The organism is Arthrobacter sp. S2(2024), from assembly GCF_036662515.1.
GTDB lineage: Bacteria > Actinomycetota > Actinomycetes > Actinomycetales > Micrococcaceae > Arthrobacter.
Genome location: NZ_JAYKZI010000008.1, coordinates 1 through 56,034, shown reverse-complemented (window position 1 = coordinate 56,034; position 56,034 = coordinate 1). Strand labels below are relative to the sequence as shown.

The following is a 56,034-nucleotide window of genomic DNA, read 5'->3' as shown; positions in this document are numbered from 1 at the left end:
CGGTTTCGGGGGCGCGAACTGGCAGTAGATGCCCTCCGGCGGCCTCGCTACGGGCATTAGCTGCCAGTTCGCGCTAAGGAAGACGGGGGAACTTGATAGCCTGCCGGGGTGAACCTTGAAACCATGCGCACCAGGCCCTTCTCGCAAGTGGATGTCTTCACCGACGTGCCGTACCTCGGCAATCCGCTTGCAGTCGTCGTCGACGCTGAAGGGCTCAGCCCCGAGCAGATGCAGCACTTTGCCCACTGGACCAACTTGTCCGAGACCACCTTCCTGCTGCCGCCGAGCGATCCTGCTGCCGACTACCGCGTTCGCATCTTCACCGGCAGCGAGGAATTTCCTTTCGCGGGACATCCGACGCTTGGCTCGGCGCATGCCTGGCTGGCGGCCGGCGGAGTGCCGAAACAGGACGGGATGCTGGTTCAGGAATGTGGCGCAGGCTTGGTCAAGGTAAAGCTCGACGGCGGCCGGCTCGCGTTCGCTGCTCCGCCACTGACCCGCTTCGGGCCCGTGGACGAAGGAACCATCGAACAGCTGGCCGCCGGCCTCCGGCTGCCCCAAGCGGCGCTCCTGGATGCATCGTGGCTGGTCAACGGGCCTCAATGGATCGGCGTGCTGCTCGAATCGGCCGAGCAGGTCCTTGGCCTTGAGCCGGACCTTGAGGCGTTGGGGGATCTGAAGGTCGGTGTGATCGGTCCTCATGAACCGGGCGCCGGAGTCGATTTCGAAGTCCGGACGTTCATTCCGGGAGACGCCATGGTGGAGGACCCCGTCACGGGAAGTTTCAATGCGGGGGCTGCCCAGTGGCTGATCGGCAGCGGCCGGGCTCCGGAGCAGTACGTCGCCGCGCAGGGCACCGTGCTGGGCCGGGCGGGACGCATCCACGTCACGGTGGAAGACGGCGAGACCTGGGTGGGCGGGAGCTCGGTGATGTGCATCCAGGGAACGGTCCGCCTGTAGCGGGGGAATAAAAGGCGCGGAGCTGCAGTTTGGGAGTATAGATGCAAACGCATGTACTCTGGTTTGAAGCCATCGAACCGCCTAGCAACAGGAGACAGCCATGGAGACCCGCCGCATAACCGTCCTTTCCGCCGGACTTGGCGTACCGTCGTCGACCAGGCTCCTTGCAGACCAGCTCGCCGCGTCGGCCAAGCGCCAGCTGGGCGATGCCGGCTACGAGGTCCGCGTGGACATTGTCGAACTCCGGGACCTGGCGGTGGATATCGCCAACAACTTCGTCACCGGCTATGCCGCGCCGCGCCTCGCGGAGGTGATCGCCGGCGTCGAGGATTCCGATGGCATCATCGCCGTCACTCCCGTCTTCAGCGCCTCCTACAGCGGGCTGTTCAAGTCCTTCATCGATGTGCTGGACCCCAAGTCCCTGGACGGGAAGGCAGTCCTCCTGGGCGCCACGGGCGGCACCGACCGGCACCAAATGGTGCTCGACTACGCCATGCGTCCGCTCTTCACCTACCTTCGGACCCGGATAACCCAGACGTCCGTTTTCGCCGGGCCCCAGGACTGGGGAAACACCGACGACGGCGCGTCGCCGCTATCGGTCCGCGTGGACCGCGCGGCCGGCGAGCTTGCCCGGCTCCTGAGCGGCGAGCAGCCGCACCGCAAGGCGGACGCGATGGAATCCCTGCCTTTTGAGCAGCTCCTCGCGGGGATCACCGGGGGACGCTAGGCGAGGTAGTCCGAGGCCGGTTCGCTACAGGGCGAGCCGGCCGAACTTTTCCGGCGGCCGGCTCGTTGACCCGAACATGAAGTGTCCCGTGGATTCAATTGACCTGGTAATGAGTGAGCGCAGCGGTGTGGAGATCGATTACTGCCCGCAGTGCAGAGGAGTGTGGCTGGACCGCGGCGAGCTCGACAAGATTATTGACCGTGCCGCCGGCGGCTTCGGGGCTGGATCCACCGCGCCGCCGGCTCCGGTGGACGGACTCACGCCACCGCCGCTGTATGGCAACCCGGCCTACGAGACCCAGGATCCCCGCTATGCCGGGAATGACAGGCCACGCCTTGACGACCGGAACTACGGCAAGCAAGGTCACAACCGCGACTATGACCGTCGGCGGCCCAAGAAAAAGGAAGGCTGGTTGGGGGACCTGTTCGACTTCTAGGACGTGAGGGCTCGCCCGGCCCGGGCTAGTCCTCCAGCAGCTCGATGAACTCCCTGGCCTGCTTCATGCTGATGTCGGAATGTTTGGTCAGGGCCAATGCCGCGGCTTCGACGTCGCCGCTCTTGGCCAGGGTGCGGATCCGGCCGTAGATCTCGTCATTGAGCATATTGCTGCTCACTTCACGCGTGACGTCGCCCTTGCTGACGATTGCGCGGTACCGGTACGGGAAGTGCTCCGGCTCGTCGTCGTCGGGCATGAGGTCCTGCGGGGCGGGTTCGGGCTTGCGGAAGGGCTGCGGGTGCGCCGCAAGGGCGCCGACGGCGTCCCGTGAGGCGCGCAGGCCCTCTCCGGTGGCGCTGAGGTACAGCTTGATGGCCGCCATGGCCTGACCTTGGGCGATCAGGGAATACAGCTGCCGGTGTTGATCCTCGCTGAGCTTCGCGGCGGCCTCGCGGGCCAGCTCGACGGGATCCACGGCAGCTTTGTGGGTGGCCGCATTTCCGCGGAGTTCCGCTGAGCGGCGGGCGAGCACACGGCTCATCAGCAGCACGCCGACGACGACGGCCGCCAGGATCAAGACCGGAACGAGTAGGGAAGACATGCGCTAAAGCCGATCTATGTAGTTCTTGGCGGTCAACAAGTCCGAGTGGGTCGTCTGGCGCAGGAGCTTGATGGCCTGGATTTTCTGCCCGCTGCGGACCATGCCCTGCAGCTGCAGGGCGAACTGTGGATTCAACTGCCCGTTGGGGAGGATGGGACCGTTGTAGCCGGCCTGGCCGACTCCCGGGCCAGCCCCGGCTTGAGCCCTCAGTGCCGCCCGCGACTGGCTGTCCTGCTGGGACTGTTGCTGCGCATTCTGGCTGGGCCGTGTGGATGCATCGATGCGGGCCCTCGCTGCCGTCGCCGCTTGCACTTGGGCGGCCTGGTGGGCTGCCGAGCGGGCGGCCAGCTCCCGTTGATATCGTTCGGCGTCTGACAGCCCCGAGTTGCGTGGCTTGAATGCCGCCGTCAGGGCCCAAATCACGGCCACAAGGATGACAACGGGCATTGCGACCAGCAGTACATCCCCAATGGTGAAACCCATACCTAGAGCTTATGTCAGAACGCGGTTATCCACAGCACATTCCTGCTTTGGCATAGCTTCTGAGAGCCGACTGTCAAATTTCAGGCTGATTTGTGGGGAGTATCACATTTTTGGCATATTTATCCCCCTTTCGGCCGTCAGGCGGGGACCGGAGCCTGGATTGAGCGAATCGCCCTGTGGATGATCCGTGGAGGAAAATACTTTTGATCCACATGGCTCGAAGAACGTTTTCCCAGCTCAGAGGCTATTTGCCGGAAAAAGAATTTCTCTTTCCACAGGGTCATGCACAGACTGTGCACAAGTAGGGGTATGTATTCCACACTTTATCCACAGGTCCGGCTTGGTGCCTCGGAAAAGCAGGGCTAACGTGGCTGAGTACCTGCTTTAGGTACTTGGAAAACCCCTGTTTCTTGTGGACGGCACCTTGGTGCCGTTGAAAAGCAGCGCGCCTGCGGACCTTTCTGTGGATAAGTTGTGGAAATCTTGGGAAAACCAAAATTGTCGGTGCCCTACGGAACAGTTTGGACCAGCCGGCATAAACGGCGCGGTCGGAGCAACCCACACGGGACATTGGCCTACCGCACCGCCGGGAACAGTTATCTTCGCGGTACACAATGGAGGACGGCTTTGTCAGTTACGCACTTGGATTCGATCGAGGGCGGCCGGACCTCGGACGCCAGCCGCAAACCTCCCCAGGACATCCCCGCTGAACAATCAGTTCTCGGCGGCATGATGCTGTCCAAGGATGCCATCGCCGACGTCGTGGAAATTGTGCGCGGACATGACTTCTACCGTCCCGCCCACGAGACGATCTACGAGTCCATCATCGACCTCTACGGCCGCGGCGAACCTGCCGATGCCGTCACCGTGTCCGATGAGCTCACCAAGCGCGGCGAGATCAACCGGATCGGCGGCCCTGCCTACCTGCACGAACTGATCCAGACCGTGCCCACGGCGGCCAACGCTGGCTACTACGCCGAAATCGTTGCTGAGCGCGCCGTCCTGCGCCGGCTCGTGAATGCCGGCACCAAGATCGTCCAGATGGGGTACGGCCAGGACGGAGAGGTCGAAGACCTCGTCAACCAAGCCCAGGCCGAGATCTATGCCGTGGCCGAACGCCGCACTGCGGAAGACTACGTGGCGCTCAAGGACGTCATGGAATCCACCGTTGATGAGATCGAGGCATCCGGCCACCGCGGGGAGGGCATGACGGGCGTACCCACCGGGTTCTACGAACTCGATGAGCTCACCCATGGTCTTCACCCGGGCCAGATGATCGTCATCGCCGCGCGCCCCGCCGTCGGTAAGTCCACGTTCGCGCTTGACTTCGCCCGTTCCGCTGCCATCAAGAACAACCTCGCCACCGTGATGTTCTCCCTGGAAATGGGACGCAACGAAATCGCGATGCGCCTGCTGTCCGCGGAAGCCACCATCGGCCTCCAGGACCTGCGCAAGGGCACCATCAAGGACGAGCAGTGGTCAAAGATCGCCACCACCATGGGCCGCATGAACGACGCCCCGCTGTTCATCGATGACAGCCCCAATATGTCCCTCATGGAAATCAGGGCAAAGTGCCGTCGCCTGAAGCAGCAGCACGACCTCAAACTGGTGATCCTCGACTACCTCCAGCTCATGAGCTCCGGCAAGAAGGTGGAGTCCCGCCAGCAGGAAGTCTCCGAGTTCTCGCGTGCCCTCAAGCTGTTGGCCAAGGAGCTCCAGGTTCCGGTCATCGCGCTCTCGCAGCTCAACCGTGGATCCGAACAGCGCCAAGACAAGCGGCCCATGGTTTCGGACCTCCGTGAATCGGGTTCCATCGAGCAGGACGCCGACATGGTCATCCTTCTCCACCGCGAAGACGTCTACGACAAGGAATCCCCCCGTGCCGGAGAGGCCGACATCCTCATCGCCAAGCACCGTAATGGTCCCACCAAGGACATCGTGGTTGCCTTCCAGGGACACTACTCCCGCTTCGCGAACATGGCGGGCGAGACCGGCGGCGGGTTCTAGCCGCTGGTTGCCTGGTGGTGCGCAGACCCTACGAAGTCGAGGGCCTCACGGGCCAGTGCCAGCCACGACTCGTGATCCTCGGCGGTGACCGTGAGCCACTCCTTCATCGGACGACCCTTTCCTCGGGCACCATGAGGACATCTTCCCGCCCTGAACTTCGCGGCGCCAGACCCGGACGAAACGCCTACCGGCCGTTAAGCAAATGATCCGGCCTCCGGTTTCCGGGAGCCCGTCCCCGGATCTCCAGCAGTTCGCGGGCATGGGCATGAAGGCGCCGGTCCTCGTCGGTTTCCGGCACCCAGGGAGGTATAGGAACAGACGTGCCGGTTTCGTCCCTGGCAACCATGACCGTGAGGCAGTAGGTGGTCAGATTCATCTCACGGCGCTTCGGGTTCCCGGAGCGAACGTGCACGGCAATATGCATGCCTTTATGGCCTGTGTAGACGAGGCGGGCTTCGACTTCCACCACATCGCCGATCAACAATGGCCGGTAGAAGCGCACGCCCCCGGAGAACACGGCCACGGTGTCCTTGCCGCAATAGCGGGAAGCGCAGACGTAGGCGGCCTCATCGATCCACTTCATGACAATACCGCCGTGGACTTTTCCGCCCCAGTTGACGTCAGTGGGGGCCGCCATGAAGCGGAGGACAACGCGTTCGGCTGTGCCGGCGTCGGTATATTCCTGCGCGTTCATGGCTTCGACAATCTTTTCCCGCACGGCAATCCGCGCGAGGGCGTTGTCGCGTTGCTCGATTTCCTCCGGCGTCGAAGGCTCGAACTGGGGGACTGGAACCGGCCGCCCGTCGGGACCGACCGCGACGAAGATCACCAGGCACTGGCTGCGCATCGTGGCCGGCCCGCCCTTGGGATCGCCGGAGGACACGATGGTCCGGATGTGCATGGAAGAGCGGCCCGTATAGACGATCGTCGCTTCGACCTCGACCATGTCTCCGCTGTTCACGGGGTCGGCGAAATGGATGTTGCCCACATATGCCGTGACGCAATAGGACTTCGCCCAGCCAACGGCTGCCGCGTAGGCGGCCTTGTCCACCCACTCAAGGACTGTGCCGGCGTCGACGGACCCGCTATGTCCGACGTCGGTGGGGGAAGCAAGGAACCGCAGGGTGACGGAGTGGGAGGGGAGCTCGCTCATGACGTGAGTGTATCGACGGCGTGGATACCGGCGCGCTGTATGACGGGCTGGGGACACCCAAGCGGACAGGCCTGGGTGTCGCCAGCGATGTGGTGCACGCGATCCTAGGCGAGAATACGCAGCTTTGAACCCCTCCGGCCGAAGACCGCGGCGTCGATGGAGATCCGTCCGGCGCCTGTCAGGGCCACAGCCGCGGCTGCGGCAGCGAGGGCCAGGACGAGTTCATACCCGCCCTTGTCCGCAAACAGGCCGGCCGGAGCGTGGACCAGGAACAGGGCGCCGAGCATGTCCAGCGCAAGGACGGCGGCGAAGACGCGTGTCAGCACGCCCGCGATGAGCGCAATGCCCCCGACAAGTTCGATGGTTGCCACGATCGGGGCCACGACATCGGCGGCGGGGACGCCCATCTTGCCGAAGGCTGCCTGTGTGCCGGCGATGGTGAACTCGTTGAATTTCTGCCAGCCATGCGCGGCGAAGATGAAGCCGACGATGACGCGCAGGACAGTAAGGGCTGTGTTGGTCAGGGTGGACTGGTTCATGTTTTTGCACCGTTTTCGGGTAGCGGTTGGCTGTCGTGAAGCTCCAAGGCCAAGGCCCAATTTGTTGAAGCTTCAACTCAAGCCTTTCGAACTTTGCTGGAAGTGTCAAACAACCGTGACCCGGCGAGGCCGGCTAGGCAGTCCCGCATAAGCCCTCCCCAAGCTACATGCCGGCGCCCCGCTAGGCTTGGAAAGTGCCCCGAACAATGACCCGTACCACCACGCCCTCCACTGCCCGCGAGATCCTGCGCTTGGCTGTCCCCGCCTTTGGGGCGCTCATTGCCGAACCCCTTTTCCTTTTGGCCGACTCCGCCATTGTGGGGCACCTTGGCGTAACCCAGCTGGCGGGCGTGGGGCTGGCCTCCACCCTGCTGTATACCGCCGTCGGACTTATGGTGTTTCTGGCATATTCGACGACTCCCGCTGTGGCGCGGGCCATCGGGCACGGAAAGCTCGCCAAGGCGCTGGCCGCAGGGCGCGACGGCGTGTGGCTGGCGCTGCTGCTGGGTATCGTCCTCGCAGTGGCGGGCTTTTTCGCGGCTGAGCCGCTGGTCGGGTCGCTTGGAGCGAGCGGCGAGGTGCGGGCATACGCCGTCGACTATTTGCGGTGGTCCATGCCGGGTCTCGTTGCCATGCTGCTGATCTTCGCCGGAACCGGCGTGTTGCGCGGATTGCAGGACACACGCACGCCTTTGGTGGTCGCAACGGCCGGGTTCGCTATCAACATCGCCCTGAATTGGTTCCTTGTCTACGGCCTGCATTTGTCCGTGGCAGGGTCAGCCATCGGCACCAGCATCGCTCAATGGGCCATGGCCGCCGTCTATTTGGCCATGGTGGGACGGAACGCCCGGCGCCACGGCGTTTCGCTGCGCCCGGACTGGCGCGGAATCCGCACGATGACCACCGTGGGTTCATGGCTCATGCTCCGCACCCTCAGCCTGCGCCTGGCTATCCTGGCCACGGTCCTGGTGGTCACGTCCCAAGGGTCCGCGAACCTCGCCGCACACCAGCTCGCGATGACCATTTTCTCTTTCCTTGCCTTCGCCCTGGACGCCTTGGCGATTGCTGCGCAGGCCCTCATCGGCAAGGAACTCGGTGCCTCCCATCCGGCGCGTGCGCGCGAACTCACCCGCACCATGATCCGCTGGGGCGCGGGCTTCGGCGTCGTGACCGGTGTAGTCCTCGCGGGCGCCGCTCCGTGGGCGGGCTTCCTCTTCACCTCCGACGCCGGCGTCCAGTCCGCGCTCACCGCTGCACTTTGGGTACTCGCCATCGGGCAGCCCCTCGCCGGATACGTCTTCGTCCTGGACGGCGTCCTGATCGGCGCGGGCGATGCACGCTACCTGGCGATTGCCGGCGTCGTGAACCTCGCGGTCTACCTGCCGCTGTTGGCGGCAGTCCACCTGGCCAGGCCCGACGGCGCGGCGGGGCTCGTGTGGCTCTGGGTCGCGTTCGCGCTGGGGTACATGCTGGCCCGCGGGGTCACTCTGGGGCTGCGCGCCCGCTCCGACAAATGGATGGTCCTCGGTTCGCACTAAACTGGACTGGTGACTCTCCCCGCCTCTTCAGCGACTTCATCCACGCCCACAGCAGCCGCGCTCTGGAAGCCCGTACTTCTCCGCGCCGGTGTTGCGCTGGTCTTTGGGGCCGTGACCGTCTTCTGGGGCTCGCCATCCGTTCACGTTCTGGCCTGGGCTGCCGGGCTCTACCTGCTCGCAACCGCGGGCGCCGCGTTCCTGGCTGCTAGCGTTCCGGCGGCCGCGGCCGTCGTCGTTGGCCTGGCAGGGGTGGGTGCCTTGATTACGCAGTCCGACACGGGCGTTGGCGTTTCCGCGCTCGTCGGGTTGCTGGTGCTCGGGGTGTTTGAGCTGGTCCAGGGATTCCGGACGCGCGGACGCCACGTCCTTGCCCGCGACTGGATCATTTCCGGTGCCGTGGGCATCGGGACCGCAGTTGCGTTGCCGTTCTTCATCAGCCTTGGAGCGCACGCGCTCCTCGGTGTTGCCGGCGGTGGCGCCATCATCTCGGGAGTCTTGTGGGTGCTGTCCGGGCTGAGCCTGCGGCACGATGGGCGAACCCCCTCCGCTGAGGCCGTAAACTAGTAGTCGTACGTTCTACCCTGCGTAGAACTCTCAAGGCGCGAACGGCGCCAGCACCCACATTGGAGGAATGACCTTGGCTGACCAAAAACCAAGAGAGCCGCGCAAGATGCGGACCTCGGTTAAGGGACCGCTGATGTTCTCCGCGTTCTGGGGCGTCGTGATCTTCTTCGCTGTGCTGATTTTCGCCTCCGGCGGCAGCGCCCGCACTCCGCGCTTTGACCTCGCCTTTACCGGCGCCGGCATCGCCTTCATTGTGAGTCTCGTCCTCGCCGCCATGCTTTCCATGAGCCACAAGGAAAACGCCGAGCACCTCGGCAAGGGCTCGGGCGTCAACCTCAGTTCCAGGAAACCGGGCCAAGGTCACGGTTCTGCGGCCCCCCAAGCGGGCAGCGAAACGGAAACCCCCGACGCCGACTAGGCCGTCCTAGCCTCCTATCGCATCACGCCACGCAACTTTTTGCCAGCTGGCCACCGCGGCAACCCGGGAAACTCGGGGCAGGCCGCCGTCGTGCACCTTGAAAAGCTGCAAGACGTGACGCCCGCCCCCTTATTCGGCCCCTGATGCCTTCCGGGCCCGGTAGGCAGCGACGTGCGTCCGGTTGGCGCAGTTGCCCGTGTCGCAATAGAGCTTGGATCGGTTGCGGCTCAGGTCCAGCACGACGGCGTCGCAATCGTCCGCTGCGCACACCCGCAGGCGGTCCATTTCCTTGCTGCGGATGACGTCCACAAGTGCCATGGCAGCTTCCGTGCCCATGCGTTCCGCGAGGGGCGCCTCAGGGGTGGTTGCGTGTAGGTGCCAATCCCAATGATCATGCTTGACCAGCTGGGGAAGTGCGCGCGCGTCGGTGAGGAGTTGGTTGACGGTCTTTGCGGCCGCGTCCTCATCCGCTGTCCACAAGGAGGTTAGCTGGCTCCGAAGCCGCTTCACGCTGGCCAGTTCCGCCTCGGTTCCCTCCCTGGTCCCCGTGAATTCTTCCGCGTCAAGGAAGGCGTGGAGCTCGGCGGCACTCGTGAGGGATTCGGTCCCGTTGGCGGCCGTATTGATCAAATTGACCACGGTTCGAAGCGCCACTTCAGTGTCAGGTGCAAAAAGCACTTTGACTCCTTACATCTCTCGGGAGTATTGTCAGTAGCGTAACCCATTTTACTCCTGACAGGAGGCTGCTGTGTCAGCTGCAACAAACCGGGCTGGTGCTGCGGGCTTCATGGCGTCGGGCCTGGGGCTCGCGCTCTTTTCCTCAGCGGTTTTCGGCTTGTCCGGCTCGTTCGCCAAGTCCCTCCTGGAAACCGGGTGGACCCCCGGCGCGGCAGTTGCCATCCGATTGAGCGGCGCTTCACTCATCTTGGTAATCCCGGCCGTCATCGCTCTCCGGGGCCGTTGGCACCAGCTCAAGGACAACTGGCTCACCATCCTGTTGTTCGGCGTGATCGGTGTTGCGGGGTGCCAGCTTTTCTACTTCAATGCGGTGTCAAGGCTGTCCGTGGGGGTCGCCCTCCTGCTCGAATACCTCGCGCCAACCATGATCGTCTTGTGGCTGTGGGCCGCGAGCCGACGCCGACCCAGAGCCCTCACCGCCATTGGAACGCTGCTTTCCCTCGGCGGACTCGTCCTGGTGCTCGATCTCACCGGCGCAGTGAAGGTCGACTTCGTTGGCGTCCTGTGGGGCATGGCCGCGGCCGTCTGCCTGGTCATCTACTTCTTCATCACGGCCAAGCAGAACGACACCTTGCCGCCCATCGTGCTGGCCGCCGGCGGTCTCATGGCAGGCTCAATCCTTATCTGGATTGCCGGCGGGACCGGTCTGGTATCCATGACTTTCGCCACGGCGGATACGCACCTCGGGCCGTGGACCACGCCGTGGTGGGTCTCGATCGCCGGCCTTGTCATCCTGTCCACCGTGCTGTCCTACGTCACGGGGATCATGGCAGCCCGAAGCCTTGGGTCCAAGGTGGCATCTTTCGTCTCGCTCACTGAAGTGTTGTTCGCCGTGGTGTGGGCCTGGCTGTTGCTGGCCGAACTGCCCGGAGCCATCCAGCTCGTGGGCGGGGCACTCATTGTGTGCGGAGTGGTCTTGGTGCGAATCGACGAACTGCGGGCGGACAAGCTTGATGCTGCCAGCTTCGGCGAAGTAGCCCCCGAGCTTGACCACACGAACGACGTCGAGCCGGTGCCCTCGGAGAGGGTGCTCTAAAAACCGAGCCTTGATGGGGGACTGGGCCTAGCATGTTGATATGTGCCGGAACATCCACACCCTCCACAATTTCGAGCCACGAGCCACCTCCGCAGAGGTAGAAGCCGCAGCGCTGCAATACGTGCGCAAGATCAGCGGCACCACCAAGCCGTCAAAGGCCAACGAGGAGGCCTTCGCCGAGGCTGTCGATGAGATCGCGCATATCACCCAGCATCTGCTCGATTCGCTCGTGACCCATGCGCCAGCGCGCAATCGCGACGAGGAGGCGGCCAAAGCCAGGGCCCGCGCGGCCGTTCGGTTCGGAACGGCCTAGCTGCCCCCAAACTGCTAGCTCCCCCAACTGACTGGCAGTTGTTGCCGTTTTCACGCCGGATAACGACAACAACTGCGAGCTAGTTGGGTGGGCCGGGAGTTGGGTGCGTCGGGGCTACTTTGCGAAGGAGCGCAACCGGAGCGAGTTCGCGACCACCAGGACCGAGCTCGCAGCCATGGCCGCACCGGCGATCATCGGGTTGAGCAAACCAAGGGCTGCCACCGGGATACCGATGGCGTTGTAGAAGAACGCCCAGAACAGGTTTGTCTTGATGGTGGCAAGCGTCTTCCGGGACAGCTCGATGGCTTGCACCAGCTGGCCAAGGTCATTGCCCATCACGGTCAGATCCGAGGCCTCGATCGCCACATCCGTGCCCGATCCCATGGCGATGCCAAGATCGGCTTGCGCCAGGGCTGCGGCGTCGTTGACTCCATCCCCGGCCATGGCCACAGTGGACCCCTGGGCCTGGAGCATCCGCACCGCGTCCACTTTGCCTTCAGGCAGGACGCCCGCGAACACATCTTCCGGGGAGATCCCGACGGCGGTGGCCACTTGGGCGGCGACCGCGGCGTTGTCTCCGGTCAGCAGGAGAGGGCGAATCCCGAGTTCCTTGAGCTTCGCGATGGCTGCCGCCGAACCGGGTTTGACAGTGTCCCTTAGCGACACGATCCCGGCGGGCTCCCCGTCCACAGCAACCCAGATAGCGGTTGCGCCGCCGGCTTCCTCGGTTGCCAGGGCCCGGCGCTGTGCATCGTCGGGGAAGATTCCGTTGAGTTCCAACCAGCCAGTCCTGCCGGCCACGACCGTTCGCTCAGCGCCGTTTCCGGCTCCGTTCAGCGCAACCATCCCGCGGACTCCGCCGCCCGGGGCGGAACTGAAGTCCTTCACCGCGAGGAGCGGGCCGGCGTCGGGCATTGCGGACTTGGCGGCAGCGGCAATCGCGTGGGCGATGGGATGCTCCGACGCTGCCTCGACGGCGCCGGCGAGAGAGAGCACGTCGGCGGGGGAGTGCCCGTTCAAGGCCAGGGTATGTCCGACGGCCAGCTTGCCGCTGGTGACGGTTCCGGTCTTGTCCAACAGGATGGCGTCCACAGTGCGCGTATCTTCAAGCACCTGTGGGCCCTTGATGAGGATGCCGAGCTGCGCACCCCGGCCGGTCCCGGTCAGGAGGCCAACGGGAGTCGCGAGCCCAAGCGCACACGGGCAGGCAATCACGAGCACCGCCACGGCAGCCGTGAACGAGGCATTGAGGTCCCCGCTCAGCGCGAGCCAGACTACGAAAGTAACCAGGGCGATGACCAGCACGACGGGCACGAACACGGCGCTGATCCGATCGGCGAGCCGTGCGATCGGGGCTTTGCCCGTCTGCGCCTGGCTGACCAGCCGCCCCATCTGGGCCAGCGTCGTCTCGGAACCGACGCGCGTCGCGCGGACCAGCAAACGGCCCGAAGTGTTGATGGTGGCGCCCGTGACCTGGCTTCCCGGGCCGACCTCCACGGGCACCGATTCGCCGGTGACCAAGGAGGCATCCACGGCGGATGAACCGCTCGTCACCAGGCCGTCCGTGGCGATCTTCTCTCCCGGGCGGACCACGAAGATGTCCCCGGCTACGAGTTGCTCGGCCGGGATCTTGTGCTCGACGCCGTCGCGCAGCACCGTAGCGTCCTTCGCCCCCAGGTTCAGGAGGGCCTTAAGGGCGTCGCCGGCCTTCGCTTTGGCGTTGGCCTCGAGATAGCGGCCCAGAAGCAGGAACGTGGTGACCACGGCGGCAACTTCGAAGTACAGCCCGCCGCCCATGCCTCCCGTGGACTCCATGCCCGGGTGTTCGGTCATCATGGGGTTGGCAAAGAGTTGCCACGCGGAGTAGAGGTATGCGGCCAAGACACCAATCGAGACGAGCGTGTCCATGGTCGAAGCGAAATGGCGTGCGTTAATGGCGGCCGCACGATGGAAGGGCCAGGCAGCCCACGTCACCACGGGAAGTGCCAGTGCAGCGGCGACCCAACCCCAGTGCGGGAACTGCAAAGCTGGAATCATCGAGATGGCGAAGACCGGAACCGTCAGTATGGCGGCGGCAATCAGTCTTGGCCTTAGCTGGCGGGACGCAGGGCCGTGATGCATGTGGTCTTCGTGGGCGCTGTGGTCGCCTTGCGCGCCGCCACCGGCGCCATGCTCGGCGTGCTCGGTCGTTCCTCCCTTAGACGCACGCTGCCGCATAACACCGGCACCGTCGCTGTGGTCATGTTCCGGCGCGCTATTGCTGCGGTCATGTTCTACAGCGCCGCCGTCACCCGGGCTGCCTTCGGTGCTGGACTCGAGCGTGCCGAGCATATCGGTTTCGCGATCGTGGGTGTGGTCGGCGGAGGGGGCCGTGGACGGACTGGGCCTCGATTCGCGGATCCAGGCTTTGTAGCCCGTTGCGTTTACTGTGTCCACGATTTGTTGGTCCGTGACGTTGTCCGGGACTGTGACGTGGGCTGATTCGAGGGGGAGATTGACGGAAGCCTCCACGCCGTCGAGCTTGCCCAGTTTCCGCTCTACGCGGGCCACGCATGATGCGCAGGTCATGCCCTCGATGTCGAGTTCGATGATGCGGGTGCCCGTTTGGTGCAGGATGTCGTGATTGCTCACATTGGCCCCTAGGCCTCGTTGGCGACTACCAGGTAGCCGGCTTCGGCGACGGCTTCGCCGATTTCGGACGGCGACAATTCCTGGGTGGAGGTGATGGTGACGGTGGAGATTCCGCCGGCGTTCAGATCGATCTCGACATTTTCCACTCCCGCCAAGGACTCAATTTCTTCGCTCACTGCGGAAACGCAGTGCCCGCAGGTCATGCCGGAAACGCTGACGTTCGTCTGGATGGTGGCGGTGTGGCCCATGGCGTGCTCCTTGGTGGTGAGTTGAATGGTGTGGTGAGTGCTTGCGGGGTTACCGCAGCAGGCGCCCGATGGCATCGGCTGCCTCCTTGACCTTGATGTCGATTTGCTCCGCGCGCACGACGGGATCCGACTCGGAGGCGGCTCCGACGACGCAGTGCCCGATGTGTTCCTCCACGAGCCCGAGACTCACGGCATGCAGGGCTTTAGTGACTGCCGAGACTTGGGTGAGGATGTCGATGCAATATTTGTCCTCTTCCACCATCCGCGCAATACCGCGTACTTGGCCCTCGATCCGCTTAAGGCGCCGCAAGTAGGCGTCCTTGTTGGAAGAGTAGCCGTGTTGGGCATGCGCTCCATCCTCGACTTCGATGCCCGGCTGGGCGATGTTCAGGTCAACCGGGTTCAAATCCGTGGACTTCAAATCTGTGGGGTTCACATCGATCGTGCTCATGGTGCCAATGTATACCCCCTAGGGGTATGAAGCAAGTACCCCCCGGGGGTATGTGACCTGTCATGAGAGATGGAACTATTTACAAATTCCCGTTTTGCAATGCAAACCTTTTGCCGCTTGTGCTTCCGCTCACAAAAGTATGTTTGTAAAGTTTCCTTCCATACCCGAAGCGGGGGACCGCCGGGCACCTAACCCTTTTCTCCATGGAGGATCCATTGAAAATCGCACGCTCTGCGGCTGCCATTGCCCTCGCCGCCCTCGCGCTGACGGCCTGTGCCCCGCCCACGTCGAACAATGCCGCGTCATCTTCGGATGAGAAGTCCGGCACCATCCGCGTCTGGCTCTTCTCGGAAGTCAACCAGGACCCAAAATCCGCGGTAGTCAAGGCCGCGGTTTCCGATTTCGAAGCCAATCACAGCGGTGTCAAGGTCGACGTCCAGTACATTCCCGTCGACAGCCGGGCAGAACGGTTCAAGGCCGCGTTCAACGACCCCTCGAGCGCTCCCGACGTCGCCGAGTTCGGCAACACAGACCTTGCCAGCTACGTTGCATCCGGCGGATTGTCCGACATGACTGCGGACATCAAGGCCTGGGATGAGTCCAAGGACCTGGACGGCAAGATCCTGGCCACCACGGACGTCGGGGGCAAGAACTACGGCGTGCCCTGGTACGTCGGCGTCCGGGCCCTCTACTACCGCACCGATCTGCTGCAGAAGCTCGGACTGGAGGCGCCCAAGACCCTCGCCGACGTCGAAACCGTGGCCCGCGCCGTCCGCGCAGCCAACCCGGACATGCTCGGGATTTCGGTCGGTGGAGCTGCGCAGTTCTCCGCCATGCCCTACCTCTGGGCCAACGGCGGCAACATTGCCACGAAGAAGGGTGGCACCTTTGCCTCCGGTCTGGATTCGGCCGAATCCCGGGACGGCATCTCCGCTTATGCCCGGCTGCTCAAGAACGACATCTGCCCGCCCCAGACGTGTGCCGAATTCGGCGGAAACGCCAGCGTCCAGCAGTTCATCGCCGGAAAATCGGCCATGACCATCGGTGGCGACTTCAACTACAAGGCCGTAGCGGCCAGTGCGGTCAAGGACAAGTTCGCGGTGGTTCCGGTTCCGGGCAATACGGCTGGTTCGATCGCCCCAGCGTTTGCCGGCGGAAACAACCTGGGCGTCTTCAACAGCAGCAAGCACCACACCCTCGCAGCCGAGTTCGTCGAGCTGTTGGCAGGCAAGAAGTACCAGCAGAAGATGTTCGACGCCATGGGCAACCTGCCCACATTCAGCGACGTCCAGAAGTCTGTTGCCGCGTCCAATCCGCAGCTTGACCCCTTCATCAAGACCCTCGCCGCCGGCACCAATTTCGTCCCCGTGACCGAAACCTGGTCCACCATCGACGCCCAGGGCATCTTCACCGGCATGTACCAGAAGATCGTCACGGGCAAGGCTGACGTCAATACCGCTACTGCGGATGCGGCAGCGGCCATGAACAAGGTCTTCGGATCCAAATGACGAGGTTCGTGAAGCACGGCCGATCCGCGCCAGGCGGCGCGGCGTGACGGCGTTCGCGTCCGCGAAGGCGGACACGAACGGGGCCAACCGCGAGCAGAACCGCAAGCCGACGACGGCGGGGACGTCCCGCCGTCGTGCGCTAGGCAAGCGCGGCTTGGAACCGTGGTTCTACCTGGCCCCGGCTTTCATTGTCCTGATCGCGCTGCTGGGATACCCGATCTTCCAGCTCATCAACGTTTCTTTGTACGACTACCGCCAGGCCCAAGTCAGTGGCAAGGCACCACTGCAATTCACGGGCCTGGAGAACTACCAGAAACTGTTCGCCGATCCGGAGTTCTGGTCCGTCCTGGGCAACACCGTGCTGTTCGCAGGCGCCTGCGTTGTCCTGACGCTGCTCGTGGGAACGTCGTTGGCGGTCTTGGCCACGCGGCTCCGGCCCTGGGTCCGGAGCGCACTGTTCGTCGTCTCCTTGGGCGCTTGGGCCACACCGGCCGTCACCGGCAGCGCCGTGTGGTTGTTCCTCTTCGACCCCACGCTGGGGCTCGTCAACAAGGCGCTCGTGTCGGTGGGCTTGACGCAGTTCAACGGCTACTCCTGGACCTACGACAAATGGTCCGCCTTCGGGTTGGTGGCCAGCGAAGTGGTGTGGTGTTCGTTCCCGTTCGTACTCGTGACGGTCTACGCCGGCATCCAGGCGATCTCCACCGAAGTCATTGAGGCGGCGCGGCTCGACGGTGCTTCCATGCCCCGGATCGCGCGCAGCATCATGCTTCCGATGCTGCGGCCCATCGTGATGGTGGTGACCATCCAGTCCATCATCTGGAATTTCAAGATCTTCTCCCAGATATACATCATGACCAACGGCGGCGGTATTGCCGGGCAGAACCTCGTGCTGAATGTCTACGGCTACCAGCAGGCCTTCGCGGCCAGCCTTTATGGCCTCGGCTCGGCCCTTGGCGTCATCATGACCGCGCTGCTGATGATCATCACCCTCGTCTACCTCCGCATCCTCAAGAGAACGGGAGAAGTCCTGTGACCGCCGTCGACGTTCCGCTCCGCAAGAACCGGCCCGCACCGGTCGCGCCGCAACAGTTCCGCAAGGGCGGACGACGCCGGTTCGGCGCCGATGTGGCGGCACTCGCCATCGCGCTTCTTGTCGCGTTCCCCCTGTTCTGGATGGTCCTTTCGGCCCTCAAGCCGAAGACGGCGCTCGACGCCGGCGATGCGGCGCCGTTCACGCTGGAACCGTCCTTCGACTCCTTCATGCGGGTCCTGTCAGTGAACAACTTCGGCAGGTACTTCCTCAACAGCGTGATCGTGGCGCTCGTGGTCGTCATCGTCTCCACTGTGCTGGCGTTTTTGGCCTCCGTGGCACTGACCCGCTACCAATTCAAGATGCGCACCAAGCTGCTGATCGTGGTCCTCGTGTCCCAGATGGTGCCCGTCGAAGCGCTCACCATTCCGTTGTTCTTCCTGCTGCGCAATGCCGGGGAGGCCGTACCGTTGGTGGGCTTGAACCAGCTCGGCTCCCTGGTGCTGGTCCATGTGGGCTTCAGTATTCCGTTCGCGATCTGGATGCTTCGTGGCTTCGTGGCAGCCGTGCCGGTGGAGATCGAAGAGGCAGCCCGCATAGACGGCGCGAGCGGTTTCCGCTTTGTCCGCTCGATCCTCTTCCCGCTCGTGGCGCCCGGAGTGGTGGCATGCTCGGTGTTTTCCTTCATCTCAACGTGGAACGACTTCCTCTTCGCCAAGACATTCATCATTTCCGCCCAGGAGAACCAGACCCTGCCCATGGCGTTGTTGACCTTCTTCAAACCCGACCAGAACGATTGGGGCGCCATCATGGCCGGTTCCGTGATCATGACCATTCCGGTGCTGATCTTCTTCATCGCGGTGCAGCGAAAACTCGTATCCGGCCTGGCCGGGGCGGTGAAGGGATGAGCGCAGCGGATCTGCTGGTTCCTATTCCGTCCTCGGTGGAGTCCAGCGGCGGTTTCCTGGAACTGGACGCAACCACCACGCTGGCCGCCGATCCGGAGCTCAACAATGCGCGCCGCTGGCTCGCCCGGACCCTCGGCGCGGCCACTGGCTGGGACCTGTTCCCGGCCGCCGCCGACGCGGGTATCAGCCTCCTGCTTGACCCGGAGCTCGACGCCGAGGCGTACCGACTGGAGGTGGGCGCCGCCGTCGTGATTCATGCGGGCGGTCCGGCCGGAGCCTTCTATGCCGCGCAGACGCTCCTGCAGCTGATGGGACCTGCCGCGTTGCGGCAAGCGCCCGTTCCGGAGACGGGCGGCGCATGGCCGGTTCCCAAGGTATCCATCCTGGACCACCCGCGTTTCGGGTACCGCGGGGCCATGCTGGACGTGGCCCGGCACTTCATGCCCAAGGACAACCTGCTCCGGTTCATCGAGGTGATGGCCATGCACAAGCTCAACGTCCTGCACCTGCACCTCACGGACGACCAAGGCTGGCGGATCCAGATCAACCGCTACCCGAAGCTCACTGAGACCGGGGCGTGGCGGCGCGAATCATCGCTGGGTTCGTGGCGGGCAGGGGTTTTCGACGGGCTTCCGCACGGCGGCTTCTACAGCCAGGACGATCTCCGCGAAGTGGTCGCGTTCGCTGCCGAGCGGCACATCACAGTCATCCCCGAAATTGACGTTCCGGGACACAGCCAGGCCGCCATCGCCGCCTACCCGGAACTGGGAACGGGCGCGGCCCCCGGGGTGTGGACCCGTTGGGGAATCAACGAGACGGTCCTGGAAGTCTCGCAAACCTCGTTGGAGTTCTACCGCAACGTGCTCGATGAAGTGGTGGAGATCTTCCCATCCCGCTGGATCAGCTTGGGCGGAGACGAAGTTCCGCTCACCCAGTGGCAATCCAGCGCCCAGGCGCAGTCCAAAGCCCGCGAACTCGGGATGCCGGACGTTTCGGGATTGCACAGCTGGTTTGTGGGGCAGTTGGCGGGGCACCTTGACGCACGTGGGCGGGCTACCTCCGTGTGGGACGAAATCGGCGACGGCGAGCTGCCGGATGGTGCGTTGGTGGCCTCCTGGCGAGGCTATGAAGGCGGTATGAGCGCGCTCAAAAGCGGTTATGACGTGGTCATGTGCCCTGAGCACAGGCTGTACCTGGACCACCGGCAGGCCGACGGCGACGACGAACCCGTGCCCGTGGGTTTTGTCACCACGCTGCAGGATGTCTACGGCTTCGAACCCCTGCCCGCGGGTGCGGATGAGGCGTTCCCGGGCAGGCTCCTCGGGGCGCAGGCCAACATCTGGACGGAACACCTGGATTCCCCGCGACGGGTCCACTTCGCCGCGTTTCCGCGGCTGAGCGCCGTGGCGGAGGTGCTCTGGTCCCAGCCGGAGAACCGGGACTACGATGGTTTCCTGGCCAGGCTCGAAGGCGCGCACCTGGAACGCCTGGAGGCCATGGGAGTGGAATACCGGCCGCTGTCCGGACCGCATCCCTGGCAATTGAGGCCTGGCGTGGCTGGCTGGAAACGCGATTACGACGCCGAGCAGCGCATTGCCGCTGGATAGGACACACGTGGGTACTGAAGGCATGGAGGCCCGGAACTCCTCGGCTTCGTTGCGGAAGGCGCTGGCTTTGCTGGCGGTGGTGGCGGAGCATCCGGTGAGCGCGGACGGACTCGCCTTGGTGGAGCTGACCAAGCTCTCCGGGCTCAACAAGAGCACGGTCCTGAGGTTGGCCGCGCCCTTGTTGGACGAAAACCTGCTGGAACGCGATGCCGAGAGCGGCCGCTTCCGGCTGGGCCATGGTTGCCTGCGTTTGGGACAGTCATACCTGGACCGGCTCGATTTGCGTAGCGTCGCGAACGCCGAGCTCAGGGTGCTGATGAGGGCTACGGAAAGCACCTGCCACTTGGGGGTCTTGTCCGGCCATGATGTGGTTTACCTCGACAAAGTTGAAGACGAGGCAACAGTTCGTATGGCATCGCGCGTTGGGGCGACCATGCCGGCGTATTGCACTGCGGTCGGCAAAGCCATGTTGGCGTTCAGTCCGGAGGAAGTGGTGGCTCCGATCCTGGCCGGCGACCTGGTGCCGATCACCGACAGGACCATCACGGATCCCGAGCAGTTGCGGACTGAATTCGCCGCGATCCGACGCCGGGGCTACGCGATCGACGACCGTGAGAACGAACCCGAGGTCCGGTGCGTGGCCGCCCCGATCTTTGGCCACGATGATCACGTGGTGGCCGCCCTCAGCGTTTCATCGTTGTCGTCCCGCATGACCGCCAAACGCGTCCGGGAAGTAGGTCCCATGGCCGCCGAAACCAGCCTGCGCATCTCGGCCAAGCTGGGATCGCGACGGGCAGGCGCCAAACTCGCCAAGCTCGCTTAGAGGGGCTCATGAAAACGCCAATGAACGACGCCGGTGCTGCGGTTGGGGCGGACGGTGCCGCAGGCGCCTACTTCCGGGCGAAGTTGCGGTTCGAGATCGACGTCATGGACGTCGCCGATGCGGCTCCCGGCAGTTTCGTGCTCGTGGATACCCGAAGGCAGTCGTCGTGGGACCACGGCCATATCCCCGGCGCCATGCACCTTCCGACCGCGGAGATACCCGCACGGGCAGCCGCACTGATCCCCGCCGGGACCGCAATAGTGGTCTATTCGTGGGGACCGGGCTGCAACGGAAGTACCTTCGCGGCCCTGGCGTTCGCCGAACTTGGGTACCCGGTGCGGGAGATGATCGGCGGCATTGAGTATTGGGCGCGGAACGGCCTCCCAGTGGAGACAGCTACAGGCGTTGTCGTTCGGGACTTCGATGGGCTGGTCACGGCGCACCAACCCGAGGGGTAGCGGCCATCGCTACCCCCAAGCCGCCCAGTCCTCAGGCCGGAGCGACGGGCGGCCGAGAAGGTAGCCTTGGGCCGCGGTCATCCCGAGCTTGGTGACCGCAGCCAGCTCGGCCTCGGTCTCGATCCCTTCGGCTACCAGGGCGGCCCCTATTTCGGAGGAAAAACCGACCATCGCAGCTCCCAATGCCCGCTGGCCTGGATCCGTGTCGATCCCGGCGATGATTTCGCGATCGAGTTTGATGAGGTCCGGCTTGAGCTGCAGGATGTGGCGCATGGAAGCAAAGCCGGCACCGGCGTCGTCCACGGCTATTCTGAGCCCGGCGCGCCGCAACGGTGCCAACGCTTCGGCGAGCGGCTCATAGTTGGCCACCTCATGGCGTTCGGTGACCTCAAGAACGATGCGCCGCGGAGGGATGGCCGACTCCACAATCGCGGCTGCCAGCCGGGGGTCAAGGCACGCCCGGGGTGAGAGGTTTGCCGCGATGTACAGCTCCGGTGGGAGCCCTGCCGCGGTGGTCAGCGCCGTCCGGAGAGCAAGGATCTCAAGCTCGATATCCAGGCCGACCGAGGCGGCCTCCATGAAACGCACCTCGGGGGACAACTCCTGGGAACCGCTGAACCTTGTCAAGGATTCCACTCCAACGACGTTGCCCGTTTCCAGGCACCGGATCGGCTGGAATGCTGTGATGAGTGAGCCGTCGTTGAGCAAGGCCTGGATGCGGACAGTGACTTCCGCCCGCGAACGTGTTGCCTCTGAATTCAAGACACGGCAGGTGCCCTCGAAACCGCAGTCCCTGCCCTCCCTGTCGCGAATCGGCCTTCCGGCTACATCAATCAAGACGCGGCTGCCATCCCGGTGGCGGCACACGGTGATTACACATGACCACGAGGAGTCGCCGCTTTCCCTGGCTTTCCAGTCCACCCGTGCGTCTGCGAGGTCCCCGGGGTCGATCACGCGGGTGATGTGCCTCCCCAGCAGTTCGGAGGGTTCGTACCCCGTGATGTCCTTGCACGCCGGGCTGCAGAACGTAAATCGTCCATCGGGCCCCGTGGCCCACAGCCAGTCCATGCTTGTGTGCAGCACGGTGTCCATCAAGCGCGACGTCCGGAACGCCTGGCTGCGTTCCCGCTGCTGCTGCCGCATGAGACGCCACGCGGCCAGTACCACCAGGGGCACGATCAGCAGTGCGAGAAGCGCGGGGAATCCGGTCTTTTCATCGATGCCGCCCCACGGCGGAAGCCCGAAAGCCAAGGGCAGGCGGATAGACAACGCGACTGCAGCCTCGATGAATACGACAACCAGCAGCCACCATCCGGTTGAGGCCGACGCCAGCCGGTTCGCTTGGCGTCCCTCCCGGGAAGACGCCCTCTTAAGCCGGGGAAAGCGCATGAAGGGCATCACCCAATAGTGCCACCAAGCCGGGCTCCGGGGCTTACGCCGTAACGGCCAGCGCGTCGATTTCCACGAGCATGACTTCGTGCGGGAGGTCGACGAACACCGTGGTGCGGCTAGGCAGTTGGCCGCTGGGGACGTTCTCGGTGATGAATTCGCCGTAGACCTCGTTCATGGCGGCGAAGTCGTCGCGGGTGGTGAGGTAGACGCGGAACATGATGACGTCTTCCACTGAGGAGCCGCCGGCTTCGAGGATCGCCTTCACGTTCTCCAGTGTGCGGCGGGTCTGGACTCGGACGTCGCCCTCGCCGATGTACTGGTTGGTGGCGGGATCCATGGGGCCTTGGCCCGAGACCTGGAACAGGCCGCCCTTCTGGATGCCTTGGGAGAATACGTGCGCCGGGGCCGGAGCGTTTTCGGTCAGTACTACAGTCTTTTCACTCATGCGGAGTTCCTTTCGTGGCTGATCCAGCCGAGGTCGCGGGAGATGGCCTCGGTGCTGGCTTTGAGGTCGGGCAGCAGCTCAAGCAGTCCTTCATAGCTGAGCATCACCACCGGTACCGAACAAGAGGCTGCGGCCACGACGGCGCCGCTCGCGTCGCGAATGGGGGTCGCGATGCAGTGCACGAAGGATTCGTGCTCGGCGTTGTCATGGGCCCAGCCCTGGACCCTGACCTGCTCCAGTTCGGCCAAAAGGGCCTCCGGCGAGGTCAGGGTGGTGTCGGTAATTCTTGTGTAGTCGAGTCCCGCCGCGATCTTTTCCTGCCGGCTGCGCGGCATGTCGGCAAGCAGGACTTTGGCGACGGCGGCCGAATGCAGGGACGCGGTCAGGCCGATCCGGGAGTACATCCGCACGGGATGGTGCGACTCGAATTTGTCGATGTACACCACGTCATTGCCCTCGAACGCGGCAAGGTGCACGGTGTGCCCGGTCTTTCCGTTCAGCTCAGCCAAGTACGGGTGCGCCACTTTGCGGATGTCCCGCTGCTCCAGGGCGAGCGAGGACAGCTCGAACAGTTTGGATCCAAGCATGAACCGCTGGTCCTCATCGCGGACAACGAATCGCTTTTCCTCCATGGCGTGCAGGAGCCGCATGACGGTTGTCTTGTGTACCGACGCCTTGGAGGCAAGCTCATCCAGGGTGGCCGGTTTGGCCGCAAGCTCGGCTAGCAGGTCGATGGCCCGCATCAGGCTTTGGCTCATGGTGCTGTGCTCCGATCGTGAAGGCTTCGGTCATGGCTGCTGAAGTGTCCTGCGGCGACGTGGATCGCAGCCCATTCGGCGTCTGTGGAACCGAGGATGGCCGAAAGCAGGGTGGAGCCGGGGAGCGGGCCACGATCGCCATGCACGGTGAGGGTGCAGGCTGCGGCGACGTGACCGCGGCGAAGGCTCGCCTTCTGCCCGAGGCCGAACAGCACGCCGCTGAGGTACCCGGCCGCGAAGGAATCGCCCGCGCCCACCGGCTCAAGCACGTCCACGGACAATGCCGACACCTCGGACCGCGTCCCGTCCCGTTCCAGGGCGATGGCGCTAGTGGCTTCGTTCTTGATGACGACGACGGCGGGATCAGGCATGAGGCGCCGCAGTTCAGTTTCGTCCGTAGTGCCGAAGGCGTGCTCGGCTTCGTCCTTGCCCACCAGCACGATGTCGGCGAGATTGGCCAGGCGGCGCAGTACGGAACGGTCCTGGCCGGCCCAGAGCGCGGCGCGCCAATTGACGTCGAAGCTGATGAGGCGGCCGTGCCTCGGGGCGGCGAGGATGGCTTCCGTGAGCTGAAGGCATTCGGCCGAGATCGCCGCTGTGATGCCGCTCAGGTGGATGAGCGATGCTTCGTTAAGCAAACGCTCGACGGCGGGATTCGCCAGGGTGCCCAGGCTCATCGCTGATGCGGCGGAACCCTGCCGGTAGTACAAAACTGAACTGCCGCCGTCGGGGTCTGTTCCCTGGGCTGGCACCTTGACGTAAAGCCCGGTGGGCCGTCCGGGATCGACCTCGACGCCGGAAACGCCTACTCCGTGGCTGCTGAGTTCCTCCAGGATCCGGATACCGAATCCGTCCTTGCCCACCCGGCCTACCCAGTGGGAGTCCAGGCCCATGGCAGCCAGGCCCATGGCAACGTTCGATTCCGCGCCGCCGATGCCGCAGTGCAGCTCCGTGGCTTGGTGCAGCGGGACGGGCTTCACCGGGGTGAGCATGGCCATCGTCTCGCCCACACATACAGCTGAAAGCATGAAACTCGCGCGCTCCCTCTGCCGCTTCCAGCGGCACTCGACACCCAATGAAGAAGGGATTTCCGTGGCCTGGTCAGGGAGTGCCGGGCCACGCCGCGGCCTTGACTCCCAATCCTGCACCATGTTAGACATATCACCAACAGCTTTGCAACCTGCGTTGCAAAATACGCAACGCACCGGGTTTGCGAGCAGAATGCGCACAGTGAATTGCGCACAGTGAAGTTGCGCATCGTGAAGGGATCGAACTGGTGAACACTTCCACGTCCGGGGCCGGAGCAGAGGCCGGGGCAATTGCGGCGGACGCCGTGGGCCGCCTGGCGGATGTCCGGCTCGACTGGCGGCACAAAGCCGTGCCCGCCACAGCCAACGGCACCAGCCACCGCGAGTTCCTCTCCACAACCCCGAAACTCAAGGACCTCCAGACACCGTTGTTGACGCTTGATGCCGGGGCGATGCGCGGCAATGCCGATCGGCTGGCTTCGTGGTGCGCGGAGCATGGCGTCTTGCTGGCTCCGCATGGAAAGACCACCATGGCGCCACAGCTCTGGGCCGAACAGCTGAGCCGCGGCGCCTGGGGGATCACCGTGGCGAACTTCGCCCAGCTCCGCGTGGCCCGCGCGTTCGGCGTGCGGCGCCTGCAACTGGCCAACAGCCTGAGCGATCCGCACGCGATCGAATGGGTCGCCAAGACCGCGAGTCCGGACCAGCCGATCCTGTCCTGGGTGGACTCCACCGTTACCGTGCAGGTTATTGGCCGCACCTTGGAAGCCGTTGGAAGCAACGCCGTCCTGGATGTCCTCGTTGAGCTCGGCGGGATCGGCGGCCGCACCGGGGCACGAGGCGTGGAGGCTGCACTCGACGTCGCCCGCGCCGTCAGTGCCTCCCCGCACCTGCGGCTCGTGGGGGTGAGCGGCTACGAAGGATCGTTGGCCCACACGGCCGACGCCGGCAGTCTTGCCGCCGTCCGCGGCTACTTGGGCCAGATGGGTGAGCTGCATCAGCGGCTCCTCGTGGAGGGTCTCTACGGATCCGACGCCGTCATTCTCACCGCAGGCGGCAGCGCGTACTTCGACGACGTCGTCGACGTCCTTTCGCCCTACGCCACCGCTGGCTCCGAGGCAAGCCCCCGGGTGGAACTCATGATCCGCAGCGGCGCCTACATCATCCACGACGACGGCTTCTACCGGGGCATCTCGCCGTTTTCCCGCGACGGCGGCCAGCCGTTCATGGCAGCTATGCACGGCTGGGCGCGCGTCGTGTCCCAGCCCGAACCCGGCCTCGCCATCCTCGACGCCGGCAAACGGGACTTGCCCATTGACGAAGGCCTGCCGCGTCCACAGCTGATCGGGCCCGCGCTCGGTGGTCCCATGCTGCCCCTCGGCGGTGCCGAGATCACCGCCGTCAACGACCAGCACTGCTTCATGACCTTCGACGCCGGCACCACCACCGTGCGGCCCGGCGACGTCGTGCGCCTCGGACTTTCGCATCCGTGCACAGCCTTTGACAAGTGGACCCTCATCCCAGTGCTGGCGGACACCAACGGTGACCAAACCGTCGTCGACCTCATCCATACCTTCTTCTAGGACCCTCGCCATGAAGACCCTCATCAGCAACGCCATCCTGGTGGACGGAACCGGGATGGACCGCCGCACCGCGGACGTCCTGCTGGACGGCGAGGTGATCGCCGTCGTCGCCGACGCCGGATCCCTCGCCGCGAGCGGAACCGGCGCCGAGCGGACCATCGACGCCGCGGGACTCGTCCTGAGCCCGGGCTTCATCGACATGCACGCCCATTCGGACCTGCAGCTGCTGGTCAACAAAGACCATTACGCCAAGCTGAGCCAAGGCGTCACCACCGAACTGCTGGGCCAGGACGGGCTGTCCTACGCTCCGGTGGACGACGCCACGCTTACCGGAGTCCGCGAGAAGATCGCCGGCTGGAACGACAACCCGCAGGATTTCGACTGGGATTGGCGAACCGTGGGCGAGTACCTGGACCGCCTCGACGCGTCCGAAAACGGCAAGAGGATCGCCACCAACGCCGCCTACCTCGTGCCGCAGGGAACCGTACGGGCCCTCGTGATGGGCTTCGGCGAAGGGGACCCGACACCTGAGCAGCAGGAGCGGATGCAGGACTTGGTCCGCACCGCGATGGAGGAAGGCGCCGTGGGGATGTCCTCCGGACTGACCTACACCCCCGGAATGTACGCCCGCACGGAGGAACTGGCAGGACTATGCCGGACCGTGGGGGAGCTGGGTGGTTTCTACGCCCCGCACCATCGCTCCTACGGAAAGGGCGCGCTCGGCGCCTACGCTGAGATGATCGGACTGAGCAGGGACACCGGCTGCGCGCTGCACCTTTCCCACGCCACCATGAACTTCGCCGAAAACAAGGGCAGGGCGGGCGAGCTTCTTGAACTCATCGACGCAGCGCTCGACGACGGCGCCGACATCACGCTCGACACCTATCCCTACCTCCCCGGAGCCACCACGCTCGCGGCCATCTTGCCCAGCTGGTCATCCTCCGGCGGCACCGAGGCCACACTCACGCGGTTGGCTGACCCGGCTACGCTAGCGAGGATCCGCGAAAGCGTGGAGATCTACGGCTCCGACGGCTGCCATGGCGTGGTTGCCGAGTGGCACACCCTGGAGGTCAGCGGCGTCCAGAACCCGGCACTCGCCGGCCATGTGGGCAAGACCATCGCCGCAATCGCCGCCGAATCCAACGCTGAGCCCTTCAACGTGTTCGTTCGGATCCTCCAAGAGGACCGCTTGGGGACCGGCATCCTGCAGCACGTCGGACACGAGGAAAACGTGCAGGCCATCATGGTCCATCGCACGCACACGGGCGGCAGCGACGGCCTCTTGGTCGGAGCCAAGCCGCACCCGCGTGCCTGGGGAACCTTTCCCCGCTACCTGGGCCATTACAGCCGCGACCTGGGCTTGCTGACCCTGGAAGAAATGGTCCACCACTTGAGCGGCCGCCCCGCCGGGCGGCTCAAGCTCGACCGCCGGGGGCTCGTCCGCGAAGGCTACGCGGCCGACGTCGTCCTCTTCGATCCGCGCACCGTCCGTGACGAAGCCACCTTTGAAAACCCCCGCAAGCCAGCCACTGGCATCCATTACGTGTTCGTCAACGGGACGGCAGCGATCGACGGCGGGAAGCCCACCGGCGCCCGTGCCGGCCGCGCCCTGCGCCGCAGCCCCGACGGACGCACCCGAGCAGGAAGTACGGAATCGCATGACTCCTGAAGAATTCGTCGAACAGCTTGAAGCCGACCGCACCCTCGCCGTCGTCCGTGCGCCATTTATCCCCGACGCCGCCGAGCTGTGCCACGCACTGGCCGGCGCCGGCATCCGCAGCGTCGAACTGACGTTCACCACCCCGGACGTGCTGAAGCACGTCCGGCGGGCGGCGGACACCGCCGCGAAGCACGGCGCCGCCGTCGGAATCGGTACCGTGATGACGGCCGAGCAGGCGAAGGCAGCAATCGACGCCGGTGCCCGATTCCTGGTGACGCCCGGCCTTCGCCCCGAGGTTGCGGCGGTGGCTGCGGCCGCCGGTATTCCCTTCAGTTTGGGCGCCATGACACCCACGGAGGTGGCGCAGGCCCTTGACCTCGGTTCCGCGGCAGTCAAGATCTTCCCGGCTAGGCAGCTCGGCCCGGCCTACCTTAAGGATCTCCAGGGTCCCTACCCTGGCATCCGGCTTCTGCCCTCCGGCGGGATCGACGCCTCTAACGCCAAGAGCTATCTCGACGCCGGCGCCGCAGCGGTCTGCTGTGGAACCAGCGTGGTCCCTCCCTCCGCCGTGGCCGCAGGCGACTGGGCTGACATTTCGGCCAGGGCCGCCGCCTTCACCGCCACCCTCGCGTAGGAATCCCCAGAAAGTAACCTCCATGAATGAATTCCTGAACTGGCTGCGGCACGATACCGCCGGCCTGCTTCTCCTGGCAGGGGCCGGCATTGCCCTCCTGTTGTTTCTGATCATCAAAGTCAAGGTAGAACCGTTCATTGCCTTGGTGGGTACCAGCGTGCTCGTCGCGCTGGCGGGCGGCGTGAGCATCGATGCCCTCGTCGGCTCGCCCATCAAGAGCGGTGACGCCCTCATCGAGAAGGGCTTCGCCGGGATCCTCGGACACATCACGTTGATCATCGGCCTGGGCACCGTCCTGGGCGCCATCCTGGAACGTTCCGGTGGTGCGGAGGTCCTGCTGGGCAGGCTCGTGAAGATCTTCGGCGAAAAGGGAACGCCGCTGGCCATGGGCGTCACCGGTTTTGTCCTCGGCATTCCGGTCTTCTTCGACATCGGTATTTTCGTGCTCGCACCCCTCGTCTACGTGGCGGCGGTACGCGGCGGGAAATCCCTGATTCTGTATGCCTTGCCGCTCCTCGCCGGCCTCTCGGTGACCCACGCCTTCCTGCCACCGCACCCGGGTCCCGTGGCAGCGGCTGGCCTGTTCCACGTTGAACTTGGCTGGATCATCATCATGGGCCTCGCCTGCGGTATCCCCGCTTGGTTCGCTTCCGGCATTCTCTGGGGCCAGTGGATCGGCAAGCGCGTGCAAGTGTCCGTTCCGGAGGACCGCGTGATCCCGGAGGCAGAGGAAGCCGTTGGCCACGAGCCGCCTATGAGCGTCGTTGCCCTTGCCATCGGCCTGCCGATGCTCCTGATCCTTGGCGCCACCTTCGGCAACGTCTTCCTCCCCACCGGCGGATTCCGGGATGCGCTCGTGTTCTTCGGCAATCCGGCCATTGCGCTCACCGTCGCCGTTGCACTCTCGATGTGGCTCCTGGGCACGCGCCGGGGCATGAGCGCCAAGGACCTTTCCGAACTGAGCTCAGCCTCGCTGAAGCCGGTCGGCATGATCCTGCTCGTTGTTGGAGCCGGCGCATTCTTCGGCGCCGTGCTCTCGGCAACCGGGGTGGGCAACGCCGTGGCGGACACCTTGGCCAAGGCCGGGCTTCCGGTCATCGTGTCCGCTTACGTGATCGCCTGCGGCATGCGCCTCGCCCAGGGCTCGGCCACGGTCGCGATCGTGACCACCGGCGGCATCCTGGCCCCGGCGCTCACGGCCGGACACTATTCGCAGCCGCAATTGGCCCTGATTGTCATGGCCATCTCCTCCGGCTCCATCATCGCCAGCCACGTGAACGACGGCGGATTCTGGATCATCTCCAAGTACTTCAACATGTCAGTCAAGGACACCCTGAAGACGTGGACGGTGCTGGAGACCGTGCTCTCGGTAGTGGGCTTCGGCATGGCGGCGCTGCTGTACCAGTTCGTCTAAACGCTGAGCGACACGGAAAATCCCTGGCGACCCCGGAATTCCGTGGGCGCCAGGGATTTTGCGTGTCGCGAGGCTTAAACAAAGAGCTCCGGAGTGCGTTATTGGGGGATACGCACTCCGGAGCGGACTTTGGAGCAGGTTCTTGGGGGTTCCTGCTGACAAATAGCTTACGTGCCCCAACAGCACTCCGCTACCAATCTGAATAACTACTTTCACTTTACTTTTTCCGGTCCCGGGTTCACGGCGAAACCCGGCGTTTGATCGGGGTACCCGGCCCCTTGTAGTGCACCCGGCGCGGGCCTAGCGTTAACTTGCACAGGAAGGGGTGGTCCACGTGGAGATCTTCATGTGGTGGCTGGACATAGACCTTAAGAGCAAGGAATGGCTGCGCGAAAACCTTCGTGCCACTGAGCTTCCACTGGAAGTTCTGCAACGGATTGCGGATGTCGGAGGTCCGCGCCTTGAAGAGCTGGCCGGCGGGCTGAGCGACGCCGACTGGGATTTCATTGAGACGCAGTCCGAGTTCGTGGACTGAGGCGCTTTCCTAGACCGGTTCATAAAACCGTTGCGGCTCCCGCGCCGGGATGGTTGCATGGGGTGCATGGCTACCGCAGAGAGTTATGTCTTGGCGATCGGGACCAAAAAAGGACTGTGGCTGGCGCGCAGCTCAGACCGCAAGGAATGGTCCCTTTCCGGTCCGCACTTCCTCATGAGCGAGATCCCCAGCATCGGGATCGATACGCGCGGGGACAAGCCCCGGATCATGGTGGGCGTGCGCTCCGAACACTGGGGTCCTACGGTGGCCCACTCCGATGACCTGGGCGCCACATGGACCGAGCCCGAACAAGGTGCCATCAAATTCCCGGACGGCACGGATGCCGCTCTGGAACGGATCTGGCAGATCTACCCGGACTCCGCATCCCGGCCCGGGGTGGTCTGGGCGGGTTGCGAACCGATCTCTGTCTGGAAATCGACCGACGGCGGAGAACACTTCGAGTTGAACCGCGGCCTCTGGGACCACCCGCATCGCAGCGAGTGGGGCGCGGGTTACGGTGGCGCTGCCGCCCACTCGATCGTGGTCAATCCTTCCGGGGAGAACGTCCATGTCGCCATGAGCACGGGCGGCGTCTACCGATCGCTCGACGGCGGAACCTCCTGGGAGGCCCGCAACAAGGGGATCTCGGCCTACTTCATGCCCGATCCCAATCCCGAGTTCGGCCAGTGCGTCCACAAGATCGCCGCGGATGCCGCCGTCGAAGGCCGGTTGTATGCGCAGAACCACCACGGTGTGTACCGCACGGACGACAACGGCGAGAACTGGGTTTCAATCGCCGACGGCCTTCCCGCTGATTTCGGCTTCGTGATGCTCACCCACCCCCGCCGCGAAGGGACCGCCTGGGTGATCCCGATCAAGGCCGATAGTGAGCGGATTCCGCCGGACGGCCATCTCGCGGTGCACCGCACGGACGACGCCGGGAATACCTGGAAGCGTTTGGATGTGGGTCTCCCGGACCATGAATACAACGCCGTGCTCCGTGACGCAGCCGCGGTGGATTCTGCTGAACCTGCCGGGGTGTACTTCGGAACGCGCGGCGGTTCTGTCTACGCCAGCGCTGATGAGGGCGAGTCCTTCATTGAAGTCGCCTCGCATCTACCTGATGTTTTGTGTGTCCGGGCTGCTGTTGTCTCCGGCGTCGTCCCCGCAGATGTGGCAGACGAATTGGCCGCTGCCGCCGCAGCATCCAGCCTGCCGGCCTAGGACGTACGTTGCCCGACATTACGGTGCTTTTGCCCAGCGTTCTCCAGCCCCTCGCCGGCGGGCAGTCCTATCTGACTACGCCCGCCGACGGAGCTGTGACCGTGGAAAGCTTGCTTGATGCTGTGACCGGGGACTACCCGGTGCTGGCCCGGAGGATCCGGGATGAAACCGGTTCGCTCCGCCGCTACGTGAATATTTACGTGAACGGCGAGGAGGTCCGGCGTCTGAAGGGTCTGGATACTGAGGTAGCTGCCGGCCAGGAGGTCTTGATCATCCAGTCCGTGGCTGGCGGCTGAGTGGTTCGGGGCCAGGTCAGGCCACTCGCCAGACTGTGCATTCGTCGGTATTGATGGCCTTGCGCAGGCCCGTCAGCTGATCCATGATCCAAACGACGCCGATGCCCGGGGCCGTTTCCTGGACGCTGCCCCTGCGGATGACAACGTCATCGTAGGAGGGTCCGACGGAGAGGCGGGCTTCGATCTGGTCGCCGCGGTGCAGCTGGTCAAGCGCGCGGATTCTTGTGGGGTGGGTTGATACTTCCTTCAACATGGTGGCCTCCCTGGCTGGAGCTGCCAGCATTTGCCGGCTATTCCAGTGTGGCGGGCCAATGTTGCGGTGTGGTTTCGTGCGGGTTAGCCGTGGGTAAGACTTCCGGGACAAAGAAAATCCGTGGTTCCACACGGGCCCAGAGGGCGGCCGGTGTGGAACCACGGATTTGTTTGGAGGGAGCGTCCTACTTCAGGCCGAGCTCCGCCGTCGGGGTCTTGAAGGATTCGCGGGCGGTCATCGCGGAGACCGCCGCGATGACGCAGATGACGCCGGTGAAGATGCTGATCTGGACCCAGCCGCCGGCCTTGGTGCCGCCCATTGCCGTCACGATGGTCGGGGCGAAGCCTGCCATGAGGAAGCCGATCTGCGTGCCGATGGCCAAGCCTGAGAAGCGGACCTTGGTGCTGAACATTTCGCCGTAGAAGGAGGGCCATACCGCGTTTGCGGCGGCGTATCCGAGGGAGAAGTACACCACGGAGACCAGGAACATGAGCGGCACGTTTCCGGATTCGAGCGTCAAGAGGAACACCGGCGTCATGATGGCGCTGGCTACGGCGCCGTAGATGAAGACGGGCTTGCGGCCGATCCGGTCAGCCATCCGGCCGAAGACCGGCTGGGTGCCAAGCGCGACGACGTTTGCCGCCACGACGAGCCACAGGGTGATGGTGCTGTTCACGTGGGCCACGTCCTTGGCGTAGGCAATGGCCAAGGTTCCGAAGACCGTGCTCACCGCCGAGATGAAGGCGCAGCAGATAACGCGCAGGACGTCGGCCCAGTGCAGCCGCAGAAGGTCGGCCACGGGGAGCTTGGCGATCTGGTTGTTCTTCTTGGCCTCGGCGAACGCCGGCGGTTCGTGCAGGGTGCGGCGGATGAAGAACGCTACCAGGACCACGACGGCGCTGAGCCAGAACGGGATCCGCCAGCCGATGCCGTACTTGACCTCGTCCGGGAGCGCGACGACCGGGATGAAGACCAAGGCTGCGAGGATCTGGCCGCCCTGGGTTCCGGTAAGGGTCCAGGAGGTAAAGAAGGAGCGGCGGTTGTCCGGCGCGTGTTCCAGCGTCATGGATGAAGCGCCGGCTTGTTCACCGGCGGCCGAGAGGCCCTGGCAGAGCCGTGCGAAGACCAGCAGCGCCGGAGCCCACCAACCGATGGACTTGAAATCGGGGAGGCAGCCGATGATGAACGTCGCACCGCCCATGAGCACCAGGGTAAACATCAGCACGCGCTGGCGGCCGATGCGGTCGCCGAAGTGCCCCAGGATGATGGCTCCTACGGGCCGTGCTACGTAGGCGAAGCCGAACGTCGCGAAGGACATAATGGCTGCGTTGGCGTCGGCGCTGGGGAAGAAGACGTGCGGGAAGATCAGGGCCGCGGCCGAACCGAAGATGAAGAAGTCGTAGTACTCGACGGCGCTACCGAGGAAGCTGGCGAGGGCGGCCTTCTTCGGCGTTCCTGCCGTGGCAGTGCCCGGCGTCGTAGACGGGATCGTGTGACTCATGGTGTTCCTTTTGTGTGACGGCGATGTCGCATCTGGCTGAAATGTGCGTACCTGGAACGTCGTTGTGGGTCCGGCAGCGGCCTCACACTGTAGCCACATTGTGAGAGCTACTTGTGCGATATAGCAATAATGACTGTGAGCGCAGTCACTTGTCAAGACATTTACTCACCATCTAGATATAGCTCTCACGATGTGGCAATCTTTAGTTATGGATGTGAAGGAAGACACAAAAACCGACATGATCGGCAAGGCCCTGGGCCTCCTGGTATTGCTGGGTAATGAGCCGAAGGGGGCCAGCGCCTCGGAGCTCGCCCGCCAGGCGGAGCTGCCCTTCAGTACCACCTACAGGCTGCTCGGATCCCTGACCCGCGACGGATTCGTTGACTACGAGGCCGACGGCCGCCGCTACCACCTGGGGCTTCGCGTCTTCCAGCTGGGCCAGCGGGTGTCCAATCACCATGGCTTTGCGGGTACCGCGCGGCCCATCCTGCAGCGCGTCACGGAGGGGACCGGTGAGGCCACTATCCTCTCGGTCAGGGATGGCCACCACCACCTCACGGTCAACAAGGTGGACGGTCCCCAGATGTTCCGGGTCACGAGTGATCCGGGGCATCTTGGAATGCTGCACACCACGGCCGTGGGCAAGGCGCTAGTTGCCTTCGCGGACGACGACGAGCGGAAGCAGTTGGTGGAAGAGCTCGAACTGGAGCCGCTGACGGAGTTCTCCATTACCGACCGCGACGCTTTCCGCCTGGAAATCGAGAAGGTCCGGCGCCAGGGCTACGCGATCATGGACGAGGAAAACGAGGTGGGCATGCGCGCCGTCGCCGTCCCGGTCCTCAATTCCCAGGGCGTTGCGTTCGCCTCGCTTGCCACCGCCGTCCCTGTCTTCCGAATGAGCGTGGAGCAGCTGGTGGCGGTGGTCCCCTTGCTGAAGAGCGCGGCGTCAGAGCTTGCCGACCGCCTGCCGCAGCGATAACGGCGCGTTAATAGCTATCACTTTTGTTCGCGATAAGAACACTAGTGCAATATATGAACATTTTGTGTAGTCTGATTCATACCGCCCGGCGGAGCAGCACGCTCTGGACGTCCCGAGGGAATCCAGGGAGGGCCAATCCGCGGGTGCAGTTGTCAAAGGAGCAATGAGCATGAGCAACCGAGCCGAATCCTTCCTGGTGGGCCTGATCGGTGAAGGCGTATCGCCTTCACTGACGCCGCCCATGCATGAGAGGGAGGCTGACGTCCAGGGGCTGCGCTACCTGTACCGGCCCATCGACCTGCTGGAGCTCTCCCTGCCCGGCTCCGCCGTCGGCGATTTGCTGACCGCTGCTTCCCGGCTTGGCTACAACGGCCTCAACATCACGCATCCGTGCAAGCAATTGGTGCTGCCGTTCCTGGACGAGGTTTCCGAGGACGCAAGGCGGCTTGGCGCTGTGAACACCGTGCTGATCAAGGACGGCCGCTTTACCGGCCACAACACGGACTTCTCCGGCTTCGGCTCAGCTTTGGCCAGCGGCCTTCCCGACGCCGGCCTGGAGCGAGTCGTCCAGCTCGGCGCCGGGGGTGCGGGCTCCGCCGTCGCATACGCCCTCCTTTCCGCGGGGGTCAAGTCACTGGACCTTGTGGACGTCGATCCGGCGCGCTGCGCGGAACGGGCGGCGGAACTTGCCGCGCTGTTCCCGGGCAGCACCGTCACGGCGCGCACGACGGCGGAGCTGCCGCAACTCATGCCGCTGGCCGACGGTTTGGTGCACTGCACCCCGGTGGGCATGGCCGCGCATCCAGGCCTCCCGCTGGACATGTCCCTCGTGGAACCCCGCCACTGGGTGGCTGACATCGTCTACCGGCCGATCGAAACGCAGCTGGTGCTCGAGGCCCGCGCCAAGGGTTGCCGCGTTCTCGACGGCGGTCGCATGGCCGTGGGGCAGGCCGCCGACGCTTTCCGCATCTTCACCGGCCGCGATGCCGATCCAGAACGGATGCGGGCGCATTTCCTGGAGCTGGTGGGCGCCGAGGAATCCACGGCTGAAGAGTCGAAGGCCGACAACGCATTCGCCGGGGCGGGGCACTGATGCGCACGGGAATCGCCACGGTCTGCCTCTCCGGTACGCTCAAGGAAAAGATGCAGGCCTGCGCTATCGCGGGCTTCGATGGCATCGAGATCTTCGAACAGGACCTCGTCACCTCCCCGCTTAGCCCGGAGGACGTGCGGAAAATGGCCGCTGACCTGGGACTCGGACTGGACCTCTACCAGCCGTTCCGCGACTTTGACAGTGTCTCCGAAGACATCTTGCAGGAAAACCTGCGCCGGGCGGATGCCAAGTTCAAGCTCATGTCCCGCCTCGGGATGGACACCATCCTGGTGTGCACCAACGTGGGAACCGCCACGATCGACGACGACGGCCTCCGGGCCGAGCAGCTATCCCGGCTGGCGGAATTGGCCGGGAACCACGGCGTCAAAGTGGCGTACGAGGCCCTGGCCTGGGGCAAGTATGTCAACGACTACGAGCACGCGCACCGCTTGGTGGACACCGTGGACCACCCCAACCTGGGCACCTGCCTCGACTCCTTCCACATCCTTTCCCGCGACTGGGACACCGCACCCATCGAGGCCATCAAGCCTGAGAAGATCTTCTTCGTCCAGGTGGCCGACGCCCCGAAGCTCTCCATGGATGTCCTGTCCTGGAGCCGCCATTACCGCGTGTTCCCGGGCGAAGGACAATTTGAACTGGCCAAGTTCATGGGCCACGTGGCCCGCGCGGGCTATTCCGGCCCGGTCTCGCTGGAGGTCTTCAACGACGTCTTCCGCCAGTCCGATGTGGAGCGTACGGCCGTCGACGCGATGCGCTCGCTGATCTGGCTTGAGGAACAAAGCGCCAAGTGGCTCGACGCGAAAGCGGCATCCCTTGCGGCGGAAGGCGTCTCTGGTGACTCGCGCGCCAACGCAGCCGGCCGCCGTCGTTATCCCATGGAACTGGCCACGCTGCCCAAGGTGGCTGAACCGGCCGGGTTCAACTTCGCAGAAGTCAAAACCGATGAGCCCGCACAGCTCGAAACTCTCCTGGGCCAACTCGGCTTCGAATTCGACGGCCGGCACCGGACCAAGGACGTGCAGTTGTGGTCCATGGGCCACGCCCGCGTCATCATCAACGAACAAGCGCCGTCGCACAGTGAACCCGCCATTGCGGCGTTGGGGTTCGACGTCGACTCTCCGGTGATTGCCTCGGCCCGCGCCCAGCAGCTCAAGGCTCCCGTGGTGCCACGCAAGGTGCAGGCGGACGAGGAAGTGTTCCAAGGCATCGCCGCCCCGGACTCCACCGAGATCTTCCTGTGCCAGGGCAGCCCGGACGGGACGGCGGCATGGACCAGCGAATTTAGGCAGACCCATGAATTCGGCGAAGGCCTCGAGCACCCTATAGCGGGAGCGCAAGCGGTGATCGACCACGTGAATTTGGCCCAGCCGTGGCAGCATTTCGACGAGGCCGTCCTTTTCTACACGAGCGCCCTCGCGCTCGAACCGCAGCCGTTCGCCGAAGTGCCGAGCCCCAGCGGCCTGGTGCGCTCGCAGGTCATGGTGACGTCCGACCGTGCCGTGCGCCTGGTGCTGAACCTGGCTCCGATGCTTCAGCAGGAGCCCGGCCAGAAGGGCAACGGCGCCCGCAAGAGCTACCAGGAACACATCGCCTTCGCGGTGGATGACCTCGTGGCCACGGCCCGGGCGGCGCAGGCACGGGGACTCGACTTCCTCCGGATACCGGCCAACTACTACGAGGACCTGGATGCGCGGTTCGCCTTGGATCCTGCCTTCCTGGCCACCCTCAAGGAATTGAACCTTCTCTACGACAGGGACGCCAACGGTGAATTCCTCCACTTCTACACCGCCACGGTGGGCAGCGTGTTCTTCGAAATGGTGGAACGCCGCGGCAATTACGACGGCTACGGCGCCCCCAACGCCCCCGTGCGGCACGCCGTCCAGTACGACTCGCTTCACGCCCACCACTAACCAGAAGCAACGAAAGAAACTACCCGAAAGGAGCCGGCCGTGCTGCTAGACGCAAATGCCGGGCACCACCAAGACGACGAGCTCGTACCGGCGGCCGAACCGCATGCCGGGCACGCGCCGTTGGACGCCGCAGCCGAAACCCAAGCGGATCTCAGCGCCGAGATCAAGGCCATCGGCGAAGCGTACGCCCAGGCGCTCAAGAACGGTGCCGCGCCGGAGACCCAGCCCCGCCTGGACTTTGCGCCGTACCGCAGCAGCATCCTGCGCCACCCCACCAAGAGCCTGCACCACGCGGACCCGGAGACTATCGAGCTGTACTCGCCGGCATTCGGGCACCAGGACGTGCATGCGTTGGAATCGGACCTCACCATCCAGCACAACGGTGAACCCCAGGGCGAGCGGATCATCGTTCAGGGCAAAGTGCTCGACGGCGACGGCCGCCCGGTTGCCGGCCAACTCGTAGAGATCTGGCAGGCCAACGCTGCCGGCCGTTACATCCACAAGCGCGACCAGCACCCCGCCCCCCTCGACCCGAACTTCACCGGCGTCGGACGCTGCATCACCGGACCGGACGGTTCATACCGATTCACCACCATCAAGCCCGGCGCCTACCCATGGAAGAACCACCTCAACGCCTGGCGCCCGGCGCACATCCACTTCTCCCTCTTCGGCACGGATTTCACGCAGCGCATCGTCACCCAGATGTACTTCCCGGGCGACCAGTTGTTCCCGCTGGACCCCATCTACCAATCGATCGTGGACCAGGACGCCCGCGACCGGCTCGTCGCCAAGTACGACCATGAGCTGACGAGCCCCGAATGGGCCCTCGGCTACAACTGGGACATCGTCCTGAGCGGTTCGAAGCGGACCTGGACCGAAAACGAAGCCTTTGGCGACGCCGGGGACGAGGAGTAGAACATGAGCAAGCTGACACCCACACCAGGCCAGACCGTTGGCCCGTTCTACGGCTACGCGCTCCCCTTTAATAAGGACAACGAGCTCCTCGCCCCGGGCAGCGCCGGAAGCATCCGCCTGCAAGGCACCGTGTATGACGGCGCCGGAGAAGCTATCCCGGACGCCATCCTGGAGATCTGGCAGCCGGACTCCGAAGGCAACGTAGTCCAGCGCACCGGCTCCCTGGTCCGCGACGGCTACACCTTCACCGGTTGGGGCCGCGCCGCGGTGGGCAACTCCGGTGTGTTCACGTTCACCACGGTCAACCCCGGCCCCACCGAAGCGGGCGCGGCTCCGTTCATTTCCGTCGCCGTTTTTGCGCGTGGCCTCATGAACCGCCTGTTCACCCGCATCTACTTGCCGGAAAACGAGGAAGCGCTCGCTGCCGACCCGCTGCTCAACTCCCTCGATCCCGAGCGCCGCAAGACCCTGATCGCGCGTCGCGACGCGGATGGCGGACTCACGTGGGATCTGCGCCTGCAGGGCCGGAACGAGACTGTTTTTCTCGACTTCGAAGGCGCCTCCCAGTGAGTGGCGACGGCGATTTCGGGCTGCTCAGCCCGGTTTCGGCGTCGCCCGCCGTCGTGGCGCTGACAGGTGACCGTGCGGTGATCGCGGCCATCCTCGACGTCGAAGCCGCCTGGGCATCCGTGCTCGAAGAGGCGGGCTTCGCGCCGGCCGGTTCTGCCGCCGTCGTCACCGAGGCCACGGAATCCTGGGCCTACGACGCCGCTTCCATCGCCGAACGCGCACAAGGTGGCGCCAATCCGGTCATTCCGCTGCTGGCCGATCTCCGGGGGAGGGTCAGGCAGCTCGAGGCTGGGCGCCCCGGCGGGCCGATCGGCGCGTTTGCCGCGGTGCACACCTCCCTGACCAGCCAAGACGTCCTGGATTCGGCCCTGATGCTGCTCGCGCACCGCGTGCTTTCGGCGCTTCTCGCCGAAGTAAAAGGTACGACGACGGCGCTCGCCGCCCTTGCGGAACAGCATGCGGACACGCTGTGCGTGGGCAGAAGCCTGACGCAGCACGCGCTTCCGTTCACCTTCGGGCTCAAGGCGGCGCAGTGGTTCCACGGAGTGGCAGCCGCGGCCCGTCGCCTCGAAGCGCTGGAGTTGCCCGTGCAGTTCGGCGGCGCCGGCGGCACCCTGGCCGCCGGCACCGTACTCACGGAAGGCTCGTCGTCGAGCCCCTTTGCGCTGGCGGATGCCTTGGCCGGAAGGCTGGACCTCGCTCCCGTTCCCGCACCGTGGCACACCAACCGGCTGGCGGTCACTGGACTCGGCGACGCCTTGGCTTCCCTCACGGACTCCTTCGGCAAGATCGCCTCGGACCTGCTGTTCCTCGGCCGACCCGAGGTTGCCGAGCTCGGTGAGCCCCTTGCCGCTGGCCGCGGAGTCTCGTCGGCCATGCCGCAAAAGCAGAACCCCGTGTTGTCCGTGCTGATCCGCAGCGCCGCACTCCAGGCGCCCGGGCTGGCTGCGCAGCTGCACCTTGCAGCCGCGAACTTCAACGACGAACGCCCGGACGGCGCCTGGCACAGCGAATGGCCTGCCCTGCGTGGCTTGCTTCGGCTCACACTCGGCGCAGCCACCCAGCTGCGCGAGCTCGCCGAAGGCCTCCGCGTCTTCCCAGAGGCAATGCGCCGCAACCTGGAAATCTCCGGGCCGTTACTCCTCAGCGAAGCCGTCGCATCCTCCGTTGCTCCGCTCCTCGGCGCGGACAGGGGCGAGGCGAAGGCCAAGCTGCAGTCCGTCGTCGACGAGACCCTGCAAGCACCCGCAGCCGAGCAAGCCCGGATCTACACCAAGCTCCTCCGCGAAGCCGTCCCGGCCAGCAAGCTGTCCGATGAGGAACTGCAGGCCCTTCTGGACCCCGCGAACTACACGGGTGAGGCTGCCGAGATCAGCCGTCGCATCTTCGCCGCGTACCCGGAATTCACACACACCAACCTGAAGGGAACCGATCGTGGCTAAGCCCATCGTCAAGGCGGTGCTGCTGTCCCCGCAGCGCACGCTGGGGGAGAAGCCGCTCCTGGTGGTGGGGCCCTCGCTCGGAACGTCCACCGTGCTCTGGACCGAGACGGCAGCCCTGCTCGGCAACGAGTTCGACGTCATCGGCTGGGACCTGCCCGGCCACGGCGTCTCGCCCGCGGCCTCCGAAACGTTCCGCGTCGCCGAACTCGCGGACGCGGTGATTGACTTGGTGGACTCGATCGCGCCCGGTGCCGTGTTCCACTACGCCGGGGATTCCCTGGGCGGTGCCACAGGACTGCAGCTCGGCATCAAGCACGGAGAGCGGCTCAAGTCCCTGTCCGTGCAGTGCAGCGGAGCGAAGCTCGGTACGCCCGAGGGATGGCTGGAACGTGCCGAAACCGTCCGCGCACAAGGAACCGCGGTGATGATCCAGGGTTCCGCGCAGCGTTGGTTCGCTCCCGGCTTCATGGATCGCCAGCCCGTGGTCAGCAGCCGCCTCCTGCATGCCCTGCGGGACGCCGACCGCTTCAGCTACGCCTTCTGCTGTGAAGCCCTCGCCGGATTCGACGTCCGCGCGGAACTCGGCAGCATCACTGTCCCCACGCAGGCACTGGCGGGCGTCGAGGACACCGTTGCGCCGCCGTCGTTCGCTGAAGAAATTGCCGCGGGCATCAACACCAGATTCAACACAGGTGGCGGCACCGCTATCGCTATTGCGCTCGACGGCGTCGGGCACCTTGCGCCCGCGGAGGCGCCTGCCGTCGTCGCGGACCTGATGCGGACATTCATGACGGAGGCCGGAAAATGAGCACTGATTCTTCGCAAGGCGCCGTTCAGCGCGACGCTAGCTCGCAGGAAATCTACGACGCCGGCATGGTGGTCCGCCGCGAAGTGCTCGGCGATGCGCACGTGGACCGCGCCAACGCCAAGAAGGACGAATTCACCGAAGACTTCCAGGACATGATCACCCGCATCGCCTGGGGAGGCATCTGGACCCGGCCCGGACTGACGCGGCAGATGCGCTCCGCCGTCACCATCACCGCGATGGTGGCGCACGGGCACTGGGAAGAACTGGCCATGCACATCCGCGCGGCCATCACGAATGGGCTGAGTAGGGACGAGATCAAGGAAATCCTGCTGCAGACCGCCATCTACTGCGGAGTCCCCTCCGCCAACACCGCATTCAAGACCGCTCAAGGCGTTTTCGCGGAGCTCGACGCGACCCCCGAAGCCCCCACGGCCCCTGAAGCCCCCACCCACCCAACTAACTCGCATTAGATGTCGTTTTGAGCCCTCATAACGACATTAACTGCGAGTTGGTTGGGATCACAGAAACTTAGAGGAGACCCCATGAACCAGGCGTATGTGTACGACGCCGTGCGCACACCTTTTGGAAAATTCGGCTCCGGCCTTGCCGGGGTGCGCCCGGACGACCTAGCTGCCCACGTGGTGCGCGAAGCCGTCAAGCGGGCCCCTGCTTTGGATGTTGAGCGGATCGACGAGGTGGTGTTCGGGAACGCCAACGGCGCGGGCGAGGAGAACCGGAACGTCGCCCGCATGGCCACCCTGTTGGCCGGGCTTCCGACGTCGATTCCGGGCACCACGATCAACCGCTTGTGCGGGTCATCCTTGGATGCCGCGATCATCGCCTCCCGCCAGATCAACGTCGGCGACGCCGAGCTGATGCTCGTGGGCGGGGCCGAGTCCATGTCGCGTGCACCCTGGGTGCTGCCCAAGACGTCCAAGCCGTACCCTGCTGGCGACATGACCTTGGCTTCCACCACCCTGGGTTGGCGCCTGGTGAACCCGGCGATGCCGAAGGAATGGACCATTTCCCTGGGCGAGGCGACCGAGCGGTTGCGTGAGAAGTACGGAGTCACCCGGGAACGCCAGGACGAGTTCGCGGCGGCCTCGCACAACCTCGCGGCCGCGGCGTGGGACGAGGGCTTCTACGACCAGCTGGTGACGCAGGTTCCGGGCACGGAGCTGGTCCGTGACGAAGGCATTAGGGCGGGTTCGACGGCGGAGAAGCTGGCCGGGCTCAAGACCGTGTTCCGGCCCGAGGCCGGCGGTCCGGAGGGTGGAACGGTCACGGCGGGCAACGCTTCTCCGCTGTCCGACGGCGCGTCCGCGGCGTGGATCGGCAGCGAAAGCGCCGCCGGGCTGCTCGGGCTGGAGCCGCTGGCCCGCATCGCCGGCCGCGGAGCACACGGAAACGATCCGCAGTTCTTCGGCTACGCCCCGGTTGAGGCCGCCAACAAGGCACTCGCGAAGGCGGGAATCGGCTGGGAGCAGGTGGGCGCCGTCGAACTTAACGAAGCTTTTGCCGCGCAGTCCCTGGCCTGCATCGATGCGTGGGGTATCGATCCGTCCATCGTGAACCGGCACGGCGGAGCGATTGCGATGGGCCACCCGCTGGGCGCCTCCGGCACCCGGATCCTCGGCACCTTGGCCCGCAGCCTGCAGGCTTCTGGTGAGCGATGGGGTGTCGCGGCCATCTGCATCGGGGTCGGGCAAGGACTGGCCGTGGTGCTGGAGAACGTCACCTCCGGCGTAGCCGGAAAAGGAGCCTAGAGGAAATGCTGAAATTCATTGACACCGTGGGCGAGGCCATCGCCGGCATCAAGGATGGCTCCACCGTCATGATCGGGGGCTTCGGAAATGCGGGCCAGCCGTTCGAACTCATCGACGCGCTGCTCGATTCCGGCGCCACCGACCTCACCGTGGTGAACAACAACGCCGGCCAAGGCGACCAAGGCCTTGCACTGCTGATCAAGGAAGGGCGGGTCCGGAAGATGATCTGCTCCTTCCCGCGCCAGTCGGATTCCTGGCACTTCGACGCCAAGTACAAGGCCGGCGAAATCGAACTTGAACTCGTCCCGCAAGGGAACCTCGCCGAGCGCATCCGGGCCGCGGGCGCGGGTATTGGCGGGTTCTTCACCCCCACCGGTTACGGCACCATGCTCGCGGAAGGCAAGCACACGCGCTTCCTCGACGGCAAATGGCAAGTGTTCGAGACGCCCATCCACGCCGACGTCGCACTCATCAAGGCCCTCAAGGCCGACGGCAAGGGCAACCTCGTCTACCGCAAGACCGCCCGGAACTTCGGCCCCATCATGGCCGCCGCGGCCAAACACACCATCGTCCAGGTGTCGGAGATCGTCCCGACCGGCGCCCTGGACCCGGAGAACGTGGTGACCCCGGGAATCTACGTCAACAGCATCGTGAAGGTGGCCTGACATGAGCATCCTAACGTCAACAACACCCTTGGGACGCGACGATCTCGCGCGGCTCGTGGCGCGGGACATCGCTCCCGGCTCGTTCGTGAACCTCGGCATCGGCCAGCCCACGCTCGTCTCCAATTACCTCACCGAAGAGCAGAACATCACCCTCCATACGGAGAACGGGATGCTCGGGATGGGCCCTGAGGCCAAGGGCGAGGAGATCGATGGCGACCTCATCAACGCCGGCAAGATCCCCGTCACCGAGCTTCCCGGCGCCTCGTACTTCCACCACGCCGATTCCTTCGCGATCATGCGCGGCGGCCATCTGGATATCTGCGTGCTCGGCGCGTTCCAGGTATCCGCCACGGGGGACCTCGCCAACTGGCACACTGGAGCACCGGACGCCATCCCGGCCGTCGGCGGGGCGATGGACCTGGCCACCGGCGCGAAGGACGTGTTCGTCATGATGACGCTCCTGACCCGCGAGGGCGTGTCCAAACTCGTGGAGCACTGCAGCTACCCGCTCACCGGCGTGGGCTGCGTGACGCGCGTGTACACGGACAAAGCAGTCTTCCTGATAGGACCCGACGGCGTGACCGTGCGTGAGACGTTCGGCTGCACCTTCGAAGAACTCCAAGCCCTGGTGCCGGTCCCGCTGAAGGCGGCGGGCGCCGTCGTCGGCGTCTAAAGGGCAGCGCGAGCTGGCAGCAGATGCCCTCTGGAAGCAATCCACGGGGCAAGTGCTGCCAGTTCGCGCTAATAAGATTGGTAACCATGACCGACGCAGCAGTAGCCGGAGCCCCGCAGGCGGGTGCTCCCCAGGCCAGCGACCAGTACGTGCAATCGCTGGCACGCGGATTGTCCGTGATCCGCGCTTTCGACGCGGCCAACCCCGTCATGACGCTCAGTGAGGTGGCGGCACGCACTAACCTGACGCGTGCCACGGCGCGACGGTTCCTGCATACCCTGGTTGAGCTGGGCTATGTCCGCACGGATGGCAAGACCTTCGCCCTCACGGCGATGGTGTTGCAGCTTGGCTATTCGTACCTGTCGGCGTTGTCCCTGCCCCAGCTCGCACAGCCGCACCTTGAAGAACTTTCCCTCAAACTGGGGGAGTCGACGTCGGCCGCGGTACTGGATGGCGCGGACATCTTCTACGTGGCCCGCGTGACCACTCGCCGGATCATGACGGTCGGGATCTCGGTGGGCACCCGCTTTCCCGCCTACGCCACGTCCATGGGTAGGGTGCTTCTGGCTGGCCTGACGCCGCAGAAACTGGACGAGTACCTGTCCTCGGTGGAGTTCAAAGCCCTGACGCCGCGGACCATCACGTCCCGCGAAGAGCTGGTGGCCGAGCTGGATCGCGTGCGCAGGCAGGATTGGTGCGTTTTGGACCAAGAGCTGGAGCTCGGACTTATGTCCGTGGCAGCGCCCGTTCGCAACGCTGCCGGCAAGGTGGTGGCCGCCGTCAACGTCTCGCTCCAGGCCCAAAACGTCGCCGCGCAGCGTGATCCGCGGGCCTATATCGAGTCGGTTCGCGACGAAATCGTACGAACTGCCGGGCTGATTTCGGCGGATATTGCCGCCAAGCACTAGCAGAGGCGCTCGGGGCCGAATGTCTAGAGCCACAAGCTCGTCACGCCCGTGAGGCCTTGGACCTGGACGGGTGTGTTGCTGCTGCTCGCGGCGCCGTTGCCAAGTTGACCCTGCGCGTTGTCACCCCAGGCGCGGACCGTTCCATCACTGAGCACAGCGAATGCGTCGTACATGGTGCATGCCAGCGAGCTCACCCCGGTGAGGCCCTGGACCTGCACCGGGGCGGGGCTGTCAGTGGTGGTGCCGTTCCCCAGCTGGCCATACCAGTTGGCACCCCATGCGCGGACTGTTCCATCCTTGAGGACCGCGTACGCAGAGATTTCGCTCGCGGCGACGCTCGCGACTGCGGTGAGACCCGGAACTTGGACCGGCACGCTGCTGCTGGCGGTGCCATTGCCTAGCTCGCCATACGTGCCGGCCCCCCAAGCCCGGACTGTCCCGTTCCCCAACACTGCGTAAGCCGTGCCGCCGTTGGCTGCGAGGGACACGGCTCCTGCCAAACCGGAGACTTGGACCGGGGTGTTGGCGTTCGCGTTGGTGCCGTTGCCCAGCTGGCCATAGCCGTTGTAGCCCCAGGCCCGGACCGTCCCGTCAGTCAGGACTGCGTACGCCGTGCCGTAACTGGCCGTGATGGAGGAGACGCCCGTGAGGCCGGTGACTTGGACCGGGGTGTTGCTGTCGGCGTTGGTGCCGTTGCCCAGTTGCCCGGATTGGTTGCTGCCCCAGGCGCGCACCGTCCCGTCAGTCAGAACCGCGTAGGCGGAGCCCCCGCTGGCTGTGATGGAGCCGGCCCCGGTGACCCCCTGGACCTGGACGGGGACGCTGCTGTTGCTGGTGGTTGCATTGCCGAGCTGGCCGGAGGAATTGTCTCCCCACGCCCACACCGTTCCATCGCCCAGCAGGGCGTAGGCCGTGCCTCCGCTGGCGGTGATGGATACGACTCCGGAGAGTCCGCTGACTTGGACGGGCACGCTGCTATCGCTCGTAGTGCCGTTTCCGAGCTGGCCAAAACTGTTTCCGCCCCAGGCCCACGCTGTTCCGTTGACCAGCGCGGCGTACTTGGTGCTGGGACCTTGGGCTCCCATGGCGACCCCGGACAGTCCCGTGACGCCAAGCGGCACGTTGCTGAACGAAGTTGTGCAGGTAACGCCGAGTTGGTGGTTGTAATTGTCACCCCATGCGCGGATGGTTCCATCTGCAAGCACGGCGAATGCGGTCCCTCGTGCCGCCGAGATCGATGCTGTTCCCGCTAGGCCGGTGAGACCCGTGACTTGGGTGGGAACATTGCTGTTAGCGGTAGAGCCGTTGCCGAGTTGTCCGGTCGGGTTGACGCCCCAGGCACGGACCGTCCCGTCACGCAGCACGGCATACGCCACCGGGTTGTTGGTGTCCCCTTTGCCAGCAGTGATGGACAAGGCCGTGGTGAGGCCGCTTACCTGGATGGCAGCGGGGCTGTTGGTGGTGGTCCCGGTGCCGAGCTGCCCGGACTGGTTGAGGCCCCATGCCCGTGCTGTCCCGTCGCCAAGTACGGCGTATACGCTGCCTTTGCCGGCTGCCATGGACATGACGTTGCTGATCCCCTGGACGCGGACCGGGGTGTAGCTCTCCGACGTCGTCCCGTTTCCGAGCTGGCCGCTCCCGTTCGCGCCCCAGGAACGCACGGTCCGGTCGGCCAGTAGCGCGTACGCGTTGTAGTTGCTGGCCACGATGGAGGTGACGCCGCTGAGGCCTTGGACCTGAACCGGTCTGTTGCTGCTGTTGGCGGAGGTTCCGCTGCCAAGCTGCCCGCTCGAATTGTCGCCCCATGCCCGGACGGTCCCGTCGGACAACAGTGCGTAGGCGCTGAAGTCGCTGGCGGTGACGGCGGCGACCCCCGTGAGGCCGGTGACCTGGGCCGGCGCGCTGCTTCCGATTCCTGTGGTGCCGTTGCCGAGTTGACCCACGAAGTTGGAACCCCAAGCACGGACGGTTCCGTCATTGAGCAGGGCATATGCGCCGTAATAAGTGGCCGTGATCGCGGTGACGCCAGTGAGGCCTTGGATCTGGAGGGGGGTGCTGCTGAAGGTGATCCCGCTGCCGAGTTGTCCGGTGGAACTCTCGCCCCAAGCGCGTACGGTCCCGTCGCCGAGGAGTGCGTACGCTGTGCGACCGTTGATCGTGATCGATGTGACTCCGCTGAGGCCCTGGACTTGCACGGGAATGCTGCTGTCGTTGGTGGTTCCGTTGCCGAGCTGCCCGGACTGGTTGCTGCCCCAGGCGCGTACGGTCCCGTCGGCCAGCAGCGCGTAACTGGTGGAACCATCGCCGGCGATCGACTTGACTCCCGAGAGGCCGGTAACGGCGGCAGGGTTGGCGAGGTAAGGGGTGGTCCCGTTGCCCAGCTGGCTGGATTGGTTGTTACCCCAGGTGACAGCTGAACCGCTTGACGCTCCGGGTAGGTAGTAGCCCGCGACGTCGGCGATCAGCTGCGTGGCGCCGTCGGAACGGTTGAAGAGGGTGATCTTGCCGTCGGCCCCCACGGGGACGGTGACGGAGCTCGGAACAGTCTGGCCGCTCGCGAAATTCACATTGGACGCATTCGGCCGGATGCTCCCCGAAGCGTAAGCGGTGATGAACCCGAACGATTGCGGGCCGGTGACGGTCAGGTTGAAAACCGCGGCCGCGACGTTGGCGGGAATCCCGCCCGCGCCGCCCACGCGGAAGGACACCGTCCCGTCCGGACCTGCCGGCGCGCTGCTCCGTGTATCCAGGAGTCGTGCGGGATTCACCGGAACGAAAGCGCCCGGAGCGCTCGGGGTCCCTGAGAGGAAATAGCCGGCGACGTCGGCGATCAGCTGGGTGCTGCCGGAGGAACGGTTGAAGAGGGTGACTTTGCCGTCGACGCCGACTGGAACCGTTACGGAGTTCGGAACCGTTTGGTCTGTGGCGAAGTTGATGTTTGAAGAGTTCGGCCGCGTGGTTCCGGAGGCGTAGGCCGTGATGAACCCGAACGACGTCGGATTCGCCACGGTGAGGTTGAAACTCACCGCCGAGACCGAAGCCGGAATCCCGCCCACGCCTCCCACTTGGAAAGACACTGTTCCGTCAGGGCCCGCAGGCGTGCTGCCGCGGGTGTCCAGCAGCCTGGCTGGGGCTATCGGGACGAAGGCGCCGGGTACGGTCGGCGTTCCGGGGAGGTAGTACCCGGACACGTCGGCAATCAGCTGGGTGCTGCCGGAGGAGCGGTTGAAAAGGGTGACTTTGCCGTCGACGCCGACCGGTACTGTCACGGAGTTCGGTACGGTCTGGCCGGCAGCGAAGTTCACGTTGGAGGAGTTCGGCCGTGCGGCACCGGAAGCGTAGGCCGTGACGAATCCGAACGATTGCGGGCCGGTGACGGTGAGATTGAAGACCACCGCCGCGGCCGCAGCGGGAATTCCGTTCATGCCGCCCACCCGGAAGGACACGGTCCCGTCGGGGCCCACAGGCGTGCTGGTACGGGTGTCCAGGAGCCTGGCGGGTGAGATCGGAATGAAGGCTCCGGCCGCCGTCGGCCTCGCCGAAGTTCCCACGACGGCGACCGGCGCGCTCGTGGAACCGCCCGTGCCGGCAGCCCAGGCGCCGGGCGCCGCAAGGCCGGACAAGATCAGCAGGACGCCCATTGCGCCAGCAACGCCAGTGGCACCACGCCTCAGCCACGCACGCAAAGACCCCATGAAATCTCCGAAGGACTGGGCTCCCGATGACGGGCAAGCCGGTATTGATCCTCGCGAAAATTACCACATGGGTAGATCCCGGCGTGGTTGCCACGGCGCGTTGTAGCGCGTGGGCTCGCGGCGCGGGCGAAGCTGCGCCCACCGCATCACCGCGTCAGCTTGGCGCCGTCCGGGTGTTCGTCGCCGATGTGCCCGGGAGCGTTGGCGGCCAGGACGCGCTCGACGAACGCGCTGTACTCCTCCATGTAGTGGCGCAGGATGGATGCCGTGCCTTCGTCCCTGACCGATCCGTCCTCGTTGTAGGCCGCCGGATTGAACTTGATGTAGGCCTCGGGAGCATTCAGCTGAGGTGCGTCGAGGAAGCTCAGGACGCTACGCATGGATGCCTGCATCACGGCCGTCCCGATGCTTCCGGGTGATGTGCCGATGATTCCTGTTGGCTTGCGCGCGAAGGAGTTGGTTCCCCACGGCCGCGATCCCCAGTCGATGGCGTTCTTCAAGGCGCCGGGGACGGAGCGGTTGTACTCGGGTGAAACGAACAGGATGCCGTCCGACGCCGCGATCGCGTCCTTGAGGGCCCGGCCGGCAGGCGGGTAGTCGGCGTCGTAGTCCGGGCTGTACAAGGGCAGGTCCTTGATGGGAATCTCGGTGAATTCGAGCTCTTCCGGCGCTACGCTGATGAGCGCCTTGGACAGGACCCGGTTGATGGAGCGGCTTGAAAGGCTGCCGACGAAGTATCCGATCTTGTACGTTGCCATGACTGTGTTCCTTCCCGACGGCGCGGCCGGAACCGGCTCATCGACGGTGCGGTAACTGGAGTCTCCCAGCCCACAGCGAGCTTATTAGAGCAGCCCGAAGATGGGAATGGCCGGACGCCGCCGCCACACCTACTCCCGCCCGGGCCTTCGGCGTCCTAGACTCAAGCCAACAACGGCTCGGGACAATGCTGTTCAGAAGGACGTTGGGGTTTCGGAAAGGGAGCGCGGGTGAAACTTGGCATAGCGCGGGAACGGCTCGATGGTGAACGTCGTGTGGCTGCGACGCCGGAGACGGTCACGCAGTTGGCCGGACTGGGACTGGACGTCGTCGTCGAAAGCGGAGCCGGAGGCGCTGCGGGCCACAGCGACGAGGACTACCGCCAAGCAGGCGCGCTCATCGTCCCCGACTTGGACCTGGCCCGACTGGACGTCTACGCTCACGTCCGCCCACTCGAACCAACGACGGCGGCCGCGCTGCGACGGGGCGCCGTCACCGTTGGCCTGGCCTCGCCGTCGTCGGAACTTCCCACCGTCCGCGCGCTCGCCGAAGCGGGCGTGACATCCTTCGCGCTTGAGCTGGTGCCGCGCATTTCCCGGGCACAATCCATGGATGCGCTCACCTCCCAGGCCCTGGTGGCCGGGTACCGCTGCGTGCTCGAGGCGGCCATGCGGCTCCCGCGCTTCTTTCCGCTCTACATGACGGCCGCCGGAACCATTCCCCCGGCCCGTGTGCTGGTGCTGGGAGCGGGCGTGGCAGGCTTGCAGGCCATCGGCACCGCGAAAAGGCTGGGCGCACGCGTCTCCGCCAACGACATCCGGCCCGCCTCGGCGGACGAGGTCGCATCCATGGGCGGCACCTTCATCAAACTTGACGTGGAGACGGCCGAATCGTCCGGCGGCTACGCGCGCGAACTCAGCGCCGACCGCGGTGCCCTGCAGCGTGAGCTGCTCGCCCCGCACGTGGCCCAGGCGGATGTGCTCATCACGACGGCGGCGGTCCCCGGACGGCGGGCCCCTCTCCTCGTGAGCCGCGAAATGGTCCAGCACATGCGCCCGGGCTCGGTGGTCGTCGACCTCGCCGCAGAGTCCGGCGGCAACGTGGAGGGCTCGGTACCGGGGCTGGATCTTCAAATCCCGACGGCGGACGGCCAAGGCACGGTCACCCTGGTGGGGATGAAGGACGCCGCCTCCGCCATGCCCGCTGACGCCTCGCGCCTCTACGCGAAGAACGTCGCGAACCTGCTGGCCCTGATGACGTGTGATGGTGCCGTTGTCCCGGACTTCGGCGATGAGGTGGTGGCGGGTGCGTGCCTGACGCACGACGGCGAGGTGCGGCACGGTCCGACGGCCGAGGCGCTTGCTGCGCTCTCCGCCGAGACGGCGGAATCCGTGAGCTCTGCAAACGAGGGGGTTTCCTGATGGACGGAATCGCCCTGCTCACCATCACCGTTCTGGCCGTCTTCGTGGGCTTCGAAGTGGTCTCCAAGGTCTCAAGCACACTGCACACTCCCTTGATGTCCGGCGCGAACGCCATCCACGGAATCATCCTGGTGGGCGCGATCATCGTCGCAGGGCAGGCCTCGGACCCATGGGTCCTCGCGGTGGCCTTGCTCGCCGTCGTCCTCGCCACGGCCAACCTGGTAGGCGGATTCGTGGTGACCGACCGCATGCTGGAGATGTTCCGCGGCCGTAAACGCGTTGCGCCGCCCGGCGGGAAGCCGGAGTCCATAGACGCTGCGTCCAAGGAGCGCACGCGATGACCCTCATCGATCCGGTGTGGACTTCGCTCCTCTACCTCGCGGCCGCAGTCTGTTTCATCCTCGCGCTCAAGGGACTCAATTCGCCACGAACCGCCCGGCGAGGCAACCTGGTGGGCGCATTCGGTGCGGCACTCGCCGTCGCCACGGTCTTCCTCTCGGTCAAGATGGACAACGTTCCCTGGATCCTGGGCGCCATGGTGATCGGTTCGGGCGTGGCCGCGCCGGTCGCGCGCCAGGTCAAGATGACCCAGATGCCACAGCTCGTCGCGCTTTTCAATGGCGTGGGCGGTGGTGCCGCAGCGCTCGTTGCACTCTTGGAACTTGCTCACACGGAGGACCACTGGGTGCGCGTGGCGATCGTCTTCACGCTGCTGGTGGGGGCGGTGTCCTTCGCGGGTTCCGCCATCACGTTCTCCAAACTCCAGGAGCTCATGACCACCCGCCCCGTGGTGTTCCCCGGTCTGCCGACCCTCATGGGGGCGGTGCTGCTAGCGGCGGTGGGTGCCGCCGTCGCCGTCGTTTTTAGCGGTTCCATCGCGCTCGCGTTCCTGCTTTTGGTGCTCGGTCTGGCGGCGGGCGTACTGCTTGTGCTCCCGGTAGGCGGCGCGGACGTGCCGATCGTCATCTCGCTGCTGAATGCCTTCACCGGCCTGGCCGTGGCAGCCTCGGGCCTGGTGCTTGGCAATGTGCTTTTGGTGGTGGCCGGCACGTTGGTGGGTGCCTCGGGCACCATCCTTACCAGGGCCATGGCCGCGGCCATGGGCCGCAGTGTTGCCGGCATCCTCTTTGGCGCGTTCAAGGGAGGCTCGACGGCGGGGTCGACGGCGGTGAGCGACCGCCCCGTCCGCTCCTCCAGCCCCGAAGACGTGGCCGTGCTCCTTGGCTATGCGCAACGGGTCATTATTGTTCCCGGCTACGGGCTCGCTGTAGCACAAGGGCAGCACACGGCGGCCGAGCTGGCCCTTGCGTTGGAGGCGCGGGGCATCGACGTGGATTTCGCCATCCATCCGGTGGCCGGCCGCATGCCCGGGCACATGAACGTCCTGCTTGCCGAAGCCAATGTGCCCTATGAGTCCCTCAAGGAAATGGGCGAGATCAACTCGGAATTCCGGACAGCCGACGTCGCGCTGGTGGTCGGCGCGAACGACGTCGTCAATCCGGCCGCGAAAACCACCGCGGGTTCGCCGATCTACGGCATGCCCATCCTTGAAGTGGCCGACGCGCGACAAGTAGTTTTCCTGAAGCGCTCCATGCGGCCGGGATTCGCGGGAATCGAGAACGAACTCATGTACGAACCGCAGACCACACTGCTGTTCGGCGACGCGAAGGAATCCCTCACCAAAGTGTTGAGTGCGGTCAAGGCGCTCAAGCTTAGTTAATCAAATCTGGGGTGCCCGCCGGCCTTTCTGCTGCCCAATCGGGTGAGCACACTCAGGATCGCTAGGCGAAGCTGCCGCCCAGCCGGGTGAGCCCACTCAAGACGCGGAAGAATCCAAGGCCCTATCATCGGCCGAAGACCTAGGGTGGGAACGCTCCCGCCCTTGACGGTTGCCCGGGCTTCGAATGGACGGTGAGCGGAGTGGCTGGACTCTCGATTCAGGAGCAGGCGGTGACGCGGCGCATCGGCGTCCGTTGGGCCGCCGTTGGAGCGTGCGCGGCAATGGTCCTGGCACTCCTCAGTGGCTTTGCTTTGCCGGCTCATGCGGTTGCAAACACCGTCATCACGCTGACCTTCGATGACGGCAACGCCGACCAACTGACCGCCGCAGCCACGCTGAAGAACCTCGGACTCCACGGCACCTATTTCGTCCCCTCCGGATGGGTCGATCAGCCGAGCTATTTCACCTCGGCGAACCTGCAGCAGCTTTTCGCCGACGGAAATGAGATTGCCGGGCACACGGTCACCCACCCCGACCTGGTCACCTTGACCTCGGATGAAGTGACGCGCCAGGTGTGCAACGGCAGAGTGGCCCTGGCAAACATGGGCTTCAAGGTCACCAGCTTCGCCTACCCCTTCGCCTCCTTGGATCCTGCCGTGCAGACCATCGTGAAGAATTGCGGGTTCAACAGTGCACGCGGGCTCGGGGACCTTTACAGCAAGGACGATCCCGGGCTACCGGCTGCCGAAACCATTCCGCCCGCCAACCCCTATGACACCGCGGCACCGGAGGAAGTGGACAGCACATGGACGCTGTCCAACCTTGAAAACTCCGTGACCAGGGCACAGGCTGCCGGCGGTGGCTGGGTTCAATTGACGTTCCACCACATCGCCGTGGGGACCGATCCCACCCTTACCATCAGCCCCAGCCTGTTCAACCAATTCGCTTCCTGGCTAGCGCAACAACAGGCAGCGGGCAGCATCGCCGTGAAGACGGTTGACCAGGTAATCGGTGGCGCGGTCCAGCCCCTCGTCTCCGGCCCGCCGGTGCCGCCCCCGCCTCCCCAGGGGACCAACATGATCCAGAACCCGAGCCTCGAGACACTGACCAGCGGGATTCCGCTGTGCTGGGCTGCTGGTGGATACGGCACCAACACCCCCAGCTTTTCAGTGGTCTCGCCTGGCCACACGGGCAATAACGCAGAACGCCTGACTATGAGCGGCTACGTCAGCGGTGACGCGAAACTCCTGCCAGCCCTGGATCTTGGCGGCTGCTCTCCCACGGGCACTCCGGGCCATATCTATCAGCTCAGCGCTTGGTATAAATCCAATGTCATCACCCAATTCGAGGTCTACTACCGCACCGGAACGGGGTACTGGACCTATTGGACGGCGAGCCCGTTGTTCAACGCGAGCAGTAATTGGACGCAAATCACGTGGACCACACCGGCGCTCCCGGCAGGTGCCTCGGGAATCAGCTACGGACTGAACATCCAATCCAACGGTTCGATCACCACGGACGACTATTCGATGATCGACATCACCCAGGCCGCGGCGACGGCGCCGGCTGCTCCCACGGGGGTGGCCGCGACGGCGGGTAACGCTTCGGCGGTGGTGTCCTGGACGGCGCCGGCCAACGGCGGCTCCCCCATCACTTCGTATGCGGTGACGCCTTCGTCCGGTGGCACGGCTTTGGCTCCGGTGACGGTTACCGGTAACCCGCCCTCAACGACGGCGACCGTCACCGGGCTGACCAACGGCACCGCCTACACCTTCACCGTCACGGCAACGAACGCCGTCGGGATGTCACCCCCGTCGGCCGCGTCGGCTCCCGTCACCCCGACGGCCCCAACGGTTCCGGGGACTCCCACCGGCGTGAGCGCGACGGCGGGAAACGCCTCGGCGGCCGTGTCCTGGACGGCGCCGGGCAACGGCGGCTCCCCGATCACCTCCTATGCGGTGACGCCTTCGTCCGGTGGCACGGCCTTGGCTCCGGTGACGGTGACCGGGAGTCCGCCCTCGACGACGGCGACCGTCACCGGACTCACCAACGGCACGGCGTATACGTTCACGGTGACGGCGACGAACGCCGTCGGCACCTCCGCGCCGTCGGCGGCCTCGGCTCCGGTGACCCCGACGGCCCCGGTTCCCGGGGTCGCGAACGGCGGGTTCGAATCCGGGCTCACGTCCTGGACCACCGGCGGGGTCAGGGCACCCGTGGCCTCCAGCACCGCGCACACTGGCACCGGCTCCGCGCTCCTGGGCCTGGCCTCCGGCACCGAACCGCTCGGCGACAGCACCCTGGCCCAGACCCTCACCATGCCCGCCACCGGGACCTCCACCCTGTCCTTCTGGTACCAGCCCCACACCGCGGACGACACCTGCACCGGCACCGCCTGCCGCTACGACTGGATGGAAGCACAAGTCCGCACCACGAGCGGCACCACCCTGGCGAGCCTGTTCAAGCTCAGCAGCAACTCCGGCACCTGGACCCAGCTCAGCACGAACCTCTCCGCCTACAACGGCCAAACCGTCGTGCTCTGGTTCAACGTCCACCTCGACGGCGCCAGCCCGGCGGATGACACCTGGATGTACCTGGACGACGTCACCCTCACCAACACCCAGACCACCCCCACCGCACCCGCAGCCCCCACCGGGGTCACCGCGGCGGCCGGGAACGCCTCAGCCACCGTGACCTGGACCGCCCCGAACAACGGCGGCTCCCCGATCACCTCCTACGCCGTCACCCCGCACGCCGGAACCACCACCCTGGCCCCGGTCACCGTCACC

Annotated in this window: 54 protein-coding genes; 38 read left to right on the top strand and 16 right to left on the bottom strand. The window is 65.1% G+C overall.

What is annotated here, in order from left to right; translation table 11 throughout:
* Positions 1-123: 123 nt before the first annotated feature.
* From VLA65_RS15705 to VLA65_RS15695, 3 genes are all read left to right on the top strand, one after another.
* Positions 124-960 carry a PhzF family phenazine biosynthesis protein gene (locus tag VLA65_RS15705; protein ID WP_332603078.1) on the top strand — a complete coding sequence of 279 codons (837 nt, stop codon included), beginning with the start codon at positions 124-126 and terminating at the stop codon, positions 958-960.
* 100 nt (positions 961-1,060) lie between these two features.
* Positions 1,061-1,687 carry an FMN reductase gene (locus VLA65_RS15700; protein ID WP_332603047.1) on the top strand — a complete coding sequence of 209 codons (627 nt, stop codon included), beginning with the start codon at positions 1,061-1,063 and terminating at the stop codon, positions 1,685-1,687.
* 76 nt (positions 1,688-1,763) lie between these two features.
* Complete coding sequence (locus tag VLA65_RS15695; RefSeq protein ID WP_284988524.1) at positions 1,764-2,123, top strand: TFIIB-type zinc ribbon-containing protein; 360 nt, start codon at positions 1,764-1,766, stop codon at positions 2,121-2,123.
* A 25-nt stretch (positions 2,124-2,148) separates the two neighbouring features.
* Here VLA65_RS15695 and VLA65_RS15690 read toward each other — a convergent pair whose 3' ends face one another.
* Together VLA65_RS15690 and VLA65_RS15685 are read right to left on the bottom strand one after the other, a co-directional pair.
* On the bottom strand, positions 2,149-2,724 hold the full coding sequence (locus VLA65_RS15690) for a hypothetical protein (RefSeq protein WP_284988523.1): 576 nt from the start codon (positions 2,722-2,724) through the stop codon (positions 2,149-2,151).
* A 3-nt stretch (positions 2,725-2,727) separates the two neighbouring features.
* Entirely contained in the window at positions 2,728-3,207 is a 480-nt protein-coding gene (locus VLA65_RS15685; RefSeq protein WP_059388831.1) for a hypothetical protein, read from the bottom strand.
* Between the two features lie 627 nt (positions 3,208-3,834).
* Between VLA65_RS15685 and dnaB the strand changes: the two genes are divergently transcribed.
* The gene (gene dnaB / locus VLA65_RS15680; protein ID WP_184739940.1) at positions 3,835-5,214 is read left to right on the top strand and encodes a replicative DNA helicase; all 1,380 of its coding nucleotides are present in this window, start codon (positions 3,835-3,837) and stop codon (positions 5,212-5,214) included.
* 184 nt (positions 5,215-5,398) lie between these two features.
* Here dnaB and VLA65_RS15675 read toward each other — a convergent pair whose 3' ends face one another.
* A complete protein-coding gene (locus VLA65_RS15675; RefSeq protein ID WP_332603046.1) occupies positions 5,399-6,367 on the bottom strand; it encodes an acyl-CoA thioesterase in 969 nt (322 codons plus the stop codon).
* Positions 6,368-6,471: 104 nt separating this feature from the next.
* Positions 6,472-6,906 carry a DoxX family protein gene (locus VLA65_RS15670; protein ID WP_059388828.1) on the bottom strand — a complete coding sequence of 145 codons (435 nt, stop codon included), beginning with the start codon at positions 6,904-6,906 and terminating at the stop codon, positions 6,472-6,474.
* 206 nt (positions 6,907-7,112) lie between these two features.
* On the opposite strand from VLA65_RS15670, the gene VLA65_RS15665 reads away from it, so the two are divergent.
* The 3 genes from VLA65_RS15665 (at position 7,113) to VLA65_RS15655 (ending at position 9,426) form a co-directional block, all read left to right on the top strand.
* Positions 7,113-8,444 (top strand): MATE family efflux transporter, encoded by a 1,332-nt coding sequence (locus VLA65_RS15665; protein WP_332603045.1) that lies wholly within the window; start codon positions 7,113-7,115, stop codon positions 8,442-8,444.
* Between the two features lie 9 nt (positions 8,445-8,453).
* Positions 8,454-9,008 carry a hypothetical protein gene (locus VLA65_RS15660; RefSeq protein ID WP_332603044.1) on the top strand — a complete coding sequence of 185 codons (555 nt, stop codon included), beginning with the start codon at positions 8,454-8,456 and terminating at the stop codon, positions 9,006-9,008.
* 67 nt (positions 9,009-9,075) lie between these two features.
* Complete coding sequence (locus VLA65_RS15655) at positions 9,076-9,426, top strand: hypothetical protein (protein ID WP_284988520.1); 351 nt, start codon at positions 9,076-9,078, stop codon at positions 9,424-9,426.
* A 129-nt stretch (positions 9,427-9,555) separates the two neighbouring features.
* On the opposite strand, the gene VLA65_RS15650 is transcribed toward VLA65_RS15655, so the two are convergent.
* Positions 9,556-10,104, bottom strand: a complete 549-nt coding sequence (locus VLA65_RS15650; protein WP_332603043.1) for a CGNR zinc finger domain-containing protein — start codon at positions 10,102-10,104, stop codon at positions 9,556-9,558.
* A 70-nt stretch (positions 10,105-10,174) separates the two neighbouring features.
* On the opposite strand from VLA65_RS15650, the gene VLA65_RS15645 reads away from it, so the two are divergent.
* Positions 10,175-11,200 carry an EamA family transporter gene (locus VLA65_RS15645; protein WP_332603042.1) on the top strand — a complete coding sequence of 342 codons (1,026 nt, stop codon included), beginning with the start codon at positions 10,175-10,177 and terminating at the stop codon, positions 11,198-11,200.
* Positions 11,201-11,240: 40 nt separating this feature from the next.
* Positions 11,241-11,513 (top strand): DUF2277 domain-containing protein, encoded by a 273-nt coding sequence (locus tag VLA65_RS15640; RefSeq protein WP_332603041.1) that lies wholly within the window; start codon positions 11,241-11,243, stop codon positions 11,511-11,513.
* Between the two features lie 114 nt (positions 11,514-11,627).
* Here the strand turns inward: VLA65_RS15640 and VLA65_RS15635 are convergent, their stop codons facing one another.
* From VLA65_RS15635 to VLA65_RS15625, 3 genes are all read right to left on the bottom strand, one after another.
* The gene (locus VLA65_RS15635; RefSeq protein ID WP_442880316.1) at positions 11,628-14,081 is read right to left on the bottom strand and encodes a heavy metal translocating P-type ATPase; all 2,454 of its coding nucleotides are present in this window, start codon (positions 14,079-14,081) and stop codon (positions 11,628-11,630) included.
* A gap of 71 nt (positions 14,082-14,152) precedes the next feature.
* Positions 14,153-14,392 (bottom strand): heavy-metal-associated domain-containing protein, encoded by a 240-nt coding sequence (locus VLA65_RS15630; RefSeq protein ID WP_059388821.1) that lies wholly within the window; start codon positions 14,390-14,392, stop codon positions 14,153-14,155.
* 49 nt (positions 14,393-14,441) lie between these two features.
* Positions 14,442-14,843, bottom strand: a complete 402-nt coding sequence (locus VLA65_RS15625; RefSeq protein ID WP_442880314.1) for a metal-sensitive transcriptional regulator — start codon at positions 14,841-14,843, stop codon at positions 14,442-14,444.
* Positions 14,844-15,058: 215 nt separating this feature from the next.
* Here VLA65_RS15625 and VLA65_RS15620 point away from each other — a divergent pair, with 215 nt between their 5' ends.
* The 6 genes from VLA65_RS15620 to VLA65_RS15595 are packed head-to-tail and all read left to right on the top strand — an operon-like array spanning position 15,059 to position 21,180.
* Positions 15,059-16,351, top strand: coding sequence for an extracellular solute-binding protein (locus tag VLA65_RS15620; RefSeq protein ID WP_332603039.1), 1,293 nt, complete (start codon positions 15,059-15,061; stop codon positions 16,349-16,351).
* 43 nt (positions 16,352-16,394) lie between these two features.
* Entirely contained in the window at positions 16,395-17,387 is a 993-nt protein-coding gene (locus tag VLA65_RS15615) for a carbohydrate ABC transporter permease (protein ID WP_284988513.1), read from the top strand.
* Positions 17,384-18,292, top strand: a complete 909-nt coding sequence (locus tag VLA65_RS15610) for a carbohydrate ABC transporter permease (protein ID WP_332603038.1) — start codon at positions 17,384-17,386, stop codon at positions 18,290-18,292. The genes VLA65_RS15615 and VLA65_RS15610 overlap by 4 nt, the downstream gene beginning before the upstream one ends.
* Positions 18,289-19,899: a beta-N-acetylhexosaminidase gene (locus VLA65_RS15605; RefSeq protein WP_332603037.1), complete on the top strand. Its 1,611-nt coding sequence runs from the start codon at positions 18,289-18,291 to the stop codon at positions 19,897-19,899. The genes VLA65_RS15610 and VLA65_RS15605 overlap by 4 nt, the downstream gene beginning before the upstream one ends.
* A 7-nt stretch (positions 19,900-19,906) precedes the next feature.
* Positions 19,907-20,722: an IclR family transcriptional regulator gene (locus VLA65_RS15600; RefSeq protein WP_332603036.1), complete on the top strand. Its 816-nt coding sequence runs from the start codon at positions 19,907-19,909 to the stop codon at positions 20,720-20,722.
* Between the two features lie 8 nt (positions 20,723-20,730).
* Positions 20,731-21,180 (top strand): rhodanese-like domain-containing protein, encoded by a 450-nt coding sequence (locus VLA65_RS15595; RefSeq protein WP_332603035.1) that lies wholly within the window; start codon positions 20,731-20,733, stop codon positions 21,178-21,180.
* Positions 21,181-21,189: 9 nt separating this feature from the next.
* Here VLA65_RS15595 and VLA65_RS15590 read toward each other — a convergent pair whose 3' ends face one another.
* From VLA65_RS15590 to VLA65_RS15575, 4 genes are read right to left on the bottom strand one after another with little or no spacing between them, the layout of a single operon-like run.
* Positions 21,190-22,578, bottom strand: a complete 1,389-nt coding sequence (locus tag VLA65_RS15590) for a sensor domain-containing phosphodiesterase (RefSeq protein ID WP_332603034.1) — start codon at positions 22,576-22,578, stop codon at positions 21,190-21,192.
* Positions 22,579-22,612: 34 nt separating this feature from the next.
* A complete protein-coding gene (locus VLA65_RS15585) occupies positions 22,613-23,017 on the bottom strand; it encodes a RidA family protein (RefSeq protein WP_059388814.1) in 405 nt (134 codons plus the stop codon).
* Complete coding sequence (locus tag VLA65_RS15580) at positions 23,014-23,775, bottom strand: IclR family transcriptional regulator (protein WP_059388813.1); 762 nt, start codon at positions 23,773-23,775, stop codon at positions 23,014-23,016. Before VLA65_RS15580 ends, VLA65_RS15585 begins: the two co-directional genes overlap by 4 nt.
* Positions 23,772-24,803, bottom strand: a complete 1,032-nt coding sequence (locus tag VLA65_RS15575; RefSeq protein WP_332603033.1) for a sugar kinase — start codon at positions 24,801-24,803, stop codon at positions 23,772-23,774. The genes VLA65_RS15580 and VLA65_RS15575 overlap by 4 nt, the downstream gene beginning before the upstream one ends.
* Positions 24,804-25,051: 248 nt before the next feature.
* Between VLA65_RS15575 and VLA65_RS15570 the strand changes: the two genes are divergently transcribed.
* The 7 genes from VLA65_RS15570 to VLA65_RS15540 all read left to right on the top strand — a co-directional run bounded on the left by VLA65_RS15570 (position 25,052) and on the right by VLA65_RS15540 (position 32,149).
* On the top strand, positions 25,052-26,386 hold the full coding sequence (locus VLA65_RS15570; protein WP_332603032.1) for an amino acid deaminase: 1,335 nt from the start codon (positions 25,052-25,054) through the stop codon (positions 26,384-26,386).
* 10 nt (positions 26,387-26,396) lie between these two features.
* Positions 26,397-28,055 carry an N-acyl-D-amino-acid deacylase family protein gene (locus VLA65_RS15565; RefSeq protein WP_332603031.1) on the top strand — a complete coding sequence of 553 codons (1,659 nt, stop codon included), beginning with the start codon at positions 26,397-26,399 and terminating at the stop codon, positions 28,053-28,055.
* Positions 28,045-28,680, top strand: a complete 636-nt coding sequence (locus tag VLA65_RS15560) for a bifunctional 4-hydroxy-2-oxoglutarate aldolase/2-dehydro-3-deoxy-phosphogluconate aldolase (RefSeq protein WP_332603030.1) — start codon at positions 28,045-28,047, stop codon at positions 28,678-28,680. Before VLA65_RS15565 ends, VLA65_RS15560 begins: the two co-directional genes overlap by 11 nt.
* 22 nt (positions 28,681-28,702) lie before the next feature.
* Positions 28,703-30,094, top strand: coding sequence for a GntP family permease (locus VLA65_RS15555; RefSeq protein ID WP_332603029.1), 1,392 nt, complete (start codon positions 28,703-28,705; stop codon positions 30,092-30,094).
* Between the two features lie 334 nt (positions 30,095-30,428).
* Positions 30,429-30,629 (top strand): hypothetical protein, encoded by a 201-nt coding sequence (locus VLA65_RS15550; RefSeq protein WP_059388808.1) that lies wholly within the window; start codon positions 30,429-30,431, stop codon positions 30,627-30,629.
* Between the two features lie 57 nt (positions 30,630-30,686).
* Complete coding sequence (locus tag VLA65_RS15545) at positions 30,687-31,853, top strand: WD40/YVTN/BNR-like repeat-containing protein (protein ID WP_332603028.1); 1,167 nt, start codon at positions 30,687-30,689, stop codon at positions 31,851-31,853.
* A gap of 8 nt (positions 31,854-31,861) precedes the next feature.
* Entirely contained in the window at positions 31,862-32,149 is a 288-nt protein-coding gene (locus tag VLA65_RS15540; RefSeq protein ID WP_284751077.1) for a MoaD/ThiS family protein, read from the top strand.
* Positions 32,150-32,165: 16 nt separating this feature from the next.
* Here the strand turns inward: VLA65_RS15540 and VLA65_RS15535 are convergent, their stop codons facing one another.
* Both VLA65_RS15535 and VLA65_RS15530 read right to left on the bottom strand, forming a co-directional pair.
* Positions 32,166-32,402, bottom strand: a complete 237-nt coding sequence (locus VLA65_RS15535; protein ID WP_059388807.1) for a hypothetical protein — start codon at positions 32,400-32,402, stop codon at positions 32,166-32,168.
* 184 nt (positions 32,403-32,586) lie between these two features.
* Positions 32,587-33,903 (bottom strand): MFS transporter, encoded by a 1,317-nt coding sequence (locus VLA65_RS15530; protein WP_284988502.1) that lies wholly within the window; start codon positions 33,901-33,903, stop codon positions 32,587-32,589.
* 208 nt (positions 33,904-34,111) lie between these two features.
* On the opposite strand from VLA65_RS15530, the gene VLA65_RS15525 reads away from it, so the two are divergent.
* The 12 genes from VLA65_RS15525 (at position 34,112) to VLA65_RS15470 (ending at position 45,653) form a co-directional block, all read left to right on the top strand.
* Positions 34,112-34,882: an IclR family transcriptional regulator gene (locus VLA65_RS15525; RefSeq protein WP_059388805.1), complete on the top strand. Its 771-nt coding sequence runs from the start codon at positions 34,112-34,114 to the stop codon at positions 34,880-34,882.
* 169 nt (positions 34,883-35,051) lie between these two features.
* Positions 35,052-35,975 carry a shikimate dehydrogenase gene (locus tag VLA65_RS15520; RefSeq protein ID WP_332603027.1) on the top strand — a complete coding sequence of 308 codons (924 nt, stop codon included), beginning with the start codon at positions 35,052-35,054 and terminating at the stop codon, positions 35,973-35,975.
* Positions 35,975-37,906, top strand: coding sequence for a bifunctional sugar phosphate isomerase/epimerase/4-hydroxyphenylpyruvate dioxygenase family protein (locus tag VLA65_RS15515; protein WP_332603026.1), 1,932 nt, complete (start codon positions 35,975-35,977; stop codon positions 37,904-37,906). Before VLA65_RS15520 ends, VLA65_RS15515 begins: the two co-directional genes overlap by 1 nt.
* Positions 37,907-37,948: 42 nt before the next feature.
* Positions 37,949-38,821 carry a protocatechuate 3,4-dioxygenase subunit beta gene (pcaH, locus tag VLA65_RS15510; RefSeq protein ID WP_332603076.1) on the top strand — a complete coding sequence of 291 codons (873 nt, stop codon included), beginning with the start codon at positions 37,949-37,951 and terminating at the stop codon, positions 38,819-38,821.
* 3 nt (positions 38,822-38,824) lie between these two features.
* Positions 38,825-39,391: a protocatechuate 3,4-dioxygenase subunit alpha gene (gene pcaG, locus VLA65_RS15505; RefSeq protein WP_306964646.1), complete on the top strand. Its 567-nt coding sequence runs from the start codon at positions 38,825-38,827 to the stop codon at positions 39,389-39,391.
* Entirely contained in the window at positions 39,388-40,833 is a 1,446-nt protein-coding gene (locus tag VLA65_RS15500) for a lyase family protein (protein WP_332603025.1), read from the top strand. The genes pcaG and VLA65_RS15500 overlap by 4 nt, the downstream gene beginning before the upstream one ends.
* Positions 40,826-41,641, top strand: a complete 816-nt coding sequence (locus VLA65_RS15495; RefSeq protein ID WP_332603024.1) for an alpha/beta fold hydrolase — start codon at positions 40,826-40,828, stop codon at positions 41,639-41,641. The genes VLA65_RS15500 and VLA65_RS15495 overlap by 8 nt, the downstream gene beginning before the upstream one ends.
* Positions 41,638-42,111 (top strand): 4-carboxymuconolactone decarboxylase, encoded by a 474-nt coding sequence (pcaC, locus tag VLA65_RS15490; RefSeq protein WP_059388802.1) that lies wholly within the window; start codon positions 41,638-41,640, stop codon positions 42,109-42,111. The genes VLA65_RS15495 and pcaC overlap by 4 nt, the downstream gene beginning before the upstream one ends.
* 72 nt (positions 42,112-42,183) lie before the next feature.
* Positions 42,184-43,407, top strand: a complete 1,224-nt coding sequence (locus VLA65_RS15485) for a thiolase family protein (protein ID WP_332603023.1) — start codon at positions 42,184-42,186, stop codon at positions 43,405-43,407.
* A 5-nt stretch (positions 43,408-43,412) separates the two neighbouring features.
* Complete coding sequence (locus VLA65_RS15480) at positions 43,413-44,072, top strand: 3-oxoacid CoA-transferase subunit A (protein WP_306964636.1); 660 nt, start codon at positions 43,413-43,415, stop codon at positions 44,070-44,072.
* A 1-nt stretch (position 44,073) separates the two neighbouring features.
* Positions 44,074-44,745, top strand: a complete 672-nt coding sequence (locus tag VLA65_RS15475; RefSeq protein WP_332603022.1) for a 3-oxoacid CoA-transferase subunit B — start codon at positions 44,074-44,076, stop codon at positions 44,743-44,745.
* Between the two features lie 86 nt (positions 44,746-44,831).
* Positions 44,832-45,653 carry an IclR family transcriptional regulator domain-containing protein gene (locus VLA65_RS15470; protein WP_059388800.1) on the top strand — a complete coding sequence of 274 codons (822 nt, stop codon included), beginning with the start codon at positions 44,832-44,834 and terminating at the stop codon, positions 45,651-45,653.
* Positions 45,654-45,676: 23 nt separating this feature from the next.
* Here VLA65_RS15470 and VLA65_RS15465 read toward each other — a convergent pair whose 3' ends face one another.
* Entirely contained in the window at positions 45,677-49,348 is a 3,672-nt protein-coding gene (locus VLA65_RS15465; RefSeq protein ID WP_332603021.1) for an RCC1 domain-containing protein, read from the bottom strand.
* Positions 49,349-49,494: 146 nt separating this feature from the next.
* Entirely contained in the window at positions 49,495-50,106 is a 612-nt protein-coding gene (locus VLA65_RS15460) for an NADPH-dependent FMN reductase (RefSeq protein WP_284988494.1), read from the bottom strand.
* A 228-nt stretch (positions 50,107-50,334) separates the two neighbouring features.
* Here VLA65_RS15460 and VLA65_RS15455 point away from each other — a divergent pair, with 228 nt between their 5' ends.
* The 4 genes from VLA65_RS15455 to VLA65_RS15440 form a co-directional block, all read left to right on the top strand.
* Entirely contained in the window at positions 50,335-51,525 is a 1,191-nt protein-coding gene (locus VLA65_RS15455; protein WP_284988493.1) for a Re/Si-specific NAD(P)(+) transhydrogenase subunit alpha, read from the top strand.
* A complete protein-coding gene (locus VLA65_RS15450; RefSeq protein WP_284988492.1) occupies positions 51,525-51,866 on the top strand; it encodes an NAD(P) transhydrogenase subunit alpha in 342 nt (113 codons plus the stop codon). The genes VLA65_RS15455 and VLA65_RS15450 overlap by 1 nt, the downstream gene beginning before the upstream one ends.
* Positions 51,863-53,245 (top strand): NAD(P)(+) transhydrogenase (Re/Si-specific) subunit beta, encoded by a 1,383-nt coding sequence (locus VLA65_RS15445; protein WP_284988491.1) that lies wholly within the window; start codon positions 51,863-51,865, stop codon positions 53,243-53,245. The genes VLA65_RS15450 and VLA65_RS15445 overlap by 4 nt, the downstream gene beginning before the upstream one ends.
* A gap of 230 nt (positions 53,246-53,475) precedes the next feature.
* A partial coding sequence (locus tag VLA65_RS15440) for a fibronectin type III domain-containing protein (RefSeq protein WP_332603020.1) occupies positions 53,476-56,034 on the top strand: 2,559 nt, incomplete at its 3' end.

Bases quoted from the DNA above. Each gene is read 5' to 3' on its own strand.
- VLA65_RS15705 (WP_332603078.1), top strand. From the start codon at position 124: ATGCGCACCAGGCCCTTCTCGCAAGTGGATGTCTTCACCGACGTGCCG.
- VLA65_RS15700 (WP_332603047.1), top strand. From the start codon at position 1,061: ATGGAGACCCGCCGCATAACCGTCCTTTCCGCCGGACTTGGCGTACCG.
- VLA65_RS15695 (WP_284988524.1), top strand. From the start codon at position 1,764: ATGAAGTGTCCCGTGGATTCAATTGACCTGGTAATGAGTGAGCGCAGC.
- VLA65_RS15690 (WP_284988523.1), bottom strand. From the start codon at position 2,724: ATGTCTTCCCTACTCGTTCCGGTCTTGATCCTGGCGGCCGTCGTCGTC.
- VLA65_RS15685 (WP_059388831.1), bottom strand. From the start codon at position 3,207: ATGGGTTTCACCATTGGGGATGTACTGCTGGTCGCAATGCCCGTTGTC.
- VLA65_RS15675 (WP_332603046.1), bottom strand. From the start codon at position 6,367: ATGAGCGAGCTCCCCTCCCACTCCGTCACCCTGCGGTTCCTTGCTTCC.
- VLA65_RS15670 (WP_059388828.1), bottom strand. From the start codon at position 6,906: ATGAACCAGTCCACCCTGACCAACACAGCCCTTACTGTCCTGCGCGTC.
- VLA65_RS15665 (WP_332603045.1), top strand. From the start codon at position 7,113: ATGACCCGTACCACCACGCCCTCCACTGCCCGCGAGATCCTGCGCTTG.
- VLA65_RS15655 (WP_284988520.1), top strand. From the start codon at position 9,076: ATGACCTTGGCTGACCAAAAACCAAGAGAGCCGCGCAAGATGCGGACC.
- VLA65_RS15640 (WP_332603041.1), top strand. From the start codon at position 11,241: ATGTGCCGGAACATCCACACCCTCCACAATTTCGAGCCACGAGCCACC.
- VLA65_RS15635 (WP_442880316.1), bottom strand. From the start codon at position 14,081: ATGACCTGCGCATCATGCGTGGCCCGCGTAGAGCGGAAACTGGGCAAG.
- VLA65_RS15630 (WP_059388821.1), bottom strand. From the start codon at position 14,392: ATGGGCCACACCGCCACCATCCAGACGAACGTCAGCGTTTCCGGCATG.
- VLA65_RS15625 (WP_442880314.1), bottom strand. From the start codon at position 14,843: ATGAGCACGATCGATGTGAACCCCACAGATTTGAAGTCCACGGATTTG.
- VLA65_RS15605 (WP_332603037.1), top strand. From the start codon at position 18,289: ATGAGCGCAGCGGATCTGCTGGTTCCTATTCCGTCCTCGGTGGAGTCC.
- VLA65_RS15595 (WP_332603035.1), top strand. From the start codon at position 20,731: ATGAAAACGCCAATGAACGACGCCGGTGCTGCGGTTGGGGCGGACGGT.
- VLA65_RS15590 (WP_332603034.1), bottom strand. From the start codon at position 22,578: ATGCCCTTCATGCGCTTTCCCCGGCTTAAGAGGGCGTCTTCCCGGGAG.
- VLA65_RS15585 (WP_059388814.1), bottom strand. From the start codon at position 23,017: ATGAGTGAAAAGACTGTAGTACTGACCGAAAACGCTCCGGCCCCGGCG.
- VLA65_RS15580 (WP_059388813.1), bottom strand. From the start codon at position 23,775: ATGAGCCAAAGCCTGATGCGGGCCATCGACCTGCTAGCCGAGCTTGCG.
- VLA65_RS15575 (WP_332603033.1), bottom strand. From the start codon at position 24,803: ATGCTTTCAGCTGTATGTGTGGGCGAGACGATGGCCATGCTCACCCCG.
- VLA65_RS15565 (WP_332603031.1), top strand. From the start codon at position 26,397: ATGAAGACCCTCATCAGCAACGCCATCCTGGTGGACGGAACCGGGATG.
- VLA65_RS15560 (WP_332603030.1), top strand. From the start codon at position 28,045: ATGACTCCTGAAGAATTCGTCGAACAGCTTGAAGCCGACCGCACCCTC.
- VLA65_RS15555 (WP_332603029.1), top strand. From the start codon at position 28,703: ATGAATGAATTCCTGAACTGGCTGCGGCACGATACCGCCGGCCTGCTT.
- VLA65_RS15545 (WP_332603028.1), top strand. From the start codon at position 30,687: ATGGGGTGCATGGCTACCGCAGAGAGTTATGTCTTGGCGATCGGGACC.
- VLA65_RS15535 (WP_059388807.1), bottom strand. From the start codon at position 32,402: ATGTTGAAGGAAGTATCAACCCACCCCACAAGAATCCGCGCGCTTGAC.
- VLA65_RS15530 (WP_284988502.1), bottom strand. From the start codon at position 33,903: ATGAGTCACACGATCCCGTCTACGACGCCGGGCACTGCCACGGCAGGA.
- VLA65_RS15525 (WP_059388805.1), top strand. From the start codon at position 34,112: ATGGATGTGAAGGAAGACACAAAAACCGACATGATCGGCAAGGCCCTG.
- VLA65_RS15520 (WP_332603027.1), top strand. From the start codon at position 35,052: ATGAGCAACCGAGCCGAATCCTTCCTGGTGGGCCTGATCGGTGAAGGC.
- VLA65_RS15515 (WP_332603026.1), top strand. From the start codon at position 35,975: ATGCGCACGGGAATCGCCACGGTCTGCCTCTCCGGTACGCTCAAGGAA.
- pcaG (WP_306964646.1), top strand. From the start codon at position 38,825: ATGAGCAAGCTGACACCCACACCAGGCCAGACCGTTGGCCCGTTCTAC.
- pcaC (WP_059388802.1), top strand. From the start codon at position 41,638: ATGAGCACTGATTCTTCGCAAGGCGCCGTTCAGCGCGACGCTAGCTCG.
- VLA65_RS15485 (WP_332603023.1), top strand. From the start codon at position 42,184: ATGAACCAGGCGTATGTGTACGACGCCGTGCGCACACCTTTTGGAAAA.
- VLA65_RS15480 (WP_306964636.1), top strand. From the start codon at position 43,413: ATGCTGAAATTCATTGACACCGTGGGCGAGGCCATCGCCGGCATCAAG.
- VLA65_RS15475 (WP_332603022.1), top strand. From the start codon at position 44,074: ATGAGCATCCTAACGTCAACAACACCCTTGGGACGCGACGATCTCGCG.
- VLA65_RS15470 (WP_059388800.1), top strand. From the start codon at position 44,832: ATGACCGACGCAGCAGTAGCCGGAGCCCCGCAGGCGGGTGCTCCCCAG.
- VLA65_RS15465 (WP_332603021.1), bottom strand. From the start codon at position 49,348: ATGGGGTCTTTGCGTGCGTGGCTGAGGCGTGGTGCCACTGGCGTTGCT.
- VLA65_RS15460 (WP_284988494.1), bottom strand. From the start codon at position 50,106: ATGGCAACGTACAAGATCGGATACTTCGTCGGCAGCCTTTCAAGCCGC.
- VLA65_RS15450 (WP_284988492.1), top strand. From the start codon at position 51,525: ATGGACGGAATCGCCCTGCTCACCATCACCGTTCTGGCCGTCTTCGTG.
- VLA65_RS15445 (WP_284988491.1), top strand. From the start codon at position 51,863: ATGACCCTCATCGATCCGGTGTGGACTTCGCTCCTCTACCTCGCGGCC.